Source organism: Allobosea spartocytisi, assembly GCF_014764685.1.
Lineage (GTDB): Bacteria > Pseudomonadota > Alphaproteobacteria > Rhizobiales > Beijerinckiaceae > Allobosea > Allobosea spartocytisi.
This window is the reverse complement of record NZ_JACXWY010000002.1, coordinates 396318-452438: the sequence shown is the minus strand read 5'-3', so window position 1 is coordinate 452438 and position 56121 is coordinate 396318. Positions and strand designations below refer to the sequence as shown.

The window sequence follows — 56121 nt, the reverse complement described above, 5'->3', positions numbered from 1 at the left end:
CGCCTCTGGCCGGCGAACGGGTCCGCCATGTCGGCGATCCCGTCGCCTTCATCGTGGCCGAGACGGCCGAGCTTGCCCGCGAGGCCAGCGAGTTGATCGCGGTCGATTACGACATCCTGCCCTCGGTCACCGAGCTTGCCGCCGCCAACGCCCCCGACGCTCCCGAAATCTGGCCGCAGGCGCCCGGCAACCTCGCCCTGCGCTATCGGCTCGGCGACGGGGCGGCCGTCGCCACCGCCTTTGCGCAGGCCGCCCATGTCGTGACCTGCCGGGTCGTCAACAACCGGATCGCGGCAGCGGCACTCGAACCGCGAGCGGCACTCGGGCGCTTCGACAAGGCGAGCGGCCGCTACCGGCTCTCGCTCAGCGGCGCCTCGGTGCACGACATCCGCCGGGAACTCGCGGCTGTGCTGCGCATCGCGCCTGAACGGATCGACGTCGCCTGCCCCGATGTCGGCGGCGGCTTCGGCATGAAGAACGTCACCTATCCGGAATATGCGCTGGTGCTCGTCGCGGCCGAGCGCCTCGGCCGGCCGGTGCGCTGGCTCGCCGAGCGCATCGAGGATTTCTCCGGTGGCGTCCATGCTCGCGACAATCTGACCACCGGCAAGCTTGCCCTCGACGCCAAGGGCCGGTTCCTGGCGCTTCAGGTCGAAACCACCGCCAATCTCGGCGCCTATGTCTCCTCGCTCGGGCCGGGCAGCGCGACCACCGCGCCGACGCCCGCGATGGGCGGGCTCTACGACATTCCCGCGATGACGATGGATGTCCGCTGCGTCTTCACCAACACCGTCCCGATCGACGCCTATCGCGGCGCCGGCAAGCCGGAAGCAAACTATCTGATCGAAAGGCTGGTGGAGGCGGCGGCCAACCGCTTGCGGATCGACTCCGCCACCTTGCGCAAGCGTAACTTCATCCGCCGCTTCCCCTATCGCAAGCCCTTCGGCGCCGTGCTCGATTGCGGCAGCTTCGGCAGCAATCTCGACCAGGTTCTGGCTGCGGCCGACCGCGGCGGCTTCCGGCGCCGCAGGGCGGAATCACGCCGACGCGGCAAGCTGCGCGGCTTAGGCATCGGCTGCTTTCTGGAAACCTCGCGCGGCGCGCCGAACGAGGATGCCTGGCTGTCGTTCCGCGCCGATGGCGGCATCGACATGACGGTCGGCACCCAATCGAACGGCCAGGGTCACGAGACGAGCTTCGCCCAGCTTCTCGCGAGCCGGTTCGGCCTGCCGGTGGAGCGTTTCCGCCTCATCCAGGGCGATACGGCGCGCGTCCCCAGCGGCGGCGGCCATGGCGGCGCCCGCTCGCTGCATATGGGCGGCGGCGCGCTGGCACTGGCGGCCGATGCGCTGATCGAGAAGGCAAGGCCCGCAGCCGCCGAACTGCTTCAGGCGGCTGCGGAAGCTGTCAGCTTCCATAACGGCCGCTTTCTCGCTCCGGGTGCCGGCGAAGTCGATCTCGGCAGCGTCGCGCGCCATGTCGCGGAGACGACCGGCAAACCCCTCGCCAGCCATGGCGCCCGCCGCAATGCGCCGCTCACCTTTCCCAACGGCGCGCAAGCCGCCGAGGTCGAGGTCGATCCGCAGACCGGCGAGGTGACCCTGCTGCGCTATGTCGCCGTCGACGATTACGGCACGCTGATCAACCCCTTGCTGACCGAGGCACAGGTCCATGGCGGGCTGGCGCAGGGCATCGGCCAGGCGCTGATGGAGGAAGCCCGCTACGACCCCGATGGCGGCCAGCTCCTCAGCGCGACCTTCATGGACTACGCCATGCCGCGCGCGATGGACCTGCCGGCCTTCGAATTGTCGATGGTGGAATTGCCGACTGATGCCAACCCGCTCGGCGCCAAGGGGGCGGGACAGGCCGGCTGCATCGGCGCGCCGCAGACCGTGATCCATGCGATCCTCGATGCGCTGCGGCCCCTCGGCGTCACGCATCTGGACATGCCGGCCACTCCGGCGCGGATCTGGCGTGCGATCCGGGAGGCGCAGCAGGCCAAAGATTGAGGAGTCAGCGCTTTCCCGAGGCCCCGGCTAAAGCCTGCTGACTTTGCGCGGAACCACGTCGTCATCCCGGCCCTCCGCTTCGCTCCGGCCGGGATGACCCACGTTTCGATGAAAACGCAGCAGGCTCTAACTCTGCGGCTGCCCCATCAACCTATCGCGCAGGCGCAGCAGTTCCTCGCAGACCGCTTCCAGATCCCGCACCGCGAAGCCCTCGCGCAGAGCCGGAAGATGCTCGCCGAGCCTGGCGCCGAGGATGCCGGTGAAACCGATCCGGCCTTCGGGCGAGACGACGAGGCCGTTCTGAGCCTCGAAGGAGGCGTTCCAGGCCACGGCCTCGGCTTCCGATAATCCGGCGGGAAGGTCGAGTTCGAGGACGCCATCCGTCGTCAGCCGGACCGGGTAGCCGCCCGGCAGGCCGTTCGGCCCCGGTACATGTCCGTGCCAGACGCGGCCGGAAGCCATGGCAAGCAGCATGGGCACGCCGCTCGCTCCGGATATCTCGATGACCGGCTCCGGCGTGAGCTGGATATCGGCGAAGCGCGCGTAGACATCCGCGATCTCGGCGCCGTCGAGCCAGACCCGTGGCGCCCGCCCCCCGCGCTCCTCCGGCCGGCGGCGCCAGGCTGCGAGGTTCTGATAGTGGGCGAGGACTTTGACCTCGGCGCCCGGAGGCGTGGCGGCCGAGCCCGCGAAGACATTGGACAGGATCGCGACATTGCCCATGCCGCAGGCGACATCATGGCCCATCGCCTTGATCATGCCGTTGACCACGTCGGGGAAGCCGCAATTGACCAGCGTGACCGCCCTGCCGCTGCGCGTGATCGCCGCGGCGACGCGCCAGGAGAGCAGCGCCTGGAAGACCGCCGTGGCACTCAGGCCGCCTTCGGCGACGAGCTGCGTCCAGGCATTGCCGCTCTGGGCGATGACCTGCGAGGTCTGGATCGAGGCGGCCTGCACGACGATGCGCGGGCCGGTCGCCGCGAGCATCTCCTCCGAGGCGTTCGGGGCGAGCAGATCGACCGCATGGGTGGTGAAGCGCGCCTTCTTGCCGAACAGGGCGGCGCGGGCATTCGCGGCCGTGCGCAGCCAGTTCAGCCGCTCGCGGTTGCGGCCGGCGATGACGACCGCGACGGGTTCGTCCGCCGTCGCGGCAATGTCGAAGGCGATGCGCGCGGCGAAGCCGCCGGTGCCGGAAACCAGAATGTCGCAGCCGGCCATGTCAGCGCCCCGTCGCCATCGCCGCGCGGTCCCAGCAATCATCGAGCCGAGGCGAGAGCTTGTGCTTCATGATGCGCTGGCTCGCCGTGCGTTCGAACTCATCGACGACGGCGATGTAGCGCGGGTTCTGGTAGGGCGCGAGGCGCTGCCCGAGCCAGCCGGACAAGGCCTGCGGATCGATGATCACGCCGTCGCGCGGCTTGACGAAGAGCTTGATGTCCTGCTCGCCGACATCGGCGGCGACGCCGATCATGGCGCAATCCTCGACCGCCTCATGCTCGGCCGCGACATGCTCGACCTCCCAGGCCGAGACGTTTTCGCCCCGGCAGCGCACGCTGTCGGTCATGCGGCCGTGGAAGTAGAGGTTGCCATCAGCGTCGAGGGAGCCGAGATCGCCGGTGTGGAAGCCGTCCGCGCGCAGGGCCTTCGCGGTCGCCTCGGGATTGTCGAGATAGCCCGGGAAGATCGCACCGGGGATGCTGGTCTCGATCACGATTTCGCCGCGCTCGCCGGTGGCGACCGCCCGGCCATCCGCGCCCTGCAGCTTCACCGTGAACCAAGGCATCGGCCGGCCCACCGAGCCGACCACGCCGCTGACGTTGCAAGTCGTGAGGCTGGAGGCTTCCGTCATGCCGTAGCATTCGCGGATATCGATGCCGAAGCGGTCGCGGAACTGCGGCCAGATATCGGGCGGGCAGCCACCACCCCAGGCGATGCGTACGCCGTGCTCGCGGTCGCGCGGCGACGGCGGCTGCTTCAGCAGGATCTGGAGGATGCCGCCGAGATAGTGGATATGGCTCGCGCCTTCCTCCCTGACCTGATCCCAGAAGCGGCTGGCGCTGAAGCGCTCGACCATGGCGAGCGTGATGCCGCTGATCATCGGCAGGGGCAGAAGCTGCGCGCCGCCGATATGGTAGAGCGGCTCCCAGACGAAGAAGACGTCGCCCGGCCCAGCATCGGAGAGCCGCACCACGCTTTCCGCCGCGAGACGCAGCATGCGGTGCGAGACGATCACGCCCTTGGGCCGCCCGGTCGTGCCGGAGGTGTACATGATCGCGAAGACCGCATCCGCGGACGGGGCCGGTTCTGAAAAGAGCTCCCTGCCTGACAGGATCGCATCGAGTTCCCCGCTCGGTGAATGGGTTAGCAGCGGCAGCTCCGCCCCCTGTCCCATCGCCTCGGCGATCTGCGGCGCAAGCTCCGCGTCGGCCACGACGAGGCGCGGCTGCGAATGGGTCAGCAGGTATCGCAGCCCCTCGCCGCGCTGCTGCGCGTTGACCGGCACCCAGGCGACCCCCGCCCGCGCGAGCCCGAAGACCACCGCGATGGTCGCGATCGAATTGCGCATCATCACGGCGACCCGGTCGCCAGCCACGATGCCCCGCGTTCTCAAATGCGCGGCGAAAGCGGCCGAGCGCCGCTCGACCTCGGCATAGGTCACAGGCTCGCCGCAGAAGCGCGCATAGACGCGCTCCGGCTCAGCCGCGGCGCGTGTCGTCAGAAGGCTCACGAAGCCATCGTCGTCGAAGGAGGTCATCGTCGTCGGTTCAGTCGAGTCGGGAAGAGGAGCGGAAGCGTTCCGCGACGAGCAGCATCGCCGTCACCACGATGAAGACGACCACCGAGACCGCCGCGAGCGTCGGGTTGAGCTGCAGGATCATGTCGTCCCACATCTGCTTCGGCAGCGTCGTCTTGAGGCCGCCCGAGACGAAGATCGCAATGGTCAGCTCGTCGAAGGAGGTGATGAAGGCGAAGAGAAAGGCTGCGACGAGGCCGCCCTTGACCAGCGGGATGGTGACGCCGGTCAGCGTCCGCACCCGGTTGGCGCCGAGGGTCGCCGCCGCCTGGTCGAGGCGCTGGTCATAGGTCTTCAGCACGGCGGCGATGGTGACCAGCGTGAACGGGATCGCCAGCACGGTGTGGCCGATGACGAGGCCGAGATCGGTCGCGATCAGGCCGAGCCGGGCGAAGAGATAGAACAGCCCGACCGCGATGACGATGCGCGGCACGATCATCGGCGCGAGGAAGAAGGCGAAGATCAGCCCGGCCCAGCGCGTGCGGCTGTTTGCCAGCGCCAGCGCCGCGAAGCCGCCGATCGCCGTCGCCGCAAAGGCGGTGACGAAGGCGACCGCGAAGGAGCGGATCGTCGCCTGGATCCAGAGCGGCGATTCGAAATAGGTCCGGAACCAGCTCAGCCCGTAGCCCGGCGGCGGGAATTCCAGGAATTGCGAGGAGGTGAAGGCGAGCGGAATGACAAGCAGCGTCGGCAGCACCAGGAAAGCGATGACGAGCCAGCAGAAGCCGGGCAGCAGCAGCGCGCAGAGGCGCTTGCCGAGCAGCGCACGCGTGACCTCAGCGAGCCGCCCCACTCCCGTCGCGATGAGGGAGAGGATCGCCAGGCCGAGATCGCGGATACGGCCGGTGCCGACCTGCCCGGAGCCGCCGGCGATGGTCGAGAGCCCGAAGATCCGGTCGTAGACGACGCATGAAACCAGCGCGGCCAACAGCATCATCGCCGACAGGGCTCCCGCGAAGGACCAGTTCAGCAGCTCCTGGACCTGGGTGATGATGAGCTGCGCCAGCATCGTCTCCTGCCGCCCGCCGAGGAAGGCCGGCACGATGAAGAAGCCGAGCGAGGAGATGAAGACGAGCAGGCCCGCCGCCGCGACGCCGGGCAGCGAGAGCTTGAAATAGACCAGCCAGAAGGCGCGCGCGGGCGCTGCGCCCAGCGTCTGCGCCGCCTGGACGAGCCGCCGGTCGATGTCGGCCATCACCGGCAGCATGGTCATCACCGCCAGCGGCACCATCGCATGGACCATGCCGACCATGACGCCGAACTGGTTGTTGATCAGCGACAGCGGCTGGTCGACGACATGCGCGCCGGTCAGCAGGGAGTTGATCACGCCGCTGCGTCCGAGGATCAGCATCCAGGCGAAGGTCTTGACGAGATAGCTCGTCCAGAATGGCACCATGACGAAGAGCAGCATGCGGCCGCGGAACATGTCGGGCAGGCGCGCCAGCCAATAGGCGAGCGGATAGCCGATCAGCAGCGACCACAGCGCCGTCCAGCCGGCGATGCGGAAGGTGATGCCGAGGACGCGCAGATAGACGTCGGTCGCGGCAATGCGCTGATAGGAGCTCGCCGTGAAGGCTCCATTGTCCGGATCGACGACGCTCAGGCCCAGAAGCTGCGCGACCGGCCAGACGAAGAAGACCGCGAGGAACAGGACGCCGGGCACCGCCAGCCAGAGCGCGTTGAGGCGCAGCCTGCCCGCACGCGCCGGCGCGCTCGTGACGCTTACGGCGCTCATGCGACCAGCACCGCCTTGTCGCGCGGCCAGCCGGCGACGATGGCCTCGTCGATGGCCGGCACCGCATCGTCGGGGCCGAGGCGCAGCACGAGCTGGCTGCCATCCTCGAGCGCCGCGATGACGCGCGTCTCCGAGCCGGCATAGACGATCTCGCTGACCCGGCCGTTCACGGCGTTGCCGTCCAGCGCGCCGAGGCGCAGGTTCTCGGGCCGGATCACCAGCGCCGCGTCCCGGCTCTCGCAATGCGCGCCGTTGGGCAGAGCGAAGCGGCCATGCGCGGTCTCGAGCGAGCCGTTGCCGTCCCAGCGGCCGCGGAAGATGTTGGAGATGCCGATGAAATCGGCGGCGAAGGCGGTGCGTGGGCGCTCATAGATCTCCCGCGGCGTGCCGAGCTGCTCGATCTTCGCGTGGTTCATCAGGCAGATGCGGTCGGACATGGCGAGCGCCTCCTCCTGATCATGCGTGACATAGACGATGGTCGAGCCGCTTTCGCGGTGCAGCCGCTTGATCTCGATCTGCATGTGCTCGCGCAGCTTCTTGTCGAGCGCGCCGAGCGGCTCATCCATCAGGATGATCGAGGGCTGGTAGACGAAGCAGCGTGCCAGCGCGACGCGCTGCTGCTGGCCGCCGGAGAGCTCGCGGGGAAAACGCCCGGCGAGATGGCCGAGATGCACCATCGCCAGCGCATCGGAGACGCGCTTGGCGACCTCCGCGCCCGGGCGACCGCGCATCTTGAGCGGGAAGGCGATGTTCTCCGCCACGGTGAGGTGCGGGAACAGCGCGTAATGCTGGAAGACGAGGCCGATATCGCGCTGGTGGACGGGCGTCGCCGACTGGTCGCGGCCGTCGATGACCACCCTGCCCTCGCTCACCTCGACCAGCCCGCAGATGAGCTGGAGCAAGGTGGTCTTGCCGGAGCCCGAAGGCCCCAGCAAGGTCAGGAACTCGCCCTCGGCAACGCTGAGAGAGCTCGGCTCGAGGGCCGTGGTCGCGCCGTAGCGCTTGCACAGCCCTTCGACCACGAGCTTCGCCGGTTTTGCTTCGGTCACGGTCATCCCGGCGCTCGTCGCCATCGCCATCAGGTCAGGAGCCAGGAATTGAAGCGCTCGGTGACCTTGGCGCGATTCTCGCTCCACCAGCTCTCATTGGCGATCGCCATCTGCTTCAGGTTTTCCGGCGAGGTCGGCAGCAGCTTGGCGCGCTCGGGCGAGATCGTCTGGTAGGCGTCCAGATTGGTCGGGCCATAGGCCAGCGCCTCGGTATAGATCGCCTGCTGCTTCGGGTCGGAACAAAAGCGGATGAACTGGCGCGCCACCTCGGCCTTCGGGCCGCCCTTGGGCAGACCCCAGCCCTCGATCGAGTAGAGTCCCTGGTTCCAGATGATCCTGGCCGGCGCGCCGCCATCGATCGCGGCCTGAAGGCGGGCGTTCCAGCCGGTGGTCATGTCGACCTCGCCGCTTTGCAGAAGCTGCGTCGACTGGGCGCCGCCCGTCCACCACACCGCGATATGCGGCTTGATCTTGTCGAGGACCTTGAAGGCACGCTCGACATCGAGCGGATAAAGCTTGTCGAGCGGCACGCCGTCGGCAAGCAGCGCCTGCTCGATGCTGTCGATCGGGTTCTTGCGCATCGAGCGGCGACCCGGGAACTTCTCGACGTTGAAGAAGTCGGTCCAGCTCGCAGGCGCGTTCTTCACCTTGTCGGTCCGGTAGGCGAAGATCGTCGAATAGACGTCCGTGCCCATGAATTCGGGCGAGATCGCCTCCGGCATCAGCTTCGGCACATCGGCATGGGAGAAACCGATCGGATCGAGCAGGCCTTGCGCCTTCAGGATGTCGCGCGCCGACAAGGTCAGCGTGCACACGTCCCAGGTATAGGACTTGGTCTCGACCATCGCCTTGAACTGCGCGGTCGGCTCGGCCTCGCGGGCGACGTTGACGACCTTGTTGCCGGTCGCCTTTTCGAACGGATCGTAGAAGGCCTTGCGGAAGGCGGGGCCGAACGGACCGCCGGGATCGGCGACCGTGATCTGCGTCGCGGCGTGCGCCGTACCGATGAGATAGGGCGCGGCGACCGCTCCGGCGGCGACGCCGCCGGCCAGTTGCAGCAGGGTACGCCTCGTCGGATTCGTGGTTCTGCTCGTCATCGTCTTCTCCCCTTCAAGCGGTTTTCCGCATTTCCCCGTGGGTGATCAGATCGTCAGGCGCTCTGAGTTTCAGGCGCTTTTGCGTGCCGCGCGCTGGGCGAGAAACGCCTCCATCATCCGCGCCGGCTCGCCGGTGGCGTAGGCTTCGCGCTGGGTGCGGATGCCGGCGGCCAGGCACTCGCGGAAGCTCGCCTCGGTCACCTCGCGGAAGCGCGCCTTGTTGAGCCGCATGGCGACGGGCGCCTTGGCGGCGAGCTCTTCCGCCAGGGCGAGCGAGGCTTCCATGACCTTCTCCTTCGGCACGATCCGGTTGATCAGGCCGATGCGGAAGCTTTCCTCGGCATCCATCATCCGGCCCGTCAGGGTGAGGTCGATGGTGCGGGCGATGCCGATCATCTCCTTCATGATCCAGGGACCGGTCACCGAGGCGATGCCGGAATTGATCTCGGGCTGGCCCATGGTGACGCCGTCATGGCCGATGCGCAGGTCGCAGAGCAGCGCGACCTGGAAGGCCGAGCCCGCCGCGACGCCGTTCAGCGCCGCGATCAGCGGCTTCGAGAGCGAGCGGATACGATCGTAGAGACGCTCCCATTCATGCATCCAGGCCTCGGCCCGGTCCGGATCGAAGGTCTTGGTCTCGTTGAGGTCCTGGCCGGCGCCGAAGGCGCGGTCGCCTGCCCCGGTGAGGATGATGGCGCGCACCGCCTCGTTCGCCTCCAGCTCGTCGAAGCATTCGACGAGCCGCGCGCGCATTGGCGCGTTCCAGGCATTGAGAACCTGCGGGCGGTTGAGGGTCACGATGCCGACAGCACCGCGCACCTCGATCAGAACTGAATCCTTCATACCGCCCTCCGATGGTTATTTATCACAATGCGATAAATTCTATTGAACATTCTGCGCGAATGGCCCAGCTTGTCAAGGCAGCCGGCCACGGCCATTGATCGAGCGAGGAGAGCAGGTCCGATGACGATGCCCGAGACGCGACAAAACGGCCGCAAGAGCGCGGCACCGCCAGCCGACCGGCCGGGGCGCAAGGACGATGCGCTGATGGTCAATTCCGTCGAGAAGGCATTCCGGGTGCTGTCCGCCTTCGGCCGCCAGCACCAGACGCTCAACCTGTCGCAGGTGGCGTCCGAGACCGGCATGGATGTCAGCGCCGCGCAGCGCTTCACCCACACCCTCACCAGGCTCGGCTATCTCCATAAGGATGCGCAGACCAAGCGCTTCGAGCTGACTGCGAAGACGCTCGATCTCGGCTACCATTTCGTGCGCAGCAGCCGCCTGCTCGACCGGGCGATGCCCTATCTCATGCATCTGAGCAAGGAGACCGAGGAGACGGTCAACCTGACGGTGCGGGACGGCACGGAGATCATCTTCGTCTCGCGCTTCCTCAGCCGGCATGTGCTGAACACCGACGTCATCATCGGCACGCGGATGCCCGCCTATTGCACGGCGCCGGGCATCGCGATGCTGTCGCGCCTGCCGGAGGCAGAGGCGATGGCGATCATCGACGCCTCGGACCTCAAGGCCCACACCCCCTCGACGACGTGGCAGCGCGATGCGCTGCGCGAGAAGCTGCACCAGGCCGCGGCGCAAGGCTACGCCACGGCCTTCGAGGAGGTCTATATCGGCGATGCCTCGATCGCCGCGCCGATCGTCGACCATCACGGCCGGCCCGAGGCGGCCGTCAACATCGCCACGTCGACCTCGCGCTTCAGCCATGCCGAGGTGGTCCAGCGCTTTTCCTCGCTCGTCATCGCCACCGCGCACGCCATCTCGCGGGTCTGAGCCGCAAGTGCGCGGCTCGCTTGACAAGCCACCTCGCGCTTTATCAAATTACACGAATAGTTATCGTATAGAGATAAAATTCAGAGAGTGCGCATGGAGCCTCCGAAAGCCCAGTTCCGCCGCGTGGCTGCCCGTAACGGGCAACCGGCGACGCTCAGCTTCGATGGCGCGCCCATTCGCGCGACAGCGGGCGACAGCGTTCTCGCTGCGCTCCTGGAAAACGGCGCCCTGCTCCGCCGCCTCGAATTCGGCGGCGAGCCGCGCGCCGGCTTCTGCCTGATGGGTGCCTGCCAGGATTGCTGGGTCTGGAGTGCGGAAGGCGGCCGGATCAGGGCCTGCACCACGCCCGTCGCCGACGGGATGACGCTTTTCACCGAGCCGCAGCCTCCGATCGGCAGCCAGCCCATGGACCGCAATCATGGCTGACATCGTCATCGTCGGCGCCGGCCCGGCCGGCATCGGCGCAGCCGAAGTGCTTTGCGCGGAGGGCCTGAAACCCGTCCTCATCGACGAGGGCGCGCGGGCCGGCGGCCAGGGCTATCGCCGGCCGGCCGAGAATCTCGCCCTCGACATGAACAGGTTGATGGGGTCGGAGGCGACGAAATACGCTTCGCTCCACCGGCGCTTCCAAGCCCTGCTGCCGCGCATCGACTATCGCCCCGGCACGCTGGTCTGGGCGATCGATGGCAACACGCTGCATCTGCTGCGCGACGGGCGGGCGGAGACGCTCGCCTTCGACAAGCTCCTGATCGCCACGGGGGCGATGGACCGCATCGCACCGCTGCCCGGCTGGACCCTGCCCGGCGTGTTCACGCTCGGCGGCGCGCAGGCCGTTCTGAAGGATCAAGGTTGCCTGATCGGGAACCGCGTCGCGTTTCTCGGCTCCTCGCCGCTGCTGGCGCTGGCCGCCAAGCAATATCGCGACATGGGCGCCGAGATCGCGGTGATCGCCGATACGACGCCGTTCGCCGCCAAAGCGGCGGCAACGCCTGCGCTGCTGCGGGCGCCGCGCACGCTGTTCCGGGGGCTCTGGTATATGGGCGCCTCGCTTCGTGCTGGAACCGAGATGCTGCATGGGGTGACGCCTGTCGCGGTCGAAGGCGGAACCCATGTCGAGGCTCTGGTTCTGCGCGACGCCCGGGGTCGCGAGCGCCGCTTCGCCTGCGACGCGGTCGCGCTCGGCTATGGGCTGAAACCGGAGACGCAGCTTGCGGACCTCGCCGGGGCCGGCTTTGCTTATGACGCCGACTTCAGGCTGTTCCTGCCCAGGATCGACGGCATGGGCCGGGCGCGGCCGGGGCTCTATCTCGCCGGCGACGGTGTGCGGATCGGCGGCGCCGATGCCGCCGAGGCCAGCGGCGCGCTCGCCGCCCACGCGATCATCGCCGATCTCGGCCGGGCGCAGGACATCGAGGCGACGAGAGGACTGGCCCGGCAGGTCCAGCGCCTGCGCGGCTTCCAGCGCGGGCTGGCGCGCGCCTTCGCCTGGCCGAAGGCGCAGATCGCCGCCTTGCCGGATGCGGTGATGCTGTGCCGTTGCGAGAACGTGACGGTCGGCGAAGTCCGCGCCGCGATGGCGAAGGAGCTCGGCCCGGTCGAGGTCAACCGGGTCAAGGCGATGACGCGCTGCGGGATGGGCCGTTGCCAGGGCCGCGTCTGCGGCCCCGCCTTGCAGGAGATCGTCGCGGCAAAGGCCGGGGGCGACGCCGCCGCCGGGCGGTTGCGCGGCCAGGCCCCGGTCAAGCCGATCGCACTCACGGCAGCCGGGGACGGCGCATGAACGGCCGCACCACCGATGTCGCCATCGTCGGCGGCGGGCTGATCGGCGCCTGGACCGCCTTCTTCCTCGCCCGGCGCGGCCAGCGCGTCACCCTGATCGAGAAAGGCGTCGTCGGCGCGCAGTCGAGCGGCGTCAATTTCGGCAATCTGCGTCTTCAGGGGCGTTTTCCCGGCCAGTATCCGCTGTCGCTGCGGTCGCAGACGCTCTGGGAGGATTTCGACGCGCTGATCGGCGAGGATTGCGAGTTCGAGCAGACCGGGCACCTCTATCTCGCCTATGACGAAGAGGAGCACGCCAGGCTCGAAGGCTACGCCAAGGTCTCCGAATCCTACGGCCTCGCCATCGAGCGCGTCGGCCCCGCCGATCTCAGGCGGCGCTGGCCCTGGCTCGGCGAGCGGGCCGTCGCCGCGACCTTCTCGGCCCGCGACGCCACCGCCAATCCGCGCCTCGTCACGCCCGCCGTGGCCCGCGCCGCCGCGCGGCTCGGCGTCGATATCCGCGAGAACACGCGCGTCGCCGCGGTCGATCGTTCGGGAGACGGCTTCACGCTGACCCTGGCGGATGGAGCCACACTGAGCTGCGGCACGCTCGTCAACAGCGCCGGCGCCTGGGCGCTGGAGATCGCCGAGCGCTTCGGCGAGACGGCTCCGGTCTTCCCCGCCGGCCCGCCGCAATTCGTGACCGAGCCGTTTCCCTACCTGATCGGCCCGTCCGTGCAGGCCATCGACGGCTCGGTGATCTTCCGCCAGATCCCGCGCGGCAACATCATCCTCGCCGGCTATCCGCGCACGGCGGCCGATGCGCAGGCCAACCGCGCGCCGGTCCCCCCTCTGAAGACCCTGGCGGCGATGAAGGCGCTCGCGCGCGTCGCGCCGATGCTGGCGCAGTGCCATGTCATCCGCGTCTGGTCCGGCATCGAGGCCTATCTGCCCGACATGATCCCGGTGATCGGGCCGAGCGAGACGACGCCCGGGCTCTTCCACGCCTTCGGCTTCTGCGGCCACGGCTTCCAGATCGGGCCCGGCGTGGGCCTATGCCTCAGCGAGATGATCCTCGACGGGGCGACGCCGACACCGCTGGAGCCGTTCGCGATCGGGCGTTTCCGTTCGGCCACGACCGTGAGCGAGAAGTTCCGCAAGGAATTCGATTGAAGGCGCCCAGCGGACAGGTCTTGCCCCTACCCCGTCATCATCTTTGGCAGCGCCGTGACGATCTGCGGGAACAGCGTGATCAGCACCAGCAGCAGCATCAGCACGAAGAAATAAGGGATCGCCGCCTTCGTGACCGTCAGGATGTCCTTTCCGGTGATGCTCTGCAGCACGAAGAGGTTGAAGCCCACCGGCGGGGTGATCTGCGCCGCCTCGATCAGAATCACCACGAAGATGCCGAACCAGAGCAGGTCGATGCCGGCCGCCTGCACCATCGGCAGCATCACGGACGAGGTCAGCACGATGATCGAGATGCCTTCGAGGAAGCAGCCGAGGATCAGCATGAAGACCGCGAGCACCGCCAGCAGCGCATAGGGCGACAGATGCATGGCATCGACCCAGCCCGCCAGCGAGCGGGGAATATCGACGAAGGCGACGGCGATGGTCAGGCAGGCGGCGCAGGCGATGATGAAGGAGATCATGCAGGAGGTCCGCATGGCCGCCATCAGCCCGTCCATGAAGCTCGCGCGCGTCAGACCGCCGCCGACCGCCGCCAGGATCAGCGCCCCGATCACGCCGATGGTCGCGGCCTCGGTCGGCGTGGCGATACCGCCATAGATCGAGCCAACGACCGAGCCGATCAGCAGCGCCACGGGGATCAGCCGGCGCGAGCGGTAGACCTTCTCCAGGAACGGCACCGCCGGCTCGGCCGGCGGCATCTTCTCGGGGTTCAGCAGGCTCCAGATCGCCGTATAGCCCATGAACAGCGCCATCAGCAGGATGCCGGGCAGGACTCCCGCAATGAACAGCCGCGCGATCGAGACCTCCGCCGTGACGCCATAGACGATCATGATGATCGAAGGCGGGATCAGCAGGCCGAGCGTGCCGGAGCCGGCGAGCGTGCCGATGGTCATGTTGAGCGGGTAGTTCCGCTTCTCCAGCTCGGGCACGCTGATGCGGCCGATGGTGGCGCAGGTCACCGCCGAGGAGCCGGCGACCGCCGCCATGATGCCGCAGCCGAGCACGTTGACGTGGAGCAACCGGCCCGGCAGCCGTGACACCCAGGGCGCCAGCCCCTGGAACATGTCGGCCGACAATTTCGAGCGGAACAGGATCTCGCCCATCCAGATGAAGAGCGGCAGCGAGGTCAGCGCCCAGCCCCAGCTCGAATCCCAGAGCGTCGAGGCGATCAACGAGCCCATCGGCGCGGTGGTGAAGAGCCCCATCATCACCATGCCGACGGTCAGGAGCGAGAGCGCCACCCAGACCCCGCTGGCGAGCAGCAGGAGCAGGGTCCCGGCGAGGACCAGCGAGGCGAGAACGATCGTATCCATCATTGGCCCCTATGCCACCGGCCGGTCGAGCTCGACCTCGTCGGGCGTCTCGTAACGATGCTCGCCGCCGCCGATGAGCCAGAAGAGTTCGTCGATGAAGGCAATCGCGAGCGCCGTCACGCCCACCGCGACGCCGGCCTGCGGAATCCAGAAGGGCATGGCTAGCAGGCCCGGGCTGACATCGTTGAATTCGCGCGATTGCAGCGCCAGCGACGCGACATGCCAGGCGAGGAACGACACCACCACCGCGCCGAGCAGGCAGTTGAAAAGCTCGACGCCGCGTCGCCAGCGCTTGGGGAGCCGGTCGACGATCAGGTTGATGCGCACATGCGCGCCGCGCCGGAAGGTATGGGCGAGGCCGAAGAAGGTCGACGCCGCCAGGCACAGGCCCGCGGCCTCGGTGGCGTCGAGCGTGACGCCACGCATGCGACCGACGATCTGCGTGACGATGGCCAGCCCGATGCCGACCAGGAAGGCCGCGGCGAGATAGCCGCATGCCTCATAGAATTTCTCCAGAACTCCACGTATCACCGGTCACTCCGCTGGCCATGGTTCATGTGAAAGGGCGGCGTGCGGAAGGCCGGTTAGTTGAGGCTCTTCTGGTAGGTCTCGTAGACGGCCTTTTCCTCGGCGCTGGCCGTGGCCAGCCAGTCGGCCACCATGCCCTTGCCCGCGGCCTCGATGGCGTCGAGAACGTCCTTCGGCGACTGGGCGATCGTCACGCCGTGGTTCTTGAGCACGGCCTCACGCTCCTCGCCCGCCTTCCTGGAAAGCTCCCAGCCACGCTTCGTCGCGGCCTCGCCGGCTTCCAGCACCACCTTCTGCGTCGCCGGGTCGAGCTGGCGGAAGGCGCGCTCATTGACGAGGATCGCGTTCTTGTTGTGCATCGTGCCGGTATAGGTGAAGTGCTTGACGTAATCCCAGATCTGCACGTCCGTACCGGTCTGGGCGCTGGTCCAGAGCGACTGGATCATGCCGGTCGAGAAGGCCTGCGGCACCTCGGCGAAGGGCAGGATCAGCGCCTCCATGCCGAGCTTCTCGCCCATGATCTGGGTCTGCTTGGAATAGATGCGCAGCTTCTGGCCCTTGAGGTCGGCAAGCCCCGTCAGCGGCGCCTTCGTGTAGAAGCCCTGGCCCGGCCAGGCGACATAGCTGATGGCGCGCATGCCGGCCTTCTTGAACATGGCGTCGAAGAACGGCGCCTGAGCCTCGGTCAGCTTGGTCGCCTGCTCGTAATTGCTCGCGACGCCGGGAATGTTGTCGAGATTGTACATCGCGCCTTCGTTGCCATAGACGCCGAGGCGGATCTCGCCGATCTGGATCTGGCCGGACTGGACGGAGCGCTTGACCGCATCGAGTTTGATCAGGCTGTCGTTGGAGCGCAGGTCGATCTTGAGCTTGCCACCGCTCTTCTCCTCGATCTCCTTGATCATCTGCCGGATGTTCTGGGTGAAGAAGCTGCTCTCCGGATAGCCCGAGGCCATGGTCCAGTTGGTCTGGGCAGCGGCAGGAGCGGCGAGCCCGATGCTCAGGGCAAGGGCGGCGGAGGCGATCAAAGCTCTACGGTTCATGGTTCCCCTCGTTCTTGTCGCGCTGCGGAGAGACCGTGCGCGTTTAGGAGCCGGAGCCGTGCCGAAGCCCGATTGACGGCCAAGGGTCAGTCCATCGCGTTATCGCGATAGCATCCAATTGAATTTATCTGTTGTTGCGATAGATTTTGTTTATCGGCCCGCAAAGCGGCCCAAAAATTGCTTGTCTGAGGGTGCGGGAGCCGATGCCGAACTGGACGCTGAAGCAGCTCGAAAGCTTCGTCTGGGTCGCGAAGCTCGGCAGCTTCCGGGCGACGGCGGAGCGCCTGAATACGACGCAGCCGAATATCTCGGTGCGCATCTCCCAGCTCGAATCGGTCCTCGGCGTGCGGTTGTTCCACCGCGACTCCGGCTCGGTCGCGCTGACACCGATCGGGCATTCGCTGCTGGGGCAGGCCGAGCGGGTGCTGCAAGCGTCCGAGGAATTCTCGCAGCAATCGATCCGCTCGGACCAGCAGGTCGGCGTCCTCAGGCTCGGCGTCGCCGAGCTCATCGCCCAGACCTGGCTGCGCGACTATCTGCTCGACCTGCGACAGGTCTTCCCCAATGTCGATGTCGAACTCAGGGTCGATCTGACGATCAACCTGCGCGAGGAGCTGGTTTCGCGGTCGCTCGACCTATGCCTGCTGAACGGCCCGATCTCCAACTTCAACATCAGCAATGTCGATCTCGGTTCCGTGCCCTATCTCTGGGTGGCCTCGCCTCGGCTTGGGCTCAGCGGTTCCGACCTTGCGACGATGGCCTCGCATACGATCCTGACCCATGCGCGCAATACACGCCATTTCGTCGAGCTCTCGGCGCATTTCCGCGACAACTGGGAGAGGCCGGTTCGGATCGTGCCGTCGAGCAGCCTCGCCGCCAGCCTGCAGATGACTCTCGACGGGCTGGGCATCGCACCGATGTCGCGGACGCTGGTGGAAAAGTACCTGGACGCCGGAGAGCTCGTTGAATTCCCCTATGAATGGAAGCCCAGCCCTCTGATTTTCACGGCATCATATGCCCACACGCCAGCCAGCTTCCTGCTCAAGCGGGCGGCCGAACTGGCGGGGGAGCGGGCCGCGCAACAGCATCGCGGCAACATCGTCGAGCCGATGACACAATAGCCCGGCGGCAGCGTGCAGAAGCGTTGCGTCGATAAACATTCTCTATCGAATAGTATTGAAAATAATAATTCGACGACATCGACGCCGCGTTCCATCCTCCGCCTCTCGAACAACGGAGGCGCGTAAGCCATGTCCATTCTCGGGGCCCGCCTGGGCGTCGATATCGGGGGAACCTTTACGGATGTCGTGCTTGAGCAGGGCGGACAACGGTTCTCGACCAAGGTTCTGACGACCTATGCCGCGCCCGAGGATGCGATCATCGAGGGCATGCACCGGGTCTGCGCCAAGGCCGGCATCGCAGCCTCCGCCATCGGGCAGATCATCCATGGCACGACGCTGGCGACCAATGCGCTGATCGAGCGGCGCGGCGCCAAGACCGCGCTCATCACGACCGAGGGTTTTCGCGACGTCATCGAGATGCGGACCGAGAGCCGCTTCGAGCAATACGACCTCAACCTGACGCTGCCGGAGCCGCTGCTGCCCCGCAACCGCCGCTACACGGTCAGGGAACGCATGGATGCGCGCGGCAAGGTCCTGATCCCGCTCGATCGCGCCACCGTCGAGAGCCTCGTCGATGAATTGCGCGAAGCCGGCTACGAGAGCGTCGCAGTCGGCCTGCTGCACTCCTATGTCAACGACGCGCATGAGCGCCTGATCCAGGAGGTTCTGGCCGAGCGCCTGCCGGGCGCGATGGTCTCGCTCTCCTCGGAAGTCTCGCCGCAGATGCGCGAGTACGAGCGCTTCAACACGACGATCGCCAACGCCTATATCAAGCCGCTGATGAAGAGCTATCTCGTCCGGCTGAAGGGGCGGCTGGCAGCCGAGGGCGCCTCCTGCCCGATCTTCCTGATGCATTCCGGCGGCGGCATCATCTCGCTGGAAAGCGCCTCGGAATTCCCCGTGCGCCTCGTCGAATCCGGCCCGGCGGGCGGCGCCGTCTTCGCCGCCGACATCGCCGCGCGGCACAGTCTGAAGAAGGTGCTCTCCTTCGACATGGGCGGCACCACCGCGAAGATCTGCCTGATCAAGAACTACACGCCGAAAACCGCCCGCGTCTTCGAGGTCGCCCGGACCTATCGCTTCAAGAAGGGCTCGGGCATGCCGATCTCGATTCCCGTGATCGACATGGTCGAGATCGGCGCCGGCGGCGGCAGCCTCGCCCATGTCGACTCGATGAACCAGATCCGCGTCGGGCCGGAAAGCGCGGGCTCGGAGCCCGGCCCCGCCTGCTACGGCCGCGGCGGCAAGCGCCCGGCCGTGACCGATGCCGACGTCATCCTCGGCAAGATCGACCCGGACAATTTCGCGGCCGGCACGATCCCGCTCTTCGCCGACCAGTCGGCCGCAGCGCTGACGGGCGAGATCGGCGGCAGGCTCGGCATGGACGCCCTGGAAAGCGCCTGGGGCGTAGCCGAAGTCGTCGACGAGAACATGGCCAATGCCGCCCGCGTCCACGCCGTCGAGAACGGCGAGGACCTCTCGGAATACACGATGATCGCCTTCGGCGGCGCGGCTCCGCTCCATGCCGGCCGCCTCTGCGAGAAGCTCGGCATCGCCCGCTGCCTCGTGCCACCCGGCGCCGGTGTCGGCTCGGCCATCGGCTTCCTGCGGGCACCGTTCAGCTTCGAGGCCAACCGCACCCTGTTCATGCGGCTCGCCCAGTTCGACACGAGCCGCGTCACGAAGCTCTTCGACGAGATGGAGGAAGAGGCGACGCGGGTGGTGCGCTCCTGCGGCTGGTCGGGCGCGATCGAGGCCGAGTACAAGATCTACATGCGCTATGCCGGCCAGGGCTGGGAAATTCCGGTCACGCTGACGCCGGAGGAAGCCCGCGCCGCCGATCCCGCCGTCATCCTCAAGCGCTTCGAGCACGAATACGCCAATCTCTTCGGCCGCACCGTGAAGGGCCTCGCCGCCGAGATCACCGTCTGGTCGGTCAATGCCCATACGCCGCAGGAAGCGGTTACCCCGGTTGCGGCGGTCTCTCAGATGCGCGACGCGCCGGCCGAAGGCAGCCGCTCCGTCTTCGATGCCGGGCTCGGCCGCCGGGTGGAAGCGCAAGCCCATAGCCGCGACGCCCTGCCGGCCGGCAGCCGGATCGCAGGCCCCGGCATCGTCACCGAGGACGAGACCACCATCGTCCTGCCCTCGAGCCGCTTCGCCGTCACGCTGAACGACGGCTGCATCGACATCCGCCTCACCGAAGCCGCACCCGCCGCTGCCGTCGCCGCGCGGAAGGAGCCCGCCCATGTCTGAGATCTCCAAGGTCGCCTATCAGGTCATGTGGAATCGCCTGATCTCGGTCGTCGAGGAGCAGGCGCAAGCGCTGATCCGCACCTCCTTCTCGACCTCGGTACGCGAGGCCGGCGATCTTTCGGCCGGCGTCTATAACGAGAAGGGCGAGATGCTGGCGCAGGCAGTGACCGGCACGCCCGGCCACGTCAACGCCATGGCCGATGCCGTCGCCCATTTCATCCGCCGGATCGGGCGCGAGAACATCGCCGAGGGCGACGTCTACATCACCAACAATCCCTGGGAGGGCACCGGCCATCTGCACGACATCACCGTCGTCAGCCCCTCCTTCCACAAGGGCCGCCATGTCGGCTTCTTCGCCTGCACGGCGCATATCGTCGACATCGGCGGGCGCGGCTTCGGTGCCGACGCCAACTCGGTCTACGAAGAGGGATTGCACATCCCGATCATGAAGTTCGTCGACCGCGGCACGGTCAACGAGACACTGGTCACGATCATCCGCGGCAATGTCCGCGAGCCCGACCAGCTCGTCGGCGACATCTACGCGCTTGCGACCTGCAACGAGATCGGCCATCGCCGGCTGGTCGACATGATGGTCGAGTTCAAGCTTGCCGACCTCGCCGGCATCTCCGATTTCATCCTCACGAATTCCCGCCAGGCGACGCTCGACAAGATCGCCGCCCTGCCCCGCGGTGAAGCGGAAGGTCATATGCGGATCGACGGCTATAGCCGGCCGATCGACCTCAAGGTGAAGATCTCGATCGAGCCGGACGGCGTGCTCTGCGACTGGGCCGGCACCTCCGGCGTCGACAAGAACGGCATCAACGTGCCGCTGGTCTATACGAAGGCCTATACCTGCTATGCGCTGAAATGCGCGATCGCGCCGGAAATCCCGAACAACGCGGCCTCGCTGGAGCCCTTCCGCATCACGGCGCCCGAGCATACCATCGTCAACGCGGTCTGGCCGGCGCCGGTGGCCCTGCGCCACATCATCGGCCACATGGTGCCGGACACGATCTACGACGCGCTCGACAAGCTGCTGCCCGGCCTGGTGCCCGCTGAGGGCGCCGGCAGCCTCTGCAACTTCCAGGTCTCGCTGCGGCCACGCAGCGACGGACCCTGGCCGGCCGATCCCGTGCGCGCCGAGGTTCTGACCTTCAACTCCGGCGGCTCGGGCGCACGGCCTGCGCTCGACGGCATGAACGCAACCGCCTTCCCGTCCGGCGTGATGACGATGCCGGTCGAGGCGACCGAGCAGGTCGGCCCAGTCATCGTCTGGCGCAAGGAGCTTCGGCCCGATTCCGGCGGCAAGGGCCAGCATCGCGGCGGGCTCGGTCAGCATATGGAAGTCGGCGCCTGGGAAGGCTACGAATTCGACATCCAGGCGATGTTCGATCGTGTGCACCATCCGGCCCGCGGCCGGCGCGGCGGTGGCGGCGGCGCGCCGACGACGATCGCGCTCGACGACGGCACCGCGATGAAGGGCAAGGGCAAGCAGTTCGTGCCGCATGGCCGTAAGGTCGTCATGGCCTTCCCGGGCGGTGCCGGCTACGGCGCGCCTGCAGAGCGGGGGCAAGCCAGCATCGAGCGTGACCTGGCGCTGGGCTACATCTCGGCCGATGCCGCCCGCGTCGATTATGGCCTGACCGAGAGCCGCGCGGCGGATGTCCTTGCGACATCGCGCCGTGGTGAACTGCCTCGCTAGAGCATGCGCGATCCGATCAGGTTGGTTCAGCCTGATCGGACCCGGCTTCAGGCCCGCTCGGGGAACGCTCCGGCGGGATGGTCTCCACCTTCTTCATGAAAGCCGAGCGATGAAACTGCCTTCCAACAGATTCCTGGCGTCGATCCGCAGCGGGCGGCCGCAGATCGGGCTTTGGCTCAGCCTTGCCAGCGGGTACGCGACCGAGGCCGTCGCAGGCGCCGACTTCGACTGGCTCCTGATCGATACCGAGCATTCGCCCAACGATTTGAGCTCCGTCCTGACCCAGCTTCAGGTTCTCGCCGCTCATCCGGTGACCCCGATCGTGCGCCCGGACTGGAACGACCCGGTCCTCGTCAAGCGACTGCTCGATATCGGGGCGCCCGGCCTGCTCTTCCCGATGGTCCAGTCGCCCGAGGAAGCTGGGCGGGCCGTCGCGGCGACGCGCTACCCGCCGCATGGCATCCGCGGCGTCAGCGGCTGCACCCGCGCCAATGGCTTCGCGCGCATGAGCGACTATTTCAGCCGGATCGAGGAAGAAACGGCCGTGCTCGTCCAGGTCGAGACACGGGCGGCGATCGCGCAGGTGCTGGAGATCGGGCGCGTCGAGGGCGTCGACGGCGTCTTCTTCGGGCCCGCCGACATCGCCGCCGATATCGGCCTGCTGGGGAAGCCGAGCGATCCGGCGGTCTGGGATGTCATCCGCCCGGCCGCGCGGAAACTGATCGAGGCCGGCATCCCTGTCGGTACCCTCGTATTCGATCCCGCCTTCGCAAGGAGCCTCGTCGCCGAGGGCTTCTCCTTCGTCGCCTGCGGATCGGACGCCGTGCTCCTGGCCCGTGGCGCCGACAGCCTTTCAAGGACGATGAGAGGCTGAGCTCCGGCTCGCCTCGCCTTCTCACATGACCTTGCCACGGCGAGGTCGTCGCCTGATGGCGCCAGTCGGATCGCCGGCCTTATCGGGCCGGCACCGTCGGTCGAGATCGCCAATTTTTGGAGCTTGCTCCATTCGATCGTGCTCCAACATGGCTTCCCGGTCGAGCCCGGAACGACCGGGCGGCGGCGCTCGAGATCGGCAAGCCCGCGCGCCGACGCGATGAGCCCTCCTCCGCGCAAGCCGACGCTTCTCACTTCTTGGGCTCGGATGGGCGGCGGTCGGACGACCAGACGAGCTTCAAAGTCGGCGTTTTGCTCTCTGTGGTCGGTTTCGTCAGGCGGCGCCTCTTACGGGCCAGCGCCAAGCGCGAAATGAAACGAAGATGATTCCGTGGATCCTGCATCATGTGCCCCGGGTGATCTGGTTTGTTTCGATTTGGCCGGCACAGGCGTAGCGAGACAACAAACCGCAAGATCGAGGCCAGCACCTCATTCGATCGATGGAGGCAAGCGGGAAGCCGGATTCAACAGAGTCATAGCCCGATCGACACCGCCGTGATCCGCGACGTCGATACCTATCGACCAGCGGTCCGGGCGACGCTCGGACAGAATAAATCGAAGCGAGAAGGGTAAGGGCCGCGCGCAAGACGATGCGACAAGCGTCAGGGTTCCGGAGTTAAACCCTTGATTTAAATGGCGCGGGCGACGGGGCTCGAACCCGCGACCTCCGGCGTGACAGGCCGGCACTCTAACCAACTGAGCTACGCCCGCGCTGGGCGACTGAGGCGCGGTGGCCGTCAGCGAGGTGTGGATTATGGCCCCGGGCCGGAAGTGTCAAGCGCCCGATGCCGGCAAAACCAAATCGGTGGAAAAATATCTCCGGCACCGCGAAAAGACGCGCCCCGCGCCGGACCGTAAAACTCATTCCCGAGAGGCCAGACAGGGATCGAGCATCACATGGCGGGCGTTCTGGCGGGCGTAGCCGCCGCGCAGCACCGCCATATCGCCGAGCTTCAGGTCGTTGGCGCCATAGGTCACGCAGAGCACGCGCACGCCCGGATCCGCGCAGACGGCGACATACCAGACCGCGCCATCGGTCTGGATCAGGGTGACGGGGCCAGCGATCGCCATATCGACACGCGAATCGCGCGGCACCGATTCCGGGAGCTGGGCCGCGATGCTCTCACAGCTCGCCGGCGTCGCCGGCTGCTCGGGCTGGGAGAAGGCGGGGCGCCCCTCGAAGAAGGAATCGGGCAGGAGTGACTGCGCGGCCGCCTGTTGCGCGGCGAGGAGGGCGAAGCCGGCCAGCCACCGCAAGGCAAGACCGGGATGTCGTGATCGGAAGCTCATGGCCGGAACAGTGCCGACGAAGATGGCGGAATTCGGCTGCGTACCGCAGCGCTTTGCGGGCAACGCTGCCGAGCCTGCTTGCGATACGCGCGCCGAGGCCTTAAACGCGAGCGCTGAGGGCGGTTAGCTCAGTCGGTAGAGCGTCTCGTTTACACCGAGAATGTCGGCGGTTCGAGCCCGTCACCGCCCACCATCGCTTGAATCACCACGTCCGGTAAACTCTTCGGCTCACGCCGCGTGCGGCGCGGATGTTCTCCCCACGCCCGAGTTGCGCGCCCGATTGCCGGCACGGTTTTCGGACCGTCGCGACCGGCCTTCACAGCATTGTTTTCGATTCGTGTGTTGAACGGCCCGGCCCTACGGGCAAAACCCTGTCGCGTTCAACGGAAATGGATACCGCACATCATGGGATCACTCGATAGCGCTCGCCCCTATGCGCTGACGGCCTTCAGGATCGCGCTCGGCCTCGTCGTCTTCTCATTCGGGACGGCGAAAATCCTGCACCTGCACCCAGGCAACTTCACCCCTCCCGTCGGCTCCCTGCCCTGGATCGCCGGATCGATCGAGCTGATCGCGGGCTTTCTCTTTCTCGTCGGCTTCCAGACACGCGCCGCCGCGTTCGTGCTCTCCGGCCTGATGGCGGCCGCCTATTTCATCGCGCATTTCCCCAAGAGCTTCTTCCCGACCGAGAACGGCGGCTTCGCCGCCGCCGTCTTCAGTTTCGCCTTCCTGTATTTCGTGACGGCCGGCGGCGGCTATCTGAGCCTCGACCGGGCCTTGCGGACGAAGACGGCCTGACAGGCCGCCCACAGCCGAACCGCCAAGCGTGCTTCAACGAAACAAGCGTGCTTCAAACGAAAAAGGCCGCCGGACCTCTCGGTCCGGCGGCCTCTCATGTCAGGCGATGCCTTCACTCAGTGAGCGACGACGCCCGCCGCATCGTCCTCAGTGCCCTTGGGGGGGACGGCATTGACGTCCTCCTCCCAGACGATCGGAACCGGCTGGCGGGTCAGCGCATGCTGGAGCACCTGCTCCATGCGCGAGACCGGGACGATCTCCATGCCGTCCTTCACGGACTTCGGCAGGTCGATCAGGTCCTTGGCGTTCTCCTCGGGGATCAGCACCTTCTTGATGCCGCCCCGTAGAGCCGCCAGCAGCTTCTCCTTCAGCCCGCCGATCGGCAGCACCCTGCCCCGCAGCGTGATCTCGCCGGTCATGGCGACGTCGCGGTTGGTCGGGATGCCGGTCAGGATCGAAACGATGGCGGTGGCCATCGCGATGCCGGCCGACGGCCCGTCCTTCGGGGTCGCCCCCTCCGGAACGTGAACGTGGATGTCGCGCCGGTCGAAGAGCGGCGGCTCGATCCCGAAATCGACGGCCCGCGAGCGGACATAGGACGCCGCCGCCGAGATCGATTCCTTCATCACGTCGCGCAGATTGCCGGTGACGGTCATGCGGCCCTTGCCGGGCACCATGACGCCCTCGATCGTCAGCAATTCGCCGCCGACCTCGGTCCAGGCCAGACCGGTGACGACACCGACCTGATTCTCCGTCTCCGCCATGCCGTAGCGATAGCGCGGCGGGCCGAGATATTCCTCGAGCAGCGGCTCGTCGACGACCACCTTCGCCTTCTTGCCGAGCACGATGTCCTTCACGCCCTTGCGGACCGTGTTGGAGATTTCGCGCTCGAGGTTACGGACACCGGCCTCGCGGGTGTAACGCCGCACCAGGGTCTGCAGGGCCTCGTCGGTGATCGACCACTCCTTGCCGTCGAGCCCGTGCTTCTTGATCGCGTTGGCGATCAGGTGCTTGCGCGCGATCTCGGTCTTCTCTTCCTCGGTGTAGCCGGCGATGCGGATCACCTCCATGCGGTCCAGCAGGGCCGGCGGGATGTTCAGCGTGTTCGCCGTCGTCACGAACATCACGTTCGACAGGTCGTAATCGACCTCGAGGTAATGGTCGTTGAAGGTCGAGTTCTGCTCGGGGTCGAGCACCTCCAGCAGGGCCGCCGAGGGATCGCCGCGGAAGTCCTGGCCCATCTTGTCGATCTCGTCGAGCAGGATGAGCGGGTTCGAGGTCTTGGCCTTCTTCATCGACTGGATGATCTTGCCGGGCATCGAGCCGATATAGGTGCGGCGGTGACCGCGGATCTCGGCCTCGTCACGCACGCCGCCGAGCGACATGCGCACGAACTCGCGCCCCGTCGCCTTGGCGATCGACTTGCCGAGCGAGGTCTTGCCGACGCCGGGAGGGCCGACGAGGCACAGGATCGGGCCGGCGAGCTTGTTGGCGCGCTGCTGCACGGCGAGATACTCGACGATGCGGTCCTTGACCTTGTCCAGGCCGAAGTGATCGTCGTCCAGCACGAGCTGGGCGGCGTTCAGATCCTTCTTGATCTTCGAGCGCTTGCCCCACGGGATGCCGAGCATCCAGTCGAGATAGTTGCGCACGACGGTCGCCTCCGCGGACATCGGCGACATCTGGCGCAGCTTCTTCAACTCGGCCGTGGCCTTGTCGCGGGCTTCCTTGGTCAGCTTGGTGCGGGCGATGCGCTCTTCCAGCTCGGCCAGCTCGTCACGGCCTTCCTCGCCGTCACCCAGCTCCTTCTGGATCGCCTTCATCTGCTCGTTGAGGTAGTACTCGCGCTGGGTCTTCTCCATCTGGCGCTTGACGCGCGAGCGGATGCGCTTCTCGACCTGAAGCACGGACATCTCGCTCTCCATGAGCGACAGGACCTTCTCCAGACGATGGGCGACGTTGGTGATCTCCAGCACGGCCTGCCGGTCGGCGATCTTGACCGCGAGATGCGAGGCGACGGTGTCGGCGAGCTTGGCAGGCTCGTCGATCTGCGAGACGGCGGCGACGATCTCGCCCGAGATCTTCTTGTTGAGCTTCACATAGCTCTCGAACTCCGAGACGACCGAACGGGCCAGCGCCTCGATCTCGACCTTCTTGCCCTCTTCCTCGGCAAGGCCCGTGGCCTCGGCCTCGTAGAAGGACTCGGCTGCCGAATAGGAGGAGGCCTTGGCGCGGCCGACACCCTCGACCAGCACCTTCACGGTGGAGTCGGGCAGCTTCAGAAGCTGCAGCACGCGGGCGAGCGTGCCGATCTCATAGATCTCGTTGGGCTGCGGGTCATCGTCGCCGGCATTCTTCTGGGTCGCCAGCAGGATGAGCCCGTCCGTCTTCACGACTTCCTCGAGCGCGCGGATGGACTTCTCGCGGCCGACGAAGAGCGGGACGATCATATGGGGGAAAACGACGATATCGCGCAGGGGCAGGACCGGGTAGGTGCCGGTCTCGCCAGAGACGAAGGGAGCGCGGGGCGTCGACGTCATTGACTTATCCTTTGCAGTTGCGCCCGGCGAACCCCCGAGATGGGCGGAACGATCGGACGTTTGCGGCCAGGGGACCATTCGCCCTTCCGCCCTCGCGCATCGCACCCTCATCAGGCATGCGACTCTCGCAAGTGCACCTAAAGTGGAGACTTCCTTTCTGGCTTTCAAGCGAGGCAGCCGGTCTATGCACTGCTGTCCTGCCTGTCGGACATACGAAGAAATCCCTGCCTTTCGGCTTTGAGTTCAGCGTCTCAATTTTCAACCGGCCTGTCGCGGAAGGAAACCGCGGCCGGGCCGCATCCCATCAAAACGCAAAACGCGCGCCAAGAGGCGCGCGTCCTGTTGTCGCAATGTTGCGGCGGGCGTCAGGCAGAGGCCGTCTTGTTCTCGTCCTCGCGCTCCGCATAGATGAAGAGCGGACGGGCCTTGTTCTCGACCGCCTCCGGGCCGATGACGACCTGCTCGACGCCTTCCAGCCCCGGCAACTCGTACATGGTCTCGAGCAGGATGCCCTCCATGATCGAGCGCAGGCCGCGGGCGCCGGTCTTCCGCTCGATCGCCTTGCGGGCGATCAGGCTGACGGCCTCGTCGGTGAAGGTGAGCTGGGTGTCCTCCATCTCGAACAGGCGCTGATACTGCTTCACCAGCGCGTTCTTGGGCTCCGTCAGGATGGTCTTCAGCGCCGGCTCGTCGAGATCCTCCAGCGTCGCCAGCACCGGCAGGCGGCCGACGAATTCCGGGATCAGGCCGAACTTGAGCAGGTCCTCGGGCTCGACATCGCGGAAGATCGCGCCGGTGCGGCGGTCGTCCGGAGACTGGACCTTGGCACCGAAGCCGATCGAGGTGCCCTTGCCGCGGCTCGAGATGATCTTGTCGAGGCCGGCGAAGGCGCCGCCGCAGATGAACAGGATGTTCGTGGTGTCGACCTGCAGGAATTCCTGCTGCGGATGCTTGCGCCCGCCCTGCGGCGGCACGGAGGCGACGGTGCCTTCCATGATCTTGAGCAGCGCCTGCTGGACGCCCTCGCCCGAAACGTCACGGGTGATCGAGGGATTGTCCGACTTGCGGCTGATCTTGTCGATCTCGTCGATATAGACGATGCCGCGCTGCGCCCGCTCGACATTGTAGTCGGAAGCCTGGAGCAGCTTGAGGATGATGTTCTCGACATCCTCGCCGACATAGCCAGCCTCGGTCAGCGTCGTGGCGTCGGCCATGGTGAAGGGCACGTCAAGGATGCGGGCGAGCGTCTGCGCGAGCAGCGTCTTGCCCGAGCCGGTCGGCCCGATCAGCAGGATGTTCGACTTCGCCAGTTCGACGTCGTTGTGCTTCGTCGCGTGGCTCAGGCGCTTGTAGTGGTTGTGGACCGCCACCGAGAGCACCTTCTTGGCGTGCTCCTGGCCGATGACATAGTCGTCCAGAACCTTGCGGATCTCCTTGGGAGTCGGCACGCCGTCCTTCGACTTCACCAGCGCGGATTTGGATTCCTCGCGAATGATGTCCATGCAGAGCTCGACGCATTCATCGCAGATGAACACGGTCGGGCCCGCGATGAGCTTGCGGACCTCGTGTTGGCTCTTGCCGCAGAAAGAGCAGTACAGCGTGCTCTTCGAGTCGCCGCCGGGCTTGCTAGCCATTGTCCATCTCCAGTTCCGGAGCCCGGGACCACACCAGCCGAGGCAGATGCAACCGTCGTCTCTCCGTCATAAAATAAGCGCTCAGATCACGATGATTAGGTTAACGGCCCGTTCCGATACATCCGGATACGCTGGGTCGATCCAAATCGGATCATGATGAAGCGCCTCGTCCGCTCACCCCGACCCCATGCAAACACGGGGCCGATCCGCTTTCAATATGGGCCTTCAACCTGCCCACGCCAACCCACAGGATCGGGACCGCTCGTCGCAACCTCACGCGTCCTCGGGCCGCTTCTCGATGACCTTGTCGATCAGGCCGAAATCGCGGGCCTGCTCGGCGGTCATGAAGTTGTCGCGTTCCAGCGCAGCGTGGATGTCCTCGTAGCTGCGGCCGGTGTGCTTCACGTAGATTTCATTGAGCCGCTTCTTCAGGCTCTCGACTTCCTTGGCGTGGATCAGGATGTCGGTGACCTGGCCCTGGAAGCCGCCGGAGGGCTGGTGGACCATGATGCGGGCATTCGGCAGGGCAAAGCGCATGTCCTTGGCGCCGGCCGTCAGCAGCAGCGAGCCCATCGAGGCGGCCTGGCCGACGCATAGCGTCGTCACCGGGCAGCGGATGAACTGCATCGTGTCGTAGATCGACAGGCCCGAGGTGACCACGCCGCCGGGCGAGTTGATGTAGAAGGAGATTTCCTTCTTGGGGTTCTCGGCCTCGAGGAAGAGGAGCTGCGCCACGATCAGCGAAGCGGAGAAGTCCTCGACCGGGCCGGTCAGGAAGATGATGCGCTCACGCAGCAGGCGCGAATAGATGTCGAAGGCGCGCTCGCCGCGGCTCGACTGCTCGACCACCATCGGGACGAGATTGTTGTAGGTCTCGATCGGATCGCGAAGCATGGATCAATCCTTGGGAGTAAGCGCCGTATCGGGCGACGAGGTCGAATCGGCAGTGTCTCGGAAGACACTCACATAAGCACGCCGAACGTGGCTGAAAAGGGAAGCGCCGCCGGTCGCGAAGGCCGGCGGCGCAAAGGCTGGCATTAAGGTTGCCGGAACGCTCAGGCGGAAGCGTCTTCGGCCTTGTCTTCGGCCTTCTTGCTCTTCTTGGCGGCAGCCTTCTTCGGCTTGGCCTCGGTGGCGGCTTCCACCTCGTCGTCGGCGTAGAGCGCCTCGCGCGACACCGTCTGATCCTCGACCTTCACCTGGCCGAGCAGATGGTCGACGACCTTCTCCTCGAAGATCGGGGCGCGGATCTCGGCGAGAGCCTGCGGGTTCTTGCGGTAGAACTCCCAGACCTGCTTTTCCTGGCCCGGGAACTGGCGGGCGCGCTCGATCAAAGCCTGGGTGACCTCGTCATCCGAGATCTGTACCTTGGCCTGCTCGCCGATCTCGGCCAGCACGAGGCCGAGGCGAACGCGGCGCTCGGCGATCTTGCGGTAGTCGGCGCGGGCTGCGTCCTCGGTGGTGTCCTCGTCGGCGAAGGTCTTGTTGGCCTGCTTCATGTCGGCCTCGACCTGGCTCCAGACGCTGTTGAACTCCTGGTCGACCAGCGTCGGCGGCAGCTCGAAGGTGTACTTGCCGTCGAGCGCGTCGAGCAGGCTCTTCTTGAGCTTGCGGCGCGACTGGGCGCCGAAGTCGCGGCCGATCTGCTCGCTCACGGCGGTCTTGAGCGCATCGAGCGACTCCATGCCGAAGGCCTTGGCGAGTTCGTCGTCGATCTTGATCGCGTCCGGGCCCTGGACCTCGGTGACGGTGACCACGAACTCGGCCGCCTGGCCGGCGAGATGGGCCGCGCCGTAGTTCTCAGGGAAGGTGACCTTGATCGTGCGGGTCTCGCCCTGCTTCACGCCCTCGAGCTGCTCCTCGAAGCCGGGGATGAACTGGCCGGAGCCGAGATCGAGCGGGATGCCTTCGCCGGTGCCGCCCTCGAAGGCCTTGCCGTCGATGGTGCCGACATAGGAGATCATCAGGCGGTCGCCGGTCTCGGCCTTGGCCTCCTCGCCCTTCGCCGAATAGGTGCGGTTGCCGGACGCCATGCGCAGCAGCGCGGCGTCGACATCGGCGTCCGGAACCTCGGCGACCGGCTTCACGAGCGAAACGTCGGAGATGTCGACGAGCTCGATCTTCGGCAGAACCTCGAGGGCGACGGTGAAGGCGAGATCGCCCTTGGCCTCCATCGCGGCCTCGATCTCGTCCTTGTTCTCGGGGAAGCGGATCTGCGGCTCGAAGGCGAGCTTCAGGTTGTTGTCGGCGACGATCTTCTGGTTCGCCTCGTTGACGGCGTTCTGGAGGACGTCGGACATGACCGAGCGGCCATAGAGGCGGCGCAGATGCGCGACCGGCACCTTGCCCGGGCGGAAGCCGTTGATCTTGGCCTTGCCCTGGAGGTCCTGCAGGCTGTCGTCGAGCCTGGTCTTCAGGTCGGCGGCGTTCAGCACCACCTGGAATTCGCGCTTGAGGCCCTGGGACAGGGTTTCGGTCACGTTCATTTTTGTACCGCCAACAGCTCGTTTACGTCTCAATGTCCAAAGCGCGACGCCGGTTCCGGCCGCCACCGCGCTCGCGAAAAATTCCGGCATCGGACCGAAAAGTGGCTTCCACTTTCCGGAAAATCCGATGCGATAACAGTCGCATCGATCACCGTTACCGCATCCGGAAGGACACGCGATGATCTCGGCCGATGGTGCGGGCGGAGGGACTCGAACCCCCACGACTTTCGCCGCTGGTACCTAAAACCAGTGCGTCTACCAATTCCGCCACGCCCGCCGGCCCGATAGCGCTGCGCGCGAGCAAACGCAGCGCGGCCATCATTGGGCCGCGGTGCTATACGCATTTCAGGCGGCGGTTGCAGCAAAAAAATGACGGTTCTGCAAAATGCCGGTGCCGCCACTTTTCGGCACGCTTCGCGCCAGGCCCTCTCGCCAGTGCCCGCCCGCCGGATTATGCGGAGGGAATGACGAGCCTGCCGCCAGACCGCCCGACCACCGCGACCCGCCGTCAATGGCTGGCGGGAATGAGCAGCACCGCCCTGCTCGCCCCCCTGCCCGGCCGCGCCCAGAGCCCGACACCGCCCGGCAACACAAAACCGCCGGAGGAGCCTCCGGTCAGAACGCTGGTCGCCGGCCCCGCCAAGCTCCGCTTGCGCCCGGCGCCGGCCGCCGAGACCGAGATCTGGGCCTTCGACGGCACGACGCCAGGGCCGAGCTTGCGAATCAAGCAGGGCGAGACGCTGCGGCTGAAATTGGAGAACAAGACGGCCGCGCCCCTCTCGCTACACTGGCAGGGCCTGCGCGGCGCATCGGCGCAGGACGGCGTCGGCGGCTTCAGCCAGCCGCCGGTCGCGCCGGGCGACAGCATCGAATACCGGCTGACGCCGCCGGATTCGGGCACCATCCTGTATCGCCCGCTGGTCATCGGCGGCTCGTCCGAGCCGGCGGGGCGGGGCTTGAGCGGGCTGCTGATCGTCGAGGAACGCGAGCCGCCCGCCGTCGATCTCGACCTGCCGGTGTTCGTGAACGACTGGCTGCTCGGCGACGACCAGGCGATCCTGCCCTTTGCCTTGCAGGCAACGAGCTCGGCTGCCGCCGGCCGGCTCGGAAACTGGCTCACCGTCAACGGCAAGCCACCGCCGCAGCCGGTCAAGCTGCCGCCCGGATCGCGCGTGCGTCTCCGGCTCGCCAATGGCTGCAACGCCCGCATCATGCGACTGCGCTTCGACGGCGCGAAGGCTGCGGTCGTGGCGGTGGACGGCCAGCCGACCGAAACCTTCGAGCCGGTGCATGCGCAACTGCCCTTCGCGCCGGGCACGCGCTACGACGTCATCCTCGACCTGCCGATCGAAGCCGGCGCCTCGGTCAACGTCACCGCCCTGATCGGCCCGGGCCTGCCGCTGGTGCGGATCGTCACGGATGGCGCGGCGAAGGTCCCGCCAGCCGCGGTGCCGGCGCTCAAGCTCAACCCCGCTTTGCCCGCCGCGGTCCGGATGCAGGACGCGCTGCGGCCGACGCTGGTGATCGAGGGCGGCGGCAAGCCGACGCCGGAGCGGACGCTCGACTATACCGGCCTCGACCTCGCCCGGCCCTGGCTGGTCAATGGCGGCATCGGAGCCAAGGACGGCAAGCCGCTGTTCAGCGTCAAGCGCGGCACGCCCGTCGTGATGGCGATCGACAACCGCACCGCCTTCATCCAGCCCGTGCATGTGCATGGGCACGCCTTCCGGCTGCTGCACCCGCTCGACGACGGCTGGGAAAACTACTTCCTCGACACGGTGCAGATTCCGGAGGGCAAGAAGCTGCACATCGCCTTCATCGCCGACAACCCCGGCCGCTGGCTGATCTCCTCGACCGTGCTGGAACGCTTCGATCTCGGGCTATGGAGCTGGTTCGAGGTGGTTTAAGGTCTTCTGCTCCGTCATTCTCGGGCGAAGCGGAGCGGAGACCCGAGAAGCCCAGGCCGAGAAGACACTGGTTTCCGAGATGCTCGGGTCAAGCCCGAGCATGACGGCGGTGGCAGTCTCGCCTGATCCGATCAGCCCGCGTCCAGCCCCAGCCGGTCCACCACATCCTGCACGATGGCGTCCTTGCTGTCCTCGACCGAGACGACGAGCGGGTTCTCGTCGGGCCCCGGCTCCTGCAGCGTGGCGAACTGGCTGTCGAGCAGCGCCGGCGGCATGAAATGGTGCTGCCGGGCCGCCATGCGCCGGCCGATCAATTCGCGCGAGCCCCTGAGATAGACCAGCCTCACATCCGGCCGATCGCCGATGATGACCTCGCGATAGGCCTTCTTGAGCGCCGAGCAGGTGACGATGCCGTGCGCGCCCGTCGCCCTGAGATCGTCGATCCAGGCGGCGATGGCGGCGAGCCAGGGCTTGCGATCCTCGTCGGTCAGCGGGGTGCCGCCGGCCATCTTGGCGACGTTCTCGGGCGGGTGGAAGGAATCGGCATCGCGGAACGGCCAGCCGAGGCGCGCCGCCAGCCGCTCGCCGAGCGAGGTCTTGCCGGAGCTGGCGACGCCCATGATGACGATGACGGCCGGGCGACCGCCCTTATCTTCTGCGCTCACGCCGGTCAGCCCTGCTTTTTCGGCTCGACATGGCCGCCGAAGCCGGCGCGCATGGCGGAGAGGATCTTCTCGCCGAAGGTGTGGTCGACGCGGGAGCGGAAGCGGGCGAAGAGCGCCGAGGTCAACACCTCAGCCGGCGTCGCGGTCTCGACGGCGGCATCGACGGTCCAGCGACCCTCGCCCGAATCCGAGACGTTGCCGGTATAGGCGGAGAGTTCCTCATCGGCGGCGAGCGCCTCGGCCGTCAGATCGAGCAGCCAGGAGGTGACGACCGAGCCGCGGCGCCAGACCTCGGCGATCTCAGCGACGTCGAAGTCGAAGCCGTAATCGGCCGGCAGGCCTTCCTTGGCCGATGCGTTGCGCAGCAGGTCGAAGCCCTCCGCGAAGGCCTGCATCATGCCGTATTCGATGCCGTTATGGACCATCTTGACGAAATGGCCCGAGCCGGTCGGCCCGCAATGCAGATAGCCCTGCTCGCTGGTCGGGTTGCGGCCCTCGCGATGCCTGGTCGGCTCGACCTCGCCCTTGCCGGGCGCCAGCACCTTGAAGATCGGCTCCAGCCGGTCGAAGGCCTCCTTGGCGCCGCCGATCATCAGGCAGTAGCCGCGCTCCAGCCCGTGCACGCCGCCGGAGGTGCCGACATCCATGTAGTGGATGCCCTTGGCCGCCAGCTCCTTGCCGCGGCGGACATCGTCCTTCCAAAAGGCGTTGCCGCCATCGATCAAGACGTCGCCCGCGCCGACGAGGCCGGCGAGCTCGGCGAGCGTGCCCTCGGTGATCTTGCCGGCCGGCAGCATCACCCAGATCGCGCGCGGCGCCTTCAGCTTGGCGACCATGTCCTTGAGGTCGGCGGCGACGGTGGCGCCATCCGCAGCAAGGGCCTGCCCCGGTTTCGGATCGCGGTCATAGACCACGCATTCATGGCCGGCGCGCATCAGCCGGCGCACGATATTGCCACCCATCCGGCCGAGGCCGATCACTCCGAGCTGCATGTCAGATCACTCCTGCCGGGAAGCCGGCTCTCTTGCCTGCTTGAAGCATGGCGGCGGCGGGCGGAGCAAGCGGGGGTAGGGTCAGCGCGCCGCGGCGGCCCGCTGCTGCAGACTCCGCCAGCGCCCCGGCGTGATGCCGTAGGCCCTATGGAACTGGCGGGTGAGATGGCTCTGATCGGCGAAACCGCAGGCGGCCGCGACCTCCGCCAAACCCGTACCCAGCGCGAGCAGCCCGCGCGCCCGGCCGAGGCGACGCATGACGAGGTAATTGTAGGGGCTCGTGCCGAAGGTCGTCCGAAATTGTCGCGCCAAAGTGAAGCGGTCGAGCCCGGTCAGCCTCTCGAGCTCTTCGGAGGCAACCGGCGCTTCGAGATGGCCATCGAGATAATCCCGCGCCCGCTCCAGCGCCGGACGATCGAGCCGCTGCCGGCGCATGCGCGCCGCGGAAGCATCGATCGCGGCAAGCGCGTCAGCCAGGGGAACCAGGATGTCATCGAGCCCGAGCGTTTCGAGCGGCGCATCGAGATCGCGAAGCGCGCCGGTAACGGCACTTACCAACCGCGCGTCCTGAGAGACGGCGGCCGGAACGAAGGGCAGGCTGCGGCCGGCCTCGCCCATCGCCTCGCGGATCAACCGCGGCTCGACATAGATCATCCGGTAGCGAAAGCCCTCGGCGATGCCGGAGCGACCGTTATGGATCTCGTCCGGGTGGATGACGATCGCATGGCCGCTCAGGCTGTCGCGCCGGGCGCCGCGATAGTCGAAGGACTGCACGCCGGAAAGCGTCAGCCCGAAGGCATAGGTGTCGTGGCGATGCGGATCATAGGCGTAGCCATGGAAGAAGGCCTCGATCCGCTCGATGCCATCAGCGCCGGTGCCGAGCCGCACCCAGTCCGCGGCACCCGGCTTGCACGATCGTTCAAGACTGGCCTTTCCGGCCTCGGCTAACGCTGCACCCATGCGTTACGATACCAAGATCGCCATCGTGGTGCGCGAGAATCTCGCGACCTGGCAGAAACTCAATGTCGCGAGCTTCCTCGCCGGAGGGCTCGTCGGCACCTCATCCGAACTCGCGGGTGAGCCTTATCAGGACGGCTCGGGTCGGCTCTACGGCCCGCTGATCCGCCAGCCCGTGTTGATCTTCGCCGCGACCGGCGAAGAGCTGACGCAGGTGCTGCAGCGCGCGCAGGGGCGCGGCGTCAGGGCCCATCTCTACACATACGAGCTTTTCGCGACCGGCAACGATGTCGACAACCGCAAAGCCGTGGCGGGGGTCGCCACGGCCGATCTCGATCTCGTCGGACTCGCTCTCCATGCCGAACGCAAGGAGATCGACAAGATCGTCAAGGGCCTGAAGCTGCACGATTGAAGGCTCAGGGAAACAGAGCCTCCACCGGGCCTGGCGCACGCACCGGCTCGCGCATCAGGACCCGCGCGTCCACGCCGTTCGGAAACGCCGCATCGGCGCGCCAATCGGCGATGATCGCAGCCGCATCGGCCGCCCTGGCGAGATCGACAGCCATGATCTCGCGGGCCTCCTCGCCCCTCCGCTCGGTCGCGACGAAGCGCAATTGACCCTTGCAGGCCAGAACGAGCGCCTCGACCCGGCCGAGCAGGGCCTGCCGGACGCCCGCGGCCCGTGCGTCGTATTCGACAAGAAGCAGCCCCTCCATGGCGGCTCAGCCGTTGCGGAAGGTGTAGCTGTAGCCGTTGATCGCCGGCACGCCGCCGAGATGGGCGTAGAGCACCTTCGAACCGGCCGGGAAGAAGCCCTTCTTCACGAGATCGATCATGCCCTGCATGGATTTCCCCTCATAGACGGGGTCGGTCATCATGCCTTCGAGCCGGGCCGACATGCGGATCGCTTCGATCGTTTCTTTCGAGGGCACGCCGTAGACGGGGTAGGCGTAGTCCTCGTTGAGGATGATGTCCTCGGCGGTAATGTCCTTGCCGCCGATGAGCGCCGAGGTCTTCTGCGCGATGTCGAGAACCTGCGCCTTGGTCTGGGCTGGCGTGGCGGAGGCATCGATGCCGATGACGTTGCGCTGGCGTCCGTCCTTGGCGAAGCCGACGACCATGCCGGCATGGGTCGAGCCCGTGACGGTGCAGACCACGACGTAGTCGAACTTGAAGCCGAGTTCGGCCTCCTGCGCCCTCACCTCCTCGGCGAAGCCGACATAGCCGAGCCCGCCGAATTTATGGACCGAGGCGCCGGCCGGAATCGCATAGGGCTTGCCGCCCTTGGCCTTCACATCGGCCAGCGCATTCTCCCAGCTTTCGCGGATGCCGATGTCGAAGCCCTCATCGACCAGCTCGACATGGGCGCCCATCACGCGCGACATCAGGATGTTGCCGACCCGGTCATAGACGGCGTCGTCATGCGGCACCCAGCTTTCCTGCACGAGCCGGCACTTCATGCCGATCTTGGCCGCCGTGGCCGCGACCATGCGGGTGTGGTTCGACTGCACACCGCCGATCGAGACCAGCGTGTCGGCGCCCGAGGCGATGGCGTCCGGCACGATGTATTCGAGCTTGCGCAGCTTGTTGCCGCCGAAGGCGAGGCCCGAATTGCAGTCCTCGCGCTTGGCGTAGAGCTCGACGGCGCCGCCGAGATGGGCTGAGAGCCGCGAGAGCTTCTCGATCGGCGACGGCCCGAAGGTGAGCGGATAGCGCTCGAATTTCTCCAGCATGGGTCTTGCTTGCTCCCGTTAAACACCGGAGAAAGCTAACAAATTCGTTTTGAAACGTCCTTCCGAAATGAGCCCTCTTTCTATTGCATTTCCGCTGCAATAAGCAATTCTGTGACTCCTGTAATCAGAAGCTGAGCCATATTTCGGAAGATTCTTTCATGGACCAGACGCTCGACAAAACCGACCTCAGGATTCTGCGCCTGCTGCAGAGCGACGGGCGCATGGGCAATGCCGAGATCGCCAAGCGGGTGAACACCAGCGCCGCGACCTGCCATCGCCGCATCCAGCGCCTCTTCGCCGAGGGTTACGTCATCGGCGTGCGGGCTCAGATCGCGCCGAAGAAGGTCGAGATGGGCACGCTCGCCTTCGTCGGGGTGGTTCTGGACCGCTCGACGCCGGAAAGCTTCGGCGCCTTCGAGGAGGCGATCCGCGAGATGAAGCTGGTGCTCGACTGCCACATCGTCGCCGGCGATTTCGACTACATCCTGAAGATCCGCGTGCGCGACATGGCCGATTTCAACAAGCTCCACGCCGACAGGCTGATCGCGCTGCCGGGCGTGCGCCAGACGCGCACCTTCTTCGTCATGAAGGAGGTCGTGGACAACGCGCCGCTGGTGTTTTGAGGGCTCGCGCGGTCCCCAAAAAAAATCGCGTCGACGGCATTGACTTAGAGCGCGCTCGAACTCGTAGCTTCCACGGCGTCACCATGAGAAGAGGGCGGCATGAAGATCGGCGAACTGGCCCGGCGTTCGGGGCTGACGGCCCATACGATCCGCTATTACGAGCGCATCGGCCTCCTGCCCTATGCCGACCGGGACCGGTCGAGCCAACGCGACTACGATGCCTCGATCCTGACCTGGATCGAGTTCCTGGGCAGGCTCAAGACCACGGGCATGCCGATCCGCGAGATGCTGCGCTACGCCGCCTTGCGGGAACAGGGTGCCGGCACGGAACCCGAGCGGCGCGCCCAGTTGGAGCGCCACCGCGAGCAGGTCCGCGCCCGCATCGCAGAGCTCAACGCCTGCCTTCTCGTCCTCGACACCAAGATCGCCGGCTATGCCGACGCCGAGAACAGGATAGAAGACTATGACGCACATCAACGCTCACGCCGAAACCAGCCGGCTAGAACGCGGCAAGCGCGCGCTCGCTGAGATCGACGGCGAAGCAGGCCACAAGGTGATCGCGGCGCTCGCCGACATCGCACCCGATTTCGCGGACTATGTGTTCGAATTTCCCTTCGGCGACATCTATTCGCGGCCCGGTCTCGACCTGCGCTCGCGCGAGATCGCGACGATCGCCGCCCTTGCGGCGATGGGCAATGCCGCGCCGCAGCTCAAGGTGCATATCGAGGCGGGGCTGAATGTCGGCCTCTCGCGAGAGCAGATCACCGAGATCCTGATCCAGATGGCCGTCTATGCCGGGTTTCCGGCTGCGCTTAACGGGCTCTTCGCGGCGAAGGAGGTCTTCGCGGCGCGTGATCTCGCCGCCTGACGAGAGGCTGCATCGGAGCCGCTGACTCTTAATCAGCGGGTCTGGTAATCAGCGGGTCCGCCCCTCAGACCTGAATCAACCTCTGCACCTGGTTGCCGTCGAGCTCGTTCATCGGGCCGGACAGCACGACCTCGCCGCGATCCATCACGAACATCGTGTCGGCGAGATCGCGGGCGAAATCGAAATACTGCTCGACGAGCACGATCGCCATGCCGCCCTTCTGGCGGAGATAGTCGATGGCGCGGCCGATATCCTTGATGATCGAGGGCTGGATGCCCTCGGTCGGCTCGTCCAGAACCAGCAATTTGGGCCGGGTGACCAACGCTCGCGCTATGGCGAGCTGCTGCTGTTGGCCACCCGAGAGGTCTCCGCCGCGCCGGCCCAGCATGGACTTCAGCACGGGGAACAGGTCGAAGAGCTCATCCGGGACGAAGCGCTCCCTGCGCTTCAGCGGCGCGAAGCCGGTCTCCAGATTCTCCTTCACCGTCAGCAGCGGGAAGATCTCCCGCCCCTGCGGCACATAGGCGATGCCGGCCCGCGCCCGATCCTCGCTGCGCAGAGTCGAGATGTCCTCTCCGTCGAAACGGATATGGCCGGCCGAAATCGGCTGATGGCCGACGATGGCGCGCATCAGCGAGGTCTTGCCGACGCCGTTGCGGCCCATCACGCAGGTGACCTTGCCCGGTTCCGCGGTGACGGAGACGCGGCGCAGTGCCTGGGCCGCGCCGTAATGGAGGTCGATGGCGTCGACGGTCAGCATGAGGACGCCCCCTCGCCGGAATCGCAAGGAAACACCGCGTCATCCCGGACGCAGCGCAGCGGAACTCCGGGATCCATCGGAAGCCTCCGGAGCCCTCCGATGGATCCCGGATCGGCGCCGCTTCGCGGCTTGTCCGGGATGACGGTGAGGATCAGCAGACGGACTGAGCCGGATGAGAACAGCGTCATCTCACCGCCCCAGATAGACTTCGACGACGCGCTCGTTGGCGCTGACCTGATCGAGCGGCCCCTCGGCCAGTACCGAGCCCTCATGCAGCACCGTGACCTTCACCCCGAGTTCGCGGATGAAGCCCATGTCGTGCTCGACCACGATCACCGAATGATCCCGCGCGATCTCCTTGAGCAGCACCGCCGTCTGCGCCGTCTCGCCATCGGTCATGCCGGCGGCGGGCTCGTCGACGAGCAGGAGCTTCGGGTCCTGCGCCAGCAGCATGCCGATCTCCAGCCACTGCTTCTGGCCGTGCGACAGAGAGCCCGCGAGCCGGTCGCGCTTGTCGGCCAGTTTCACGATGCCGAGGATGTCGTCGATGCGCTTCTGCTGGGGCTCTTCGGTCTTCCAGAACAGCGTCCTGCCGACCGTGCGCTTCGATTTCAGCGCGAGCAGGATGTTGTCCTCGATGGTGTGGAAGTCGAAGACCGTCGGCTTCTGGAACTTGCGGCCGATGCCGAGATTGGCGATCGCGGCCTCGTCGAGCTTGGTGAGATCGACCGAGCCGCCGAACATCACCGTGCCGACATCGGGCTTGGTCTTGCCGGTGATGATGTCCATCATCGTGGTCTTGCCGGCGCCGTTGGGGCCGATGATGGCGCGCATCTCTCCCGGTTCTATGGTCAGAGACAGCCCGCGGATCGCCTTGAAGCCGTCGAAGGAGACGCTGACGCCGTCGAGATAGAGCAGCGAGGAGGTGAGTGCGCCGGGCACGGGAGCGTTCATCGCTTCACTCCGCCGGAGCCGGCTCGGCGGCCGGAGTCTGATCGGGCTTGCGGCGGCGCGCCCAGAGCGCCTCGGCCGTGCCGAGGATTCCCTTGGGCAGGAAGAGCGTCACCACCACGAAGAGCCCACCGAGCGCGAAGAGCCAGTAAGGCGCCATGAAGCCCGAAGTGAACACCGTCTTGGCCCAGTTCACCACGACCGCGCCCAGCGCTGCGCCGACCAGCGTGCCGCGGCCGCCGACCGCGACCCAGATCACCGTTTCGATCGAATTGGCCGGTGCGAATTCGCTGGGATTGATGATGCCGACCTGCGGCACGTAGAGCGCGCCTGCCACGCCCGCCATGCAGGCCGAGACGGTGAAGACGAAGAGTTTGAAGCGGTCGACCCGGTAGCCGAGGAAGCGGGTGCGCGACTCCGCGTCCCGGATCGCGATCACGACCTTGCCGAGCTTCGAGACGACGATGCCGCGCGCGATCAGGAAGCCGACCGCAAGCATGACGCAGGTCAGCGAAAACAGAGCGGCACGAGTCGCTTGCGCCTGGATGTTGAAGCCGAGGATGTCCTTGAAATCGGTCAGGCCATTGTTGCCGCCGAAGCCCATATCGTTGCGGAAGAAGGCGAGCAGCAGCGCATAGGTCAACGCCTGGGTGATGATCGAGAGATAGACGCCGGTGACGCGCGAGCGGAAGGCGAACCAGCCGAAGACGAAGGCGAGCAGGCCGGGCACGGCCAGCACCATCAGCATGGCGAAGGGGAAGGACGAAAAGCCGTACCAGTACCAGGGCAATTCCTGCCAGTTCAGGAAGACCATGAAGTCGGGCAGGATCGGGTTGCCATAGACGCCACGCGAGCCGATCTGGCGCATGAGGTACATGCCCATGGCGTAGCCGCCGAGCGCGAAGAAGGCGCCGTGGCCGAGGCTCAGGATGCCGCAATAGCCCCAGACCAGATCGAGCGAGACCGCGAGCAGCGCGTAGCAGAGATATTTGCCCCAGAGCGACATGGTCGAGGTCGGGACGTGGAAGGGCGAGGACGCCGGCAGCAGCAGGTTCGAAAGCGGCACCAGCACGGCCAGGCCGAGCAGGATCGCGAGAAAGATGCCGCCGCGACGGTCCATCTTCTGCAGGAGGAAGCGGGTGATCATGCTTCCACCGCCCGGCCCTTGAGCGCGAACAGGCCGCGCGGGCGCTTCTGGATGAAGAGGATGATGCAGACCAAGAGCGCGATCTTGCCGAGCACCGCGCCGGCATAGGGTTCGAGCAGCTTGTTGGCGACGCCGAGCGTCATGGCGCCGACCAGCGTGCCCCACAGGTTCCCGACGCCGCCGAAGACCACGACCATGAAGCTATCGATGATGTAGCTCTGGCCGAGATTGGGGCTGACATTGTCGATCTGGGAGAGCGCGACGCCGGCCAAACCCGCGACACCGGAGCCCAGCCCGAAGGTCAGCGCGTCGATGCGGCCGGTGCGGATGCCCATGGCGGAGGCCATGCGGCGGTTTTGCGTCACGGCGCGCATCTGCAGCCCCATCGGCGTCAGCTTCAGGATGGCGAGCAGCGCCGCGAAGACCAGCCCCGCGAAGACGATGATCCAGAGTCGGTTATAGGTGATGGCCAGCCCACCGAGATCGAAGGCGCCGGACATGAAACTAGGGGCGCCGACCTCTCGGTTGGTCGGGCCGAAGGCGGTGCGGACCGCCTGCTGCAGCATGAGGCTGATGCCCCAGGTCGCCAGCAATGTTTCGAGCGGCCGGCCATAGAGAAAGCGGATGACGCCGCGCTCGATGGCGATGCCGACCGCGCCCGAGACGATGAAGGCCGCCGGCAAGGCGATGGCCAGCGACCAGTCGAACAGGCCGGGCGCGTTCGCCCGGATGATCTCCTGCACCACGAAGGTGGTGTAGGCGCCGAGCATGACCATCTCGCCATGGGCCATGTTGATGACGCCCATCACACCAAAGGTGATGGCAAGGCCGATGGCGGCCAGCAGCAGCACCGAGCCAAGCGAGAGCCCGTACCAGAGGTTCTGCGCCATGGCCCAGAGACGCAGGCGGCCCTCGATGGCGGAGATCGCCCTCGCCTGCGCGTCCTTGAGCGCCGGGGTCGCCTCGCCTGCGAGCGAGCGCAACGTCGCCAGCGCATCCTGGTCGCCGCGCTCGCGCAGCAGGTCGATGGCGCCGAGGCGGTCGAGCGGGGCGGCATCGGGCTTGGCGATCAGGATCGCGGCCTGGGCCTGGCGCAGGGCGGCGAGCGCGCGCGGATCGGTCTCCTTGCCGATGGCGGCTTCGACGATGGGCAGGAGGCTGGCATCGCGCGACTTGAAGACCGCTTCGGCTGCGGCAGTCCGTTTCGCGGGTTCAGGATTGAGCAGGCTCAGGCCGCCGAGCGCGGCCTGCACGGTGCGCCGCACCGCGTTGTTGAGGCGAACGGTCTTCACATCCGCCGGAGCGGCGGTGAGCGCAGCGCCGGTCCTGGCGTCGACGAAGCCACCTGTCGGGGTCTTCAGCACGACGCCGCCGGGGCCGGCGAGCAGGCGACCGTCGTTCAGGGCTTCGACGATCAGCGCAGCATTGGGATGGGCGGTCGACACCAGGATTTCGACGGCGCGCGTCGTGTCGGAATAGCTGTCGGCGGCGAGGCGCGTGAAGGCCTCGTCGGCAGTCTGCGCGAAGGAGGCGATCGAGGCCGCGACCAGTGCGACGACGATCACTCCGAGATGCAGCAGGCGATAAAGGAAGGACATCAAGACCGGCTTCCGCATTCAGGTCATCCCGGGCGCCCGCAGGGCGACCCGGGATCCATGCCCGGGCGTTTCCCCGAAAAGCTCAGGCATCGATCCCGCCTCTAGGCTTCGCTCCGCCGGGATGACGGAGCGGGACGAGCAACCGCGATGGAACGGCGAGATACAAAGGCGAGATACGAGGGACGACCGGGATATTTCCCGTGCCGCCCCTCCCCCTCATGATCTCAGGCGCCACCGCACTTGTTGGTTTTGACGTTGAAGTTGCCGCACTTCTTCTCGACCCAGTCGCCGACCAGATCCTTGGAGCCGTCGAGCTCCTTCGACCAGGCATCGCCCGGAACGAGGCCGGAGGTCTTCCAGACCACGTCGAACTGGCCGTCATCCTTGATCTCGCCGATGAAGACCGGCTTGGTGATGTGGTGGTTGGGCAGCATCTTGGAGATGCCGCCGGTCAGGTTCGGCGCCTCGATGCCGGGCAGCGCGTCGATGACCTTGTCCGGATCGGTCGACTTGGCCTTCTCGACCGCCTTCACCCACATGTTGAAGCCGATGTAATGCGCCTCCATTGGGTCGTTGGTGACGCGCTTCGGGTTCTTGGTGAAGGCCTGCCACTGCTTGATGAAGGCCTCGTTCTCCGGCGTCTTGATCGATTCGAAATAGTTCCAGGCGGCGAGATGGCCGACCAGCGGCTTGGTGTCGATGCCGGCGAGTTCCTCCTCGCCGACCGAGAAGGCCACGACCGGAATGTCGGTCGCCTTGATGCCCTGGTTGCCGAGCTCCTTGTAGAACGGCACGTTGGCATCGCCGTTGATGGTCGAAACCACGGCCGTCTTCTTGCCGGCCGAGCCGAACTTCTTGATATCGGAGACGATGGTCTGCCAGTCGGAATGACCGAAGGGGGTGTAGTTGATCATGATGTCCTCGGGCTTCACGCCCTTGGACTTGAGATAGGCCTCGAGGATCTTGTTGGTCGTACGCGGGTAGACATAGTCGGTCCCGGCGAGCACCCAGCGCTCGACCTTCTCCTCCTTGGCGAGATAGTCGACGGCGGGGATCGCCTGCTGGTTCGGGGCCGCGCCGGTGTAGAAGACGTTGCGCTCGCTCTCCTCGCCCTCATACTGGACGGGATAGAACAGGATGTTGTTGAGCTCCTTGAAGACCGGCAGCACCGATTTGCGCGACACGGAAGTCCAGCAGCCGAAGGTGGCCGCGACCTTGTCCTTGGTGATCAGCTCGCGCGCCTTCTCGGCGAAGAGCGGCCAGTTCGAGGCCGGATCGACCACCACAGCCTCGAGCTTCTTGCCGAGGACGCCGCCCTTCTTGTTCTGCTCCTCGATGAGCATGAGCATGACGTCCTTCAGGGTCGTCTCGGAGATCGCCATCGTGCCCGAGAGCGAGTGCAGGATGCCGATCTTGATGGTCTCCTGCTGCGCCGCCGCCGGCAGATAGGAGGAACCGAGGAAAGCGGCGCCCGCGAGCGCGGTGCCGAGGAATTCGCGACGATTGCTGTTCACGGGCTGCTCCCGAATATTCCTGTTGAGCGGCGCCGCGATCGGCACCGACAGGCCTCCCCGGCCCGAAGGCAGGTATCGCAAGCCACATGCCAACCGGCCTCACCGAACGGGTCGTCGCGCAAATCTCTGCCGCTAGGTCAGCAAACCCCGCATTTCCTGCGAAAGAGGCGGGCCCCGACGCAATGATCAGGTCACATCGATCATTTCTGCTCATTTTGCAGGCAAATCCACTGCCTGCTAATTGCGCACCGCACCATCCGCCTGAAATTTAGCCCGCAAACACGCCGCTCACGGCGCAGCGGACAGCGCTTTTTTTGGCATTTACGTGGAGCCGAGAATCACCCTAGCCTCATCTGGTCGGTAACAACTGAAAGGAGGTGATCCAGTGTCTCATTGTCATCAGCCGCTGGTGCAAGGCGGGTGGACCTGGACCTCTTCTTGCTGGGGTTCGTGTTCCGCGTGAGTTTTCGCACCTTTGATCCGGTTCGCTGGATCGCGGTTCGACAATGGAAGGGCTGTCCGAAAGGGCGGCCCTTCTTCTTTTCGTCTCGCGAATGCTGGCACTTGCTCGCCGGCCGTGGCAGACAGTCGGGTGTGGTTCATATCCTTCCCATCCTGACGAGCGGCGCCCCGTGAACGTGCCTGAACCGAGCCGCGAGGCGATCCTCGATTTCATCGAGGAGGAGCGTTCCGCCGGCCGCGAGGTCGGGCGGCGTGAGATCGCGCGCGCCTTCGGCCTCGACCAGGGCGGCAAGATCTGGCTCAAGCGCCTGCTGCGTGAGATGGAGCAGGAAGGCGAGATCGGCGGCGACGGCAAGGAGCGCCCGGTGCATCCGCGCGGCGCCCTGCCCCCGGTCCTGCTCTGCGAGGTGAAGTCCCGGGATCGCGACGGCGATCTCGTGGCGCAGCCGCTCGAATGGAACGAGGCCGATGACGGCGCGCCGCCGCGAATCCTGATCGAGAACCGGCATGAGGGCCGGCGCAAGCCGAAGGATGCGCGCCCTGCACCCGGCGTCGGCGATCAGGTCCTGCTCAAGCTGACGCGGCTGCGCGGCGTCGATGGCTTCGCCTATTCCGGCCATGTGCTGAAAGTGATGGGCAAGGCGAAGGCCGCCGTGCTCGGCATCTTCCGGGCCCTGCCCGACGGTTCCGGCCGGCTCGTCCCGATCGACAAGAAGGCGCAAGGGCGCGAGGCGATCATCCCGAAGGGACGCACCGGAGAGGCCGAGGACGGCGATCTCGTCTCGGTTTCGCTCCGCCGCGAGAGCCGTTTCGGACCGCCGGAGGCGCAGGTGCGCGAGCGGCTGGGCTCGCTCAAATCCGAGCGCGCCGTCAGCCTGATCGCGATCCATGCCCACGGCATCCCGCATGAATTCCCGCCGGCGGCCCTCAAGGAAGCCGCCGAGGCGCCGCTCGCGAGCCTGAAGGGCCGCGAGGATTGGCGCGAGCTGCCGCTCGTCACCATCGACCCGGCCGACGCCAAGGACCATGACGACGCGGTCCACGCCGCGCCGGACGAGAGCCCCGACAATCCCGGCGGCTTCGTCGTCACCGTCGCCATCGCCGATGTCGCGGCCTATGTGCGGCCCGGCTCGGCGCTCGACCGCGAGGCGCTGGAACGCGGCAACTCGGTCTATTTCCCCGACCGCGTCGTGCCGATGCTGCCGGAACGGATCTCCAACGACCTGTGCTCCTTGCGTGAAAACGAGGACCGGCCGGCGCTGGCCGTCAGGCTCGTCCTGAAGGCGGACGGCTCGAAGAAGAGCCATTCCTTCCATCGCGTATTGATGCGCTCGGCGGCGAAGCTTTCCTACCAGCAGGCGCAGGCTGCCATCGACGGCACGCCGGACGAGAAGACCGGCCCGATCCGCGAGAGCGTGCTGATGCCGCTCTGGGCGGCCTATGGCATCGCGGCGCGTGCCCGCGACCAGCGCCAGCCGCTCGAACTCGACCTGCCCGAGCGCAAGCTGGTCCTGAAGCCCGACGGCGCGGTCGAGCGCGTGATCGTGCCGGAACGGCTGGCGGCGCATCGATTGATCGAGGAGTTCATGATCCTCGCCAATGTCGCGGCCGCCGAGACGCTGGAGAAGGCCGGGAGCCTGCTGATCTATCGCTGCCATGACGAGCCCTCGCTCGAGAAGATGCGCGCGCTCGGAGAGGTCCTGGCCTCGATCGGCATCAAGCTGCCGAAGGACGGGGCGCTGAGGCCCGTGCTGTTCAACCGTATCCTCGGGATGATCAAGGGCTCGGAAAACGAGACGCTGATCAACGAGGTGGTGCTGCGGACCCAGGCGCAGGCCGAATATGTCGCGGAGAACTACGGGCATTTCGGCCTCAATCTGCGCCGCTACGCCCATTTCACCTCGCCGATCCGGCGCTATGCCGACCTGATCGTGCATCGCGCCCTGATCACGGCGCTGAAGCTGGGCGAAGACGGGTTGCCGAAAAGCGTGACGCTCGCCGAATTGCGCGAGGTCGCGACCCGCATCTCCGCGGCGGAGCGGCGCGCCATGGCGGCCGAGCGCGAGACCACCGACCGGCTGATCGCGCATTTCCTCGCCGACCAGATCGGCGCGAGCTTCGACGGGCGCATCGGCGGGGTGAACCGCGCCGGGCTCTTCGTGAAGCTCGACGGCACCGGTGCCGACGGCTTCGTCCCGGCCTCCACGTTGGGCGGCGACTACTATCGCTATGACGAGGCGGCCCATGCGCTGATCGGCGAGCGCACCGGCGAGAGCTGGCGGCTCGGCGACAAGGTCCATGTCAAGCTCGTCGAGGCGGCGCCGGTCGCAGGCGCGCTGCGCTTCGAGCTGCTCTCGGCCGGCCGCACCGTGGCGACCGGACGCGCTGGCAAGCGAAGTGGCGGCACGCCATATGGAACGAGCCGACCCGCCGCCTCCTTCGGCCGGACAGGCAAGACTAGGCCGGGCAAGAGCGGGGCGGGCAAGAGGCGCCGATGAGCGTTCAGTTTCACGGTCCTGCCGGGGACGCCGGCCTGCGCGACTGGCGCGGGGCGATCACGCGCGGCGTCAAGGGCCGCTGCCCGCATTGCGGCGAGGGCCGGCTGTTCCGCGCCTTCCTGAAGCCCGTCGACCGCTGCGAGGCTTGCAGCGAGGACCTTTACCACCAGCGCGCCGACGACCTGCCGCCCTATATCGTCATCACCATCGTCGGCCATGTCGTGGTCGGCGGGTTGCTGCTCGCCGAGAAATACGGCGACTGGCCGATGTGGTGGCACATGGCGCTGTGGCCCACCCTGACGATCATCCTCTGCCTTGCCCTGATGCAGCCGGTGAAGGGAGGCGTCATCGGCCTGCAATGGGCCTTGCGGATGCATGGTTTCGGCGGCGAAGCCGATCAGCCCGAGCGCCAGCCCCTGCCTTCCCGCGGACGCAATCCATGACCGACCATACCGTCACCCTGACCCAGGCCGAGCGCGCGCGCGGCACCATCAACCTGCGCCCCAAGGACGCCGCGACGATGCTGATCATCGATCGCAACGGCGCCCGGCCCAAGGTGCTGATGGGCAAGCGCCATGAGAGCCACAAATTCATGCCGGGCAAATATGTCTTCCCCGGCGGCCGCCTCGACGACGGCGACCGGCGCATGGTGGCGACGGGCGCATTGTCGCAGATCTGCGAGGACCGGCTGCTCAAGCGCGCCGTGCGGCCGAGCGCGAGCAAGGCGCGCGCGCTGGCGTTGGCGGCGGTCCGGGAGACGTTCGAGGAAACCGGCCTGCTCTTCGGCTCGGACGAATTCGGCGTGCCCGAATTGGCGCCCGAGGGGAGCTGGAGCGAGTTCGCCGGCCATGGCGTGTTCCCGGATCTCTCCGCCATCACCTTCGTCGCCCGCGCGATCACACCGCCGCGCCGGCCGAAGCGCTTCGACACGCGATTCTTTACCATCGACGCTTCGGCCCTGGCCAAGAAGATCGACGGGGTGACGGGACCCGATTCGGAATTGACCGACCTGGTCTGGGTCGATTTCGACGAGGCCAAGGCGCTCGACCTGCCGAGCATCACCAAGGTCATCATCCAGGAGGTCGAAGCGCGGATCGCAGGCGGATTCGCGCCCTATCTGCCGGTGCCGTTCTATTGGGAGAAGCGCGGCAGCTTCGTGCGCGAGGAGCTTTGAAGCGCGACGAGGCCGCATTCCCGGATGAAGCGCACATCCGGCCACGCTATTCTTCCTTGACTTCGCCGGCCCTTTGCGGCATCTCCCGCGCTGACGGTTTGCCGGGTCTGCCCGGCCATTTTCTTTTCTGAGGGCCATCCGCGGCCCGCATGGTTCGAGGATAAGCCCATGGCCAAGGCCGTGACGATCAAGATCAAGCTGCTTTCGACCGCCGACACCGGTTTCTTCTACGTGACGAAGAAGAACTCGCGCACGATGACCGAGAAGATGTCGAAGAAGAAGTACGACCCGGTCGCGCGCAAGCACGTCGAGTTCAAGGAAACCAAGATCAAGTAAGGCACCCGCCTTCGGATCTGGATGCTTTTTGCAAAGCCGCCCGCCAGGGCGGCTTTTGCTTTTCGGGTGGCCCGAGCTTCGCAAAACAATCCGCCAGGCCGCGGCGACCGCTCCGGACCCGCGTGAAGCCGGCACCGGCGACCGCATCCTCCGCCAGGGGATGGAGTGCCCGGCTATTCTTCCTGGGACGTGGGATAGCCACCACGGTCGAACTGTCGCTCGCTCCGCTTCTGGCGATCCCGATCGGCCGTCATGACGCAGTTCGCGAAGGCGTCCGTCCCGCGCTGGAAGCCGTAGGCATCGCAGCGAGAGCGATCCTCGACGATGGGCTCGGGCGTGCTCGCGCAAGCACCCAGAGCGAGGACGAGAGTTGATGCAGCAAGGAGCCTCATGGCCACCAGCATCGTCGAGCGCATGGCGAATTTAGGGCCATCCTTCGATGCCGATGCGTCGGCGGCTCCGCCGCCACGCTTGCCGCTCGGTGTCAACCTGCAACGCGCCAGCGCCGGGCAAGACGCGGCCACTCGCAACGCTTTCGCAGGCAAGCCTGTTAATCGGCTGCTCGACACGCTATTTGCTGGAGCAGCGCTGTTTCGGCTTGGCATGCGCCGCTAGAGTTTCCCGGCACCGATCACGGAGTGCTTTCTTTGGCGAATCAAGAGGATGGGAAGGCGCATCACAGAACGAGCGGTCTCGCGCGACACTTGTTGAAGCTGCTCGTCGAGATCGACTCGTCGCGCTTTCTGAGCAAGAGAATCGCAGCGGCGCTTGGATTGATCGGCCTGCTTGGAAGCTTCGCTGCCGCCGGCTATTGGCTGCCTGCGCTCTTCCAGCACTATTTTCCGGGATAGGCTATCTGCATCCCGTCGCGCTGAAAGCGGCGAAGCATGGGCTTGCGGCTTTATCCGTTGCCACCGCCACCGGAGATGAGGTGGCCGGTCGGCGACGGTTCTGAGGAGGCCAGAATTCCGCTGCCGACCGGCCGAGCCCTTCGGTTTCCCAGGAGATGCGGCGGACCTGAGTCTCCGAGGGGCATTGCCGAGCAGCGATGCCGCTGCGTTGCGGAAACACTTACAATCTGACTGAAACGAATCAATCGAATACGACCGATTCGCCATTGTTCATCGATTTTTAACCTTACCTGCTAAGCTTAAGCTTGAGGCTGCGCGCACTGACTCAAGGTCACGTTTCACTAATCGGCGCAGCGGCTTAGCGGAAAGACTTCATCCGCTGGATGCGGAAACGCCCTCAAGCGGCGTTGGCGGCAATCACGCGGTTGCGGCCGCTGGCCTTGGCCCGATAGAGCGCGTCGTCCGCGCGCTTCACGATATCGGCGGAGGAGGCGTCGCCGGCCTTGCGGCTCGCCACGCCGATCGAGACCGTGACCGGGATCTCGCGACTGTTGTTGTAAATGGCGAAGGGCGTGTTCTCGACGCGCTCGCGAATGCGCTCCGCCACGGCATAGGCCGCCTTGGGGCCGGTTTCCGGCAGAACCACCACCACCTCCTCGCCGCCCATGCGCGCGACGAGATCGATGCCGCGCGTGCAGGCGCGCACCCGGTCGGCGAATTCCTTCAGCACCTCGTCGCCGGCATCGTGCCCCCAGCTGTCGTTGACCACCTTGAAGTGGTCGACGTCGAGCACCATCACCGACAGGGCGCGGGCCCTCAGGGCGGATTCGTCGAACATCGCGGCCAGGCGCGTGTCCATGAAGCGGCGATTATGCAGCCCGGTGAGCTGGTCCAGCACCGCCATTTCCATGGAGGATTGCAGGCTGTCGCGCAGCCGGTCGGTGAAGCGCTTGCGGCGCACCTGCGTGCGCACGCGGGCGAGCAGCTCGTTGCGGTCGATCGGGCGGATCAGGAAATCATGCGCGCCGATGTCGAGCCCGCGCAGGATGCGGCCCCGATCCTCAGCCTCCCCCATCAGCAGCACCGAGATGTCACGGGTGCGGTCGAGCGAGCGGAGCTGGCTGCACAGGCGCAAGCCGTCCTGCCCCTGCAGGTCGAGGCTGATCAGGACCGCGTCGACATCTTCTTCCGCCGCCCGCACAGCCGCCCGCTGGGAATCGGGCTCGACCTCGACGAGATGGAAGGCCGAAAGCGCGCTCTGCAGGCGCTCGGCGACCGAGACGCGGTCCTCGACCAGCAGAACCCGCCCGTTGAGGCCGGTTTCGGCGGCGGCCGCCACCAGAGGATCGGCGATGCCGAGGCGGCGCGAGGCGGCGGCGCGGTTGCGCAGCTCGTCGGTCATGGATTTGAGCCGCGAAAGGCTGCGCACCCGCGCGAAGAGCGCGACATCGTCGAGCGGCTTGGTGAGGAAATCATCGGCCCCGGCATCGAGACCCTGCAGGCGGTCGCGCGGCTGGTCGAGCGCCGTGACGATCACCACCGGGATATGCGCCGTCACCGGCGTGCTCTTCAGGCGGCGGCAGACCTCGAAGCCGTTCATGCCCGGCATCATCACGTCGAGCAGCACGATGTCGGGCTCGCCCCGCTCGCAGATCGCCAGCGCGTCAGGGCCGCTCGTCGCCGTGAGCACGTCGAAATACTCAGCCGAAAGCTTCGCTTCCAGCAGCTTCAGATTGGCGGGAACGTCGTCGACGATGAGGACGCGAGCGGACATGAAAGGGCTTTCGACTCAGGCTGCGCCGGCATAGGCGCGGACGGTCTCCAGGAATTTCGCTACCGAGATGGGCTTCGACAGATAGGCCTCGCAGCCGCCTTCGCGGATGCGCTCCTCGTCGCCCTTCATCGCAAAGGCGGTGACGGCGATGACGGGGATGGCCTTGAGGTCGTCGTCCTCCTTGATCCATTTCGTGACCTCGAGCCCCGAAACCTCCGGGAGCTGGATGTCCATCAGGATCAGGTCCGGCCGATGGGTACGGGCCAGCTCGATGGCCTCGATCCCGTCCGAGGTCTTGAGCGTGGCATAGCCATGCGCCTCGAGCAGGTCGTTGAAGAGCTTCATGTTGAGCTCGTTGTCCTCGACGATCAGAACCGTCTTCATTCGGCCGCCCTTCGTGCTGCGCCGCCAAAATCCGACTTGCGTCGGAGCTTCGGCCTGGCGGCTTCGTTCGCTAAATGTGCTAGCATGACAGCAGTTGACGAAACGCAAATCGAATATGCGACACGAGGCCGATGGCACCGCGACAAAGCTTTCCCGACGCCGAGGCGCTGGCGGTCCAAGCGCTGGGCTTTCTCGCCGCCGAACCCGAGCGAATCGGGCCTTTCCTGGCCACGACCGGGCTTGATCCCGCGAATTTGCGCGCTGCCGCCGGTGAACCCGGCTTCCTTGCCGCCGTGCTCGATCATATCGGATCGAGCGATTCGCTCCTGCTCGAATTTGCCGAAAATTTAAGGCTGAATCCGGAAATCGTGGCCGAGGCACGCCGCCGGCTCGCCGGGGACGCGCCCGGCCCCGGCGAATTCGCCTGAACGAGCGGGGTTTTGCGCGTGCGCAGCCTGTGCCGCGATTGCCTGAACGACCACGAGGCCGCGGGCCCGCTGCGGCGTTGCCCGACTTGCGGCTCGCCACGGCTGATCCGCCACGCCGAGCGCGATCGCTTAAGCCTTGCCCATATCGACTGCGACGCCTTCTACGCCACGATCGAGAAGCGCGACGATCCGAGCCTGCAGGACAAGCCGGTGATTGTCGGCGGCGGCAAGCGCGGCGTCGTCTCGACCTGCTGCTATATCGCCCGCACCTATGGGGTGCGCTCGGCCATGCCGATGTTCAAGGCGCTGGAGGCCTGCCCGGACGCCGTCGTCGTCAAGCCGAACATGGCGAAATACGTTTCGGTCGGCCGCGAGGTCCGGCAGATGATGCGGGAGCTCACGCCGCTGGTCGAGCCCCTCTCGATCGACGAGGCCTTCCTCGACCTCTCCGGCACCGAGCGGCTGCACCATGCCAGCGCCGCCGAGACGCTGGCGCGCTTTGCCCGGCGCGTCGAGGACACGCTCGGAATCACCATCTCGGTCGGGCTGTCCTATGCGAAGTTCCTGGCCAAGGTCGCCTCCGACCTCGACAAGCCGCGCGGCTTCTCGATCATCGGCCGGGCTGAGGCCGTCGCCTTCCTCGCCGACAAGCCGGTCGGGCTCATTCCCGGCATGGGGCCGGCGAGCGTCGCCAAGCTCGCGGAGGGGGGCTTCAAGCTGATCGGCGACCTGCGCGAGGCTCCAGATGAGAAGCTCTTCCGCCTCGCCGGCAAGGACGGGCCGCGGCTGAAGAAGCTCGCCAATGGTATCGACCCGCGCAAGGTCACACCCGAGCGCGAGACCAAGAGCGTCTCCAGCGAGACGACCCTGGATGTCGATCTCTCAGGCTTCGAGGAGCTGGAGCCGATCCTGTGGCGGCTCTGCGAGAAGACCTCGAAACGGCTGAAGGCTCAGGAGCTTGCGGGGCGGACCATCACCCTGAAGCTCAAGACCGCAAGCTTCCACAGCATCACCCGCGCGACCCGGCTGCCGGAGCCGACGCAGCTCGCCGCCCGGCTTTTCGCCGCCGGGCGCGACCTGCTGAAGCGGGAATGCACCGGCCCGCGCTACCGGCTGATCGGCATCGGCGCGAGCGATTTCAGCCCGCCGGCCGAGGCCGACCATGGCGATCTCGCCGACACCGCCACGCCGCGGCTGAAGGCCATGGAGGGCGCGCTCGACAAGCTGCGCGCTCGCTTCGGCGATGCTTCGATCGGCCGGGGCCTGAACCTCAGGCTGCCACAGCGCCCGTCGAGCGAACCGGCTATTTCGCGCAAGGCTCCTGAGGAAGAAGGTCCAGACGGCTGAGCGTGCCGCGCAGGGCGAAGCTGCCGTAATCGAGATGGATCGCGCCGGTGACGCCGTTCTCGTAGAGCTCGAAGGAGATGGTGTAGGACGGCGTCGATTCGCCTGCGCCGACCTTGTAGTAGGAGATCGAAACCGGCCAGCGGGCGATCTTCTCGAATTCCGGACGCTGCAACGGCTTCTCGGACGGCGCGGCCTCGATGCGCTTCCCGATGATCGAGAGCGTGTCGTAGACCTCCTTGCCGCTGTTGGCGCCGTCATAGAGCCGCACGTTCAGCGTGGTCTTGCCGGCGCGCGCGGCCTGGATCACCGCCTTCATCTGCGCATTGGGGAAAAGGGCGTCGTTCGGCTCGCGATAGGCCTCGGCCTTGGGCTGGCGCAGCTTGACCTCGTAGCCGCCGCCGGCCTTCTCGGCCGTGCCGTCGACCGTTTCGGGCTGGGCGCCGCCTGATGAGCTTTCCGTCTTGAAACGGTAGCTCGCGCCGTCGCCGGCCTCGAAGCTGGTGGTGCGGGCATCGACGACGCGCGGGCCGGCCTCGGTGCCGAGCTGCGTCACCTGCCGGAACGAAAGCGCGTAGCCCTCGCAGGCGTCGCCGGTGAACTCGAAGGCGATGCGGCCCTTCGCCGCCTCGATGTTGCCGGACGGCTTGGTGCCGTCGAGAACGAGGTCGTAGACGGCGCGATGCGGCGCCAGCACCACTCTGTCGGCCGCATTGCCCTTCGGCGCGGCCTTGTCCTGCGAGGCGCTCTGCGCCTGCGCCCCGCCCGCCAGCAGCAGCGCCGCCACGCAAACCCGCCCCGCAAGGCCGAATAGACTTCCGCTCATGATGTCGCTTGTCCGCTTCCTGTCAGCGAAATCTAGGTGCATTGCGGCAATGGCGCAAACAAGGCGAAACGCCTCGGCTTCCGTGCCGTGGCAGCCCTGCCCGCGCGGCATGCCGCGACGCTTGCGAGCCGTCCGGCCATCGGCCATGAAAGGCCCCTGCCCTCGTTCGCGCAGCCAGACGGAGCCAAGACCATGAACGTCGTCGATACCAAGCTCGCCGAACTCGGCATCACCCTTCCGACACCGGCCGCGCCGATCGCCAATTACGTGCCCTACGTCATCACGGGGAAGCTGCTGGTCATCTCCGGCCAGCTCTGCTTCGGCCTCGACGGCAAGCTCTCCGACAAGCACAAGGGCAAGCTCGGCGCCGAGATCTTCAACGAGGCGGGGTTGGAAGCGGCACGGCTCTGCGCCATCAACGTGCTCGCCCAGGCGAAAGCCGCGCTCGACGGCGATCTCGGCCGGATCGTGCGCTGCGTCCGCCTCGGCGGCTTCATCAACGCCGCCCCGCATTTCTCCGCCCTGCCGGCGATCATGAACGGCGCGTCGGACCTGATGGTCGAGGTTCTCGGCGACAAGGGCCGTCATGCCCGCTCGACGGTCGGCGTCGCCGAATTGCCGGCCGATGCCGCGGTCGAAGTCGAAGCCATGTTCGAGATCGCCTGATGAGCGCCGGCCTCGCAAAGGACGCCAGCCGGCCCGATCTCGGCTGGCTGGTGGCAAAGCCGATCGCCCATCGCGGCCTGCACGATCTCTCCGCCGGCGTGATCGAGAACAGCCCCTCGGCGGCGAAGGCGGCCATCGCCGGCGGCTTCGGCATCGAATGCGACGTGCAGCTCACCGCCGACGGCGAGGCGGTGGTGTTCCACGATTTCGTGCTCGACCGGCTGACGGGCGAGACCGGGGCGGTCGTGGCGAAGACGGCGGCTGAACTCGGCAAGATCACGCTCAAGGGGTCGAGCGACCCGATCCTGACGCTCTCCGCCTTCCTCGACCTGATCGGCGGGCGCGTTCCTCTCGTCATCGAGATCAAGAGCCGCTTCGACGGCAATCTCGCCCTGACCAGGCGCACGGTGGAGGTGCTGGCCGGCCATGCGGGCCAGCCGATCGTGATCAAATCCTTCGATCCCGAGATCGTGACCGCCTTGCGCACGCTTGCGCCGCAGATCCCCCGCGGAATCGTCGCGATGAATGCCTATGATTACGGCGACTACGACAAGCTCTCGCCCGAACGAAAGCATGCGCTCGCCAATCTCCTCCACTT

General features: G+C 66.5%; 52 protein-coding genes and 3 tRNA genes (2 of these 55 running past the window's edge). 26 read left to right on the top strand and 29 right to left on the bottom strand.

Annotated features, from left to right (window positions below; all coding sequences use genetic code 11):
- On the top strand, positions 1-2009 hold the 3' portion of the coding sequence (locus IED13_RS04980; protein ID WP_191123547.1) for a xanthine dehydrogenase family protein molybdopterin-binding subunit. Its footprint begins 331 nt before the window's first position; 2009 of the gene's 2340 nt are visible here — the last part of the coding sequence; the start codon falls outside the window, past its left edge; it ends in the stop codon at positions 2007-2009.
- 126 nt (positions 2010-2135) lie between these two features.
- Here the strand turns inward: IED13_RS04980 and IED13_RS04975 are convergent, their stop codons facing one another.
- From IED13_RS04975 to IED13_RS04950, 6 genes are all read right to left on the bottom strand, one after another.
- Complete coding sequence (locus IED13_RS04975) at positions 2136-3227, bottom strand: hypothetical protein (RefSeq protein WP_191123546.1); 1092 nt, start codon at positions 3225-3227, stop codon at positions 2136-2138.
- A gap of 1 nt (position 3228) precedes the next feature.
- Positions 3229-4764 carry an AMP-binding protein gene (locus IED13_RS04970; RefSeq protein WP_191123545.1) on the bottom strand — a complete coding sequence of 512 codons (1536 nt, stop codon included), beginning with the start codon at positions 4762-4764 and terminating at the stop codon, positions 3229-3231.
- Positions 4765-4774: 10 nt separating this feature from the next.
- Positions 4775-6538, bottom strand: coding sequence for an ABC transporter permease subunit (locus tag IED13_RS04965; RefSeq protein WP_191123544.1), 1764 nt, complete (start codon positions 6536-6538; stop codon positions 4775-4777).
- On the bottom strand, positions 6535-7593 hold the full coding sequence (locus IED13_RS04960) for an ABC transporter ATP-binding protein (protein WP_142020806.1): 1059 nt from the start codon (positions 7591-7593) through the stop codon (positions 6535-6537). Before IED13_RS04960 ends, IED13_RS04965 begins: the two co-directional genes overlap by 4 nt.
- 23 nt (positions 7594-7616) lie before the next feature.
- Positions 7617-8684, bottom strand: a complete 1068-nt coding sequence (locus IED13_RS04955; RefSeq protein WP_191123543.1) for an ABC transporter substrate-binding protein — start codon at positions 8682-8684, stop codon at positions 7617-7619.
- Between the two features lie 69 nt (positions 8685-8753).
- A complete protein-coding gene (locus IED13_RS04950) occupies positions 8754-9527 on the bottom strand; it encodes an enoyl-CoA hydratase/isomerase family protein (RefSeq protein ID WP_038367755.1) in 774 nt (257 codons plus the stop codon).
- Between the two features lie 120 nt (positions 9528-9647).
- On the opposite strand from IED13_RS04950, the gene IED13_RS04945 reads away from it, so the two are divergent.
- From IED13_RS04945 to IED13_RS04930, 4 genes are all read left to right on the top strand, one after another.
- A complete protein-coding gene (locus IED13_RS04945; protein WP_318652218.1) occupies positions 9648-10472 on the top strand; it encodes an IclR family transcriptional regulator in 825 nt (274 codons plus the stop codon).
- Between the two features lie 93 nt (positions 10473-10565).
- Positions 10566-10898: a (2Fe-2S)-binding protein gene (locus tag IED13_RS04940; protein ID WP_191123542.1), complete on the top strand. Its 333-nt coding sequence runs from the start codon at positions 10566-10568 to the stop codon at positions 10896-10898.
- Positions 10891-12252 (top strand): FAD/NAD(P)-dependent oxidoreductase, encoded by a 1362-nt coding sequence (locus IED13_RS04935; RefSeq protein WP_191123541.1) that lies wholly within the window; start codon positions 10891-10893, stop codon positions 12250-12252. The genes IED13_RS04940 and IED13_RS04935 overlap by 8 nt, the downstream gene beginning before the upstream one ends.
- Complete coding sequence (locus IED13_RS04930; RefSeq protein WP_191123540.1) at positions 12249-13403, top strand: NAD(P)/FAD-dependent oxidoreductase; 1155 nt, start codon at positions 12249-12251, stop codon at positions 13401-13403. Before IED13_RS04935 ends, IED13_RS04930 begins: the two co-directional genes overlap by 4 nt.
- A 26-nt stretch (positions 13404-13429) precedes the next feature.
- Here the strand turns inward: IED13_RS04930 and IED13_RS04925 are convergent, their stop codons facing one another.
- The 3 genes from IED13_RS04925 to IED13_RS04915 are packed head-to-tail and all read right to left on the bottom strand — an operon-like array spanning position 13430 to position 16305.
- Positions 13430-14734, bottom strand: coding sequence for a TRAP transporter large permease (locus IED13_RS04925; RefSeq protein ID WP_112762363.1), 1305 nt, complete (start codon positions 14732-14734; stop codon positions 13430-13432).
- Positions 14735-14743: 9 nt separating this feature from the next.
- Complete coding sequence (locus IED13_RS04920; protein WP_133564057.1) at positions 14744-15265, bottom strand: TRAP transporter small permease; 522 nt, start codon at positions 15263-15265, stop codon at positions 14744-14746.
- A gap of 53 nt (positions 15266-15318) precedes the next feature.
- On the bottom strand, positions 15319-16305 hold the full coding sequence (locus IED13_RS04915) for a TRAP transporter substrate-binding protein (RefSeq protein ID WP_113253068.1): 987 nt from the start codon (positions 16303-16305) through the stop codon (positions 15319-15321).
- Positions 16306-16508: 203 nt separating this feature from the next.
- On the opposite strand from IED13_RS04915, the gene IED13_RS04910 reads away from it, so the two are divergent.
- The 4 genes from IED13_RS04910 to IED13_RS04895 all read left to right on the top strand — a co-directional run bounded on the left by IED13_RS04910 (position 16509) and on the right by IED13_RS04895 (position 22258).
- Positions 16509-17426: a LysR family transcriptional regulator gene (locus IED13_RS04910; RefSeq protein WP_038367766.1), complete on the top strand. Its 918-nt coding sequence runs from the start codon at positions 16509-16511 to the stop codon at positions 17424-17426.
- A gap of 129 nt (positions 17427-17555) precedes the next feature.
- Positions 17556-19682 (top strand): hydantoinase/oxoprolinase family protein, encoded by a 2127-nt coding sequence (locus IED13_RS04905; protein WP_191123539.1) that lies wholly within the window; start codon positions 17556-17558, stop codon positions 19680-19682.
- Positions 19675-21384: a hydantoinase B/oxoprolinase family protein gene (locus IED13_RS04900; RefSeq protein WP_191123538.1), complete on the top strand. Its 1710-nt coding sequence runs from the start codon at positions 19675-19677 to the stop codon at positions 21382-21384. The genes IED13_RS04905 and IED13_RS04900 overlap by 8 nt, the downstream gene beginning before the upstream one ends.
- 109 nt (positions 21385-21493) lie before the next feature.
- Positions 21494-22258: an HpcH/HpaI aldolase family protein gene (locus tag IED13_RS04895; RefSeq protein WP_191123537.1), complete on the top strand. Its 765-nt coding sequence runs from the start codon at positions 21494-21496 to the stop codon at positions 22256-22258.
- Positions 22259-22951: 693 nt separating this feature from the next.
- Here IED13_RS04895 and IED13_RS04890 read toward each other — a convergent pair.
- Both IED13_RS04890 and IED13_RS04885 read right to left on the bottom strand, forming a co-directional pair.
- Positions 22952-23028, bottom strand: a tRNA-Asp gene (locus IED13_RS04890).
- 150 nt (positions 23029-23178) lie between these two features.
- A complete protein-coding gene (locus IED13_RS04885; RefSeq protein WP_038368763.1) occupies positions 23179-23607 on the bottom strand; it encodes a hypothetical protein in 429 nt (142 codons plus the stop codon).
- Positions 23608-23724: 117 nt separating this feature from the next.
- On the opposite strand from IED13_RS04885, the gene IED13_RS04880 reads away from it, so the two are divergent.
- Both IED13_RS04880 and IED13_RS04875 read left to right on the top strand, forming a co-directional pair.
- A tRNA-Val gene (locus IED13_RS04880) sits at positions 23725-23800 on the top strand.
- Positions 23801-24009: 209 nt separating this feature from the next.
- Positions 24010-24405, top strand: coding sequence for a DoxX family protein (locus IED13_RS04875; protein WP_038368764.1), 396 nt, complete (start codon positions 24010-24012; stop codon positions 24403-24405).
- 116 nt (positions 24406-24521) lie between these two features.
- Here the strand turns inward: IED13_RS04875 and lon are convergent, their stop codons facing one another.
- The 5 genes from lon to IED13_RS04850 all read right to left on the bottom strand — a co-directional run bounded on the left by lon (position 24522) and on the right by IED13_RS04850 (position 31342).
- Complete coding sequence (gene lon / locus IED13_RS04870) at positions 24522-26945, bottom strand: endopeptidase La (RefSeq protein WP_038367944.1); 2424 nt, start codon at positions 26943-26945, stop codon at positions 24522-24524.
- 365 nt (positions 26946-27310) lie between these two features.
- Positions 27311-28579 carry an ATP-dependent Clp protease ATP-binding subunit ClpX gene (clpX, locus tag IED13_RS04865; protein WP_038367947.1) on the bottom strand — a complete coding sequence of 423 codons (1269 nt, stop codon included), beginning with the start codon at positions 28577-28579 and terminating at the stop codon, positions 27311-27313.
- A gap of 273 nt (positions 28580-28852) precedes the next feature.
- Entirely contained in the window at positions 28853-29473 is a 621-nt protein-coding gene (locus IED13_RS04860; RefSeq protein ID WP_038367950.1) for an ATP-dependent Clp protease proteolytic subunit, read from the bottom strand.
- Between the two features lie 161 nt (positions 29474-29634).
- Positions 29635-31065, bottom strand: a complete 1431-nt coding sequence (gene tig, locus IED13_RS04855; RefSeq protein ID WP_191123536.1) for a trigger factor — start codon at positions 31063-31065, stop codon at positions 29635-29637.
- Positions 31066-31257: 192 nt separating this feature from the next.
- Positions 31258-31342 (bottom strand) — tRNA-Leu (locus IED13_RS04850).
- Between the two features lie 247 nt (positions 31343-31589).
- Between IED13_RS04850 and IED13_RS04845 the strand changes: the two genes are divergently transcribed.
- Positions 31590-32972 carry a multicopper oxidase family protein gene (locus IED13_RS04845; protein ID WP_248312445.1) on the top strand — a complete coding sequence of 461 codons (1383 nt, stop codon included), beginning with the start codon at positions 31590-31592 and terminating at the stop codon, positions 32970-32972.
- Positions 32973-33103: 131 nt separating this feature from the next.
- Here IED13_RS04845 and IED13_RS04840 read toward each other — a convergent pair whose 3' ends face one another.
- The 3 genes from IED13_RS04840 to IED13_RS04830 all read right to left on the bottom strand — a co-directional run bounded on the left by IED13_RS04840 (position 33104) and on the right by IED13_RS04830 (position 35589).
- Entirely contained in the window at positions 33104-33637 is a 534-nt protein-coding gene (locus tag IED13_RS04840; RefSeq protein WP_260368328.1) for a gluconokinase, read from the bottom strand.
- A gap of 5 nt (positions 33638-33642) precedes the next feature.
- Positions 33643-34629, bottom strand: coding sequence for a phosphogluconate dehydrogenase (NAD(+)-dependent, decarboxylating) (gene gnd, locus IED13_RS04835; RefSeq protein ID WP_191123535.1), 987 nt, complete (start codon positions 34627-34629; stop codon positions 33643-33645).
- An 81-nt stretch (positions 34630-34710) separates the two neighbouring features.
- Positions 34711-35589 carry an AraC family transcriptional regulator gene (locus IED13_RS04830; protein WP_191123534.1) on the bottom strand — a complete coding sequence of 293 codons (879 nt, stop codon included), beginning with the start codon at positions 35587-35589 and terminating at the stop codon, positions 34711-34713.
- On the opposite strand from IED13_RS04830, the gene IED13_RS04825 reads away from it, so the two are divergent.
- The gene (locus tag IED13_RS04825; protein ID WP_191123533.1) at positions 35588-35998 is read left to right on the top strand and encodes a DUF2000 family protein; all 411 of its coding nucleotides are present in this window, start codon (positions 35588-35590) and stop codon (positions 35996-35998) included. The two genes, IED13_RS04830 and IED13_RS04825, sit on opposite strands and share 2 nt — an antisense overlap.
- A gap of 4 nt (positions 35999-36002) precedes the next feature.
- Here IED13_RS04825 and IED13_RS04820 read toward each other — a convergent pair whose 3' ends face one another.
- Together IED13_RS04820 and IED13_RS04815 are read right to left on the bottom strand one after the other, a co-directional pair.
- The gene (locus IED13_RS04820) at positions 36003-36302 is read right to left on the bottom strand and encodes a hypothetical protein (protein WP_191123532.1); all 300 of its coding nucleotides are present in this window, start codon (positions 36300-36302) and stop codon (positions 36003-36005) included.
- A gap of 6 nt (positions 36303-36308) precedes the next feature.
- Entirely contained in the window at positions 36309-37319 is a 1011-nt protein-coding gene (locus IED13_RS04815) for a 1-aminocyclopropane-1-carboxylate deaminase (RefSeq protein WP_191123531.1), read from the bottom strand.
- Between the two features lie 158 nt (positions 37320-37477).
- Here IED13_RS04815 and IED13_RS04810 point away from each other — a divergent pair, with 158 nt between their 5' ends.
- The 3 genes from IED13_RS04810 (at position 37478) to IED13_RS04800 (ending at position 38810) form a co-directional block, all read left to right on the top strand.
- Positions 37478-37942: an Lrp/AsnC family transcriptional regulator gene (locus IED13_RS04810; RefSeq protein WP_191123530.1), complete on the top strand. Its 465-nt coding sequence runs from the start codon at positions 37478-37480 to the stop codon at positions 37940-37942.
- A 99-nt stretch (positions 37943-38041) separates the two neighbouring features.
- A complete protein-coding gene (locus IED13_RS04805; RefSeq protein ID WP_191123529.1) occupies positions 38042-38470 on the top strand; it encodes a MerR family transcriptional regulator in 429 nt (142 codons plus the stop codon).
- Positions 38406-38810, top strand: coding sequence for a carboxymuconolactone decarboxylase family protein (locus IED13_RS04800; protein WP_133563877.1), 405 nt, complete (start codon positions 38406-38408; stop codon positions 38808-38810). The genes IED13_RS04805 and IED13_RS04800 overlap by 65 nt, the downstream gene beginning before the upstream one ends.
- Before the next feature lie 64 nt (positions 38811-38874).
- Here the strand turns inward: IED13_RS04800 and urtE are convergent, their stop codons facing one another.
- The 5 genes from urtE to urtA all read right to left on the bottom strand — a co-directional run bounded on the left by urtE (position 38875) and on the right by urtA (position 44780).
- Entirely contained in the window at positions 38875-39570 is a 696-nt protein-coding gene (gene urtE / locus IED13_RS04795; RefSeq protein WP_038367982.1) for an urea ABC transporter ATP-binding subunit UrtE, read from the bottom strand.
- Between the two features lie 189 nt (positions 39571-39759).
- Entirely contained in the window at positions 39760-40524 is a 765-nt protein-coding gene (urtD, locus tag IED13_RS04790) for an urea ABC transporter ATP-binding protein UrtD (protein ID WP_038368765.1), read from the bottom strand.
- Positions 40525-40528: 4 nt separating this feature from the next.
- On the bottom strand, positions 40529-41668 hold the full coding sequence (urtC, locus tag IED13_RS04785) for an urea ABC transporter permease subunit UrtC (RefSeq protein ID WP_142020790.1): 1140 nt from the start codon (positions 41666-41668) through the stop codon (positions 40529-40531).
- On the bottom strand, positions 41665-43284 hold the full coding sequence (gene urtB / locus IED13_RS04780; RefSeq protein WP_112762064.1) for an urea ABC transporter permease subunit UrtB: 1620 nt from the start codon (positions 43282-43284) through the stop codon (positions 41665-41667). Before urtB ends, urtC begins: the two co-directional genes overlap by 4 nt.
- A gap of 206 nt (positions 43285-43490) precedes the next feature.
- Positions 43491-44780, bottom strand: a complete 1290-nt coding sequence (urtA, locus tag IED13_RS04775; RefSeq protein ID WP_248311271.1) for an urea ABC transporter substrate-binding protein — start codon at positions 44778-44780, stop codon at positions 43491-43493.
- 554 nt (positions 44781-45334) lie between these two features.
- Here urtA and rnr point away from each other — a divergent pair.
- The 6 genes from rnr (at position 45335) to IED13_RS04745 (ending at position 50101) form a co-directional block, all read left to right on the top strand.
- Positions 45335-47740, top strand: coding sequence for a ribonuclease R (gene rnr, locus IED13_RS04770; protein ID WP_191123528.1), 2406 nt, complete (start codon positions 45335-45337; stop codon positions 47738-47740).
- Positions 47737-48183: a DUF983 domain-containing protein gene (locus IED13_RS04765; protein WP_191123527.1), complete on the top strand. Its 447-nt coding sequence runs from the start codon at positions 47737-47739 to the stop codon at positions 48181-48183. The genes rnr and IED13_RS04765 overlap by 4 nt, the downstream gene beginning before the upstream one ends.
- Entirely contained in the window at positions 48180-48914 is a 735-nt protein-coding gene (locus IED13_RS04760) for an NUDIX hydrolase (RefSeq protein ID WP_191123526.1), read from the top strand. The genes IED13_RS04765 and IED13_RS04760 overlap by 4 nt, the downstream gene beginning before the upstream one ends.
- A 168-nt stretch (positions 48915-49082) precedes the next feature.
- On the top strand, positions 49083-49250 hold the full coding sequence (rpmG, locus tag IED13_RS04755) for a 50S ribosomal protein L33 (protein ID WP_038367996.1): 168 nt from the start codon (positions 49083-49085) through the stop codon (positions 49248-49250).
- A gap of 390 nt (positions 49251-49640) precedes the next feature.
- A complete protein-coding gene (locus IED13_RS04750; protein WP_191123525.1) occupies positions 49641-49865 on the top strand; it encodes a hypothetical protein in 225 nt (74 codons plus the stop codon).
- Between the two features lie 92 nt (positions 49866-49957).
- Positions 49958-50101 (top strand): hypothetical protein, encoded by a 144-nt coding sequence (locus tag IED13_RS04745; RefSeq protein ID WP_156116072.1) that lies wholly within the window; start codon positions 49958-49960, stop codon positions 50099-50101.
- A gap of 397 nt (positions 50102-50498) precedes the next feature.
- On the opposite strand, the gene IED13_RS04740 is transcribed toward IED13_RS04745, so the two are convergent.
- The gene (locus IED13_RS04740) at positions 50499-51875 is read right to left on the bottom strand and encodes a PleD family two-component system response regulator (protein WP_038368002.1); all 1377 of its coding nucleotides are present in this window, start codon (positions 51873-51875) and stop codon (positions 50499-50501) included.
- Positions 51876-51890: 15 nt separating this feature from the next.
- The gene (locus IED13_RS04735; RefSeq protein ID WP_038368004.1) at positions 51891-52259 is read right to left on the bottom strand and encodes a response regulator; all 369 of its coding nucleotides are present in this window, start codon (positions 52257-52259) and stop codon (positions 51891-51893) included.
- Between the two features lie 131 nt (positions 52260-52390).
- Here IED13_RS04735 and IED13_RS04730 point away from each other — a divergent pair, with 131 nt between their 5' ends.
- Together IED13_RS04730 and IED13_RS04725 are read left to right on the top strand one after the other, a co-directional pair.
- A complete protein-coding gene (locus IED13_RS04730) occupies positions 52391-52687 on the top strand; it encodes a DUF3572 domain-containing protein (protein WP_038368007.1) in 297 nt (98 codons plus the stop codon).
- A 12-nt stretch (positions 52688-52699) separates the two neighbouring features.
- A complete protein-coding gene (locus tag IED13_RS04725; protein ID WP_191123524.1) occupies positions 52700-54034 on the top strand; it encodes a DNA polymerase IV in 1335 nt (444 codons plus the stop codon).
- On the opposite strand, the gene IED13_RS04720 is transcribed toward IED13_RS04725, so the two are convergent.
- Complete coding sequence (locus tag IED13_RS04720; protein WP_191123523.1) at positions 53991-54857, bottom strand: cell envelope integrity EipB family protein; 867 nt, start codon at positions 54855-54857, stop codon at positions 53991-53993. The two genes, IED13_RS04725 and IED13_RS04720, sit on opposite strands and share 44 nt — an antisense overlap.
- A gap of 192 nt (positions 54858-55049) precedes the next feature.
- Between IED13_RS04720 and IED13_RS04715 the strand changes: the two genes are divergently transcribed.
- Complete coding sequence (locus IED13_RS04715) at positions 55050-55523, top strand: RidA family protein (protein ID WP_038368770.1); 474 nt, start codon at positions 55050-55052, stop codon at positions 55521-55523.
- On the top strand, positions 55523-56121 hold the 5' portion of the coding sequence (locus IED13_RS04710) for a glycerophosphodiester phosphodiesterase family protein (RefSeq protein WP_191123522.1). The gene runs 181 nt beyond the window's last position; the window shows 599 of its 780 coding nt (coding positions 1-599); it begins with the start codon at positions 55523-55525; its stop codon lies off the right edge, out of view. The genes IED13_RS04715 and IED13_RS04710 overlap by 1 nt, the downstream gene beginning before the upstream one ends.

Bases quoted from the DNA above. Each gene is read 5' to 3' on its own strand.
- IED13_RS04975 (WP_191123546.1), bottom strand. From the start codon at position 3,227: ATGGCCGGCTGCGACATTCTGGTTTCCGGCACCGGCGGCTTCGCCGCG.
- IED13_RS04970 (WP_191123545.1), bottom strand. From the start codon at position 4,764: ATGACCTCCTTCGACGACGATGGCTTCGTGAGCCTTCTGACGACACGC.
- IED13_RS04965 (WP_191123544.1), bottom strand. From the start codon at position 6,538: ATGAGCGCCGTAAGCGTCACGAGCGCGCCGGCGCGTGCGGGCAGGCTG.
- IED13_RS04960 (WP_142020806.1), bottom strand. From the start codon at position 7,593: ATGACCGTGACCGAAGCAAAACCGGCGAAGCTCGTGGTCGAAGGGCTG.
- IED13_RS04955 (WP_191123543.1), bottom strand. From the start codon at position 8,684: ATGACGAGCAGAACCACGAATCCGACGAGGCGTACCCTGCTGCAACTG.
- IED13_RS04950 (WP_038367755.1), bottom strand. From the start codon at position 9,527: ATGAAGGATTCAGTTCTGATCGAGGTGCGCGGTGCTGTCGGCATCGTG.
- IED13_RS04945 (WP_318652218.1), top strand. From the start codon at position 9,648: ATGACGATGCCCGAGACGCGACAAAACGGCCGCAAGAGCGCGGCACCG.
- IED13_RS04940 (WP_191123542.1), top strand. From the start codon at position 10,566: ATGGAGCCTCCGAAAGCCCAGTTCCGCCGCGTGGCTGCCCGTAACGGG.
- IED13_RS04935 (WP_191123541.1), top strand. From the start codon at position 10,891: ATGGCTGACATCGTCATCGTCGGCGCCGGCCCGGCCGGCATCGGCGCA.
- IED13_RS04930 (WP_191123540.1), top strand. From the start codon at position 12,249: ATGAACGGCCGCACCACCGATGTCGCCATCGTCGGCGGCGGGCTGATC.
- IED13_RS04925 (WP_112762363.1), bottom strand. From the start codon at position 14,734: ATGGATACGATCGTTCTCGCCTCGCTGGTCCTCGCCGGGACCCTGCTC.
- IED13_RS04915 (WP_113253068.1), bottom strand. From the start codon at position 16,305: ATGAACCGTAGAGCTTTGATCGCCTCCGCCGCCCTTGCCCTGAGCATC.
- IED13_RS04910 (WP_038367766.1), top strand. From the start codon at position 16,509: ATGCCGAACTGGACGCTGAAGCAGCTCGAAAGCTTCGTCTGGGTCGCG.
- IED13_RS04905 (WP_191123539.1), top strand. From the start codon at position 17,556: ATGTCCATTCTCGGGGCCCGCCTGGGCGTCGATATCGGGGGAACCTTT.
- IED13_RS04900 (WP_191123538.1), top strand. From the start codon at position 19,675: ATGTCTGAGATCTCCAAGGTCGCCTATCAGGTCATGTGGAATCGCCTG.
- IED13_RS04895 (WP_191123537.1), top strand. From the start codon at position 21,494: ATGAAACTGCCTTCCAACAGATTCCTGGCGTCGATCCGCAGCGGGCGG.
- IED13_RS04885 (WP_038368763.1), bottom strand. From the start codon at position 23,607: ATGAGCTTCCGATCACGACATCCCGGTCTTGCCTTGCGGTGGCTGGCC.
- lon (WP_038367944.1), bottom strand. From the start codon at position 26,945: ATGACGTCGACGCCCCGCGCTCCCTTCGTCTCTGGCGAGACCGGCACC.
- clpX (WP_038367947.1), bottom strand. From the start codon at position 28,579: ATGGCTAGCAAGCCCGGCGGCGACTCGAAGAGCACGCTGTACTGCTCT.
- IED13_RS04860 (WP_038367950.1), bottom strand. From the start codon at position 29,473: ATGCTTCGCGATCCGATCGAGACCTACAACAATCTCGTCCCGATGGTG.
- tig (WP_191123536.1), bottom strand. From the start codon at position 31,065: ATGAACGTGACCGAAACCCTGTCCCAGGGCCTCAAGCGCGAATTCCAG.
- IED13_RS04845 (WP_248312445.1), top strand. From the start codon at position 31,590: ATGAGCAGCACCGCCCTGCTCGCCCCCCTGCCCGGCCGCGCCCAGAGC.
- gnd (WP_191123535.1), bottom strand. From the start codon at position 34,629: ATGCAGCTCGGAGTGATCGGCCTCGGCCGGATGGGTGGCAATATCGTG.
- IED13_RS04825 (WP_191123533.1), top strand. From the start codon at position 35,588: ATGCGTTACGATACCAAGATCGCCATCGTGGTGCGCGAGAATCTCGCG.
- IED13_RS04830 (WP_191123534.1), bottom strand. From the start codon at position 35,589: ATGGGTGCAGCGTTAGCCGAGGCCGGAAAGGCCAGTCTTGAACGATCG.
- IED13_RS04820 (WP_191123532.1), bottom strand. From the start codon at position 36,302: ATGGAGGGGCTGCTTCTTGTCGAATACGACGCACGGGCCGCGGGCGTC.
- IED13_RS04815 (WP_191123531.1), bottom strand. From the start codon at position 37,319: ATGCTGGAGAAATTCGAGCGCTATCCGCTCACCTTCGGGCCGTCGCCG.
- IED13_RS04810 (WP_191123530.1), top strand. From the start codon at position 37,478: ATGGACCAGACGCTCGACAAAACCGACCTCAGGATTCTGCGCCTGCTG.
- IED13_RS04805 (WP_191123529.1), top strand. From the start codon at position 38,042: ATGAAGATCGGCGAACTGGCCCGGCGTTCGGGGCTGACGGCCCATACG.
- IED13_RS04800 (WP_133563877.1), top strand. From the start codon at position 38,406: ATGACGCACATCAACGCTCACGCCGAAACCAGCCGGCTAGAACGCGGC.
- urtE (WP_038367982.1), bottom strand. From the start codon at position 39,570: ATGCTGACCGTCGACGCCATCGACCTCCATTACGGCGCGGCCCAGGCA.
- urtD (WP_038368765.1), bottom strand. From the start codon at position 40,524: ATGAACGCTCCCGTGCCCGGCGCACTCACCTCCTCGCTGCTCTATCTC.
- urtC (WP_142020790.1), bottom strand. From the start codon at position 41,668: ATGATCACCCGCTTCCTCCTGCAGAAGATGGACCGTCGCGGCGGCATC.
- urtB (WP_112762064.1), bottom strand. From the start codon at position 43,284: ATGCGGAAGCCGGTCTTGATGTCCTTCCTTTATCGCCTGCTGCATCTC.
- rnr (WP_191123528.1), top strand. From the start codon at position 45,335: ATGCTGGCACTTGCTCGCCGGCCGTGGCAGACAGTCGGGTGTGGTTCA.
- IED13_RS04765 (WP_191123527.1), top strand. From the start codon at position 47,737: ATGAGCGTTCAGTTTCACGGTCCTGCCGGGGACGCCGGCCTGCGCGAC.
- IED13_RS04760 (WP_191123526.1), top strand. From the start codon at position 48,180: ATGACCGACCATACCGTCACCCTGACCCAGGCCGAGCGCGCGCGCGGC.
- rpmG (WP_038367996.1), top strand. From the start codon at position 49,083: ATGGCCAAGGCCGTGACGATCAAGATCAAGCTGCTTTCGACCGCCGAC.
- IED13_RS04750 (WP_191123525.1), top strand. From the start codon at position 49,641: ATGGCCACCAGCATCGTCGAGCGCATGGCGAATTTAGGGCCATCCTTC.
- IED13_RS04740 (WP_038368002.1), bottom strand. From the start codon at position 51,875: ATGTCCGCTCGCGTCCTCATCGTCGACGACGTTCCCGCCAATCTGAAG.
- IED13_RS04735 (WP_038368004.1), bottom strand. From the start codon at position 52,259: ATGAAGACGGTTCTGATCGTCGAGGACAACGAGCTCAACATGAAGCTC.
- IED13_RS04730 (WP_038368007.1), top strand. From the start codon at position 52,391: ATGGCACCGCGACAAAGCTTTCCCGACGCCGAGGCGCTGGCGGTCCAA.
- IED13_RS04720 (WP_191123523.1), bottom strand. From the start codon at position 54,857: ATGAGCGGAAGTCTATTCGGCCTTGCGGGGCGGGTTTGCGTGGCGGCG.
- IED13_RS04715 (WP_038368770.1), top strand. From the start codon at position 55,050: ATGAACGTCGTCGATACCAAGCTCGCCGAACTCGGCATCACCCTTCCG.